This window comes from Dactylosporangium sucinum (assembly GCF_014647515.1).
Taxonomy (GTDB): domain Bacteria; phylum Actinomycetota; class Actinomycetes; order Mycobacteriales; family Micromonosporaceae; genus Dactylosporangium; species Dactylosporangium sucinum.
The window spans coordinates 116,758-168,310 of sequence record NZ_BMPI01000019.1 but is presented as its reverse complement, the minus strand read 5'-3'; the positions used below and the strand labels follow the sequence as shown (position 1 = coordinate 168,310).

At 72.9% G+C, this 51,553-nt stretch carries 52 protein-coding genes and 1 tRNA gene (1 of these 53 cut by a window edge); 36 read left to right on the top strand and 17 right to left on the bottom strand.

The annotated features are described in order from the left end of the window. The 5 genes from IEZ31_RS21125 to IEZ31_RS21105 form a co-directional block, all read right to left on the bottom strand. The coding region (locus tag IEZ31_RS21125; protein ID WP_190251637.1) for an aldehyde dehydrogenase family protein at window positions 1–504 on the bottom strand (504 nt) is incomplete at its 3' end. Continuing rightward, window positions 504–1,097: a DAK2 domain-containing protein gene (locus IEZ31_RS21120; protein ID WP_190251636.1), complete on the bottom strand. Its 594-nt coding sequence runs from the start codon at window positions 1,095–1,097 to the stop codon at window positions 504–506. The genes IEZ31_RS21125 and IEZ31_RS21120, both read right to left, overlap by 1 nt. Window positions 1,098–1,104: 7 nt before the next feature. After that, window positions 1,105–2,097, bottom strand: a complete 993-nt coding sequence (locus IEZ31_RS21115) for a dihydroxyacetone kinase subunit DhaK (protein ID WP_190251635.1) — start codon at window positions 2,095–2,097, stop codon at window positions 1,105–1,107. A gap of 14 nt (window positions 2,098–2,111) precedes the next feature. After that, window positions 2,112–3,116, bottom strand: coding sequence for a LacI family DNA-binding transcriptional regulator (locus tag IEZ31_RS21110; protein ID WP_190251634.1), 1,005 nt, complete (start codon window positions 3,114–3,116; stop codon window positions 2,112–2,114). A gap of 50 nt (window positions 3,117–3,166) precedes the next feature. Next, window positions 3,167–4,069 carry a dihydrodipicolinate synthase family protein gene (locus IEZ31_RS21105; protein WP_190251633.1) on the bottom strand — a complete coding sequence of 301 codons (903 nt, stop codon included), beginning with the start codon at window positions 4,067–4,069 and terminating at the stop codon, window positions 3,167–3,169. Window positions 4,070–4,280: 211 nt separating this feature from the next. Here IEZ31_RS21105 and IEZ31_RS21100 point away from each other — a divergent pair, with 211 nt between their 5' ends. From IEZ31_RS21100 to IEZ31_RS21085, 4 genes are read left to right on the top strand one after another with little or no spacing between them, the layout of a single operon-like run. Next, a complete protein-coding gene (locus IEZ31_RS21100; RefSeq protein ID WP_190251632.1) occupies window positions 4,281–5,645 on the top strand; it encodes an ABC transporter substrate-binding protein in 1,365 nt (454 codons plus the stop codon). 11 nt (window positions 5,646–5,656) lie between these two features. Beyond that, on the top strand, window positions 5,657–6,568 hold the full coding sequence (locus tag IEZ31_RS21095; protein ID WP_190251631.1) for a carbohydrate ABC transporter permease: 912 nt from the start codon (window positions 5,657–5,659) through the stop codon (window positions 6,566–6,568). Further along, window positions 6,561–7,400 (top strand): carbohydrate ABC transporter permease, encoded by an 840-nt coding sequence (locus IEZ31_RS21090; RefSeq protein ID WP_190251630.1) that lies wholly within the window; start codon window positions 6,561–6,563, stop codon window positions 7,398–7,400. Before IEZ31_RS21095 ends, IEZ31_RS21090 begins: the two co-directional genes overlap by 8 nt. Window positions 7,401–7,404: 4 nt before the next feature. Further along, window positions 7,405–8,724, top strand: coding sequence for an FAD-dependent oxidoreductase (locus tag IEZ31_RS21085; RefSeq protein ID WP_190251629.1), 1,320 nt, complete (start codon window positions 7,405–7,407; stop codon window positions 8,722–8,724). Between the two features lie 113 nt (window positions 8,725–8,837). Here the strand turns inward: IEZ31_RS21085 and IEZ31_RS21080 are convergent, their stop codons facing one another. Next, the gene (locus IEZ31_RS21080; protein ID WP_190251628.1) at window positions 8,838–9,299 is read right to left on the bottom strand and encodes a MarR family winged helix-turn-helix transcriptional regulator; all 462 of its coding nucleotides are present in this window, start codon (window positions 9,297–9,299) and stop codon (window positions 8,838–8,840) included. 231 nt (window positions 9,300–9,530) lie between these two features. On the opposite strand from IEZ31_RS21080, the gene IEZ31_RS21075 reads away from it, so the two are divergent. Then, window positions 9,531–10,997 carry a glutamate synthase subunit beta gene (locus tag IEZ31_RS21075; protein ID WP_190251627.1) on the top strand — a complete coding sequence of 489 codons (1,467 nt, stop codon included), beginning with the start codon at window positions 9,531–9,533 and terminating at the stop codon, window positions 10,995–10,997. An 18-nt stretch (window positions 10,998–11,015) separates the two neighbouring features. Here IEZ31_RS21075 and IEZ31_RS21070 read toward each other — a convergent pair whose 3' ends face one another. Beyond that, entirely contained in the window at window positions 11,016–11,843 is an 828-nt protein-coding gene (locus IEZ31_RS21070) for a S1 family peptidase (protein WP_190251626.1), read from the bottom strand. Between the two features lie 104 nt (window positions 11,844–11,947). Here IEZ31_RS21070 and IEZ31_RS21065 point away from each other — a divergent pair. The 3 genes from IEZ31_RS21065 (at window position 11,948) to IEZ31_RS21055 (ending at window position 12,848) form a co-directional block, all read left to right on the top strand. Further along, a tRNA-Trp gene (locus tag IEZ31_RS21065) sits at window positions 11,948–12,022 on the top strand. A 118-nt stretch (window positions 12,023–12,140) separates the two neighbouring features. Beyond that, complete coding sequence (locus tag IEZ31_RS21060) at window positions 12,141–12,434, top strand: hypothetical protein (protein ID WP_190251625.1); 294 nt, start codon at window positions 12,141–12,143, stop codon at window positions 12,432–12,434. Between the two features lie 105 nt (window positions 12,435–12,539). After that, window positions 12,540–12,848 (top strand): ankyrin repeat domain-containing protein, encoded by a 309-nt coding sequence (locus IEZ31_RS21055; protein ID WP_190251624.1) that lies wholly within the window; start codon window positions 12,540–12,542, stop codon window positions 12,846–12,848. Between the two features lie 76 nt (window positions 12,849–12,924). On the opposite strand, the gene IEZ31_RS21050 is transcribed toward IEZ31_RS21055, so the two are convergent. Further along, window positions 12,925–14,118 carry an oxygenase MpaB family protein gene (locus tag IEZ31_RS21050; RefSeq protein WP_190251623.1) on the bottom strand — a complete coding sequence of 398 codons (1,194 nt, stop codon included), beginning with the start codon at window positions 14,116–14,118 and terminating at the stop codon, window positions 12,925–12,927. A gap of 240 nt (window positions 14,119–14,358) precedes the next feature. Between IEZ31_RS21050 and IEZ31_RS21045 the strand changes: the two genes are divergently transcribed. The 4 genes from IEZ31_RS21045 (at window position 14,359) to IEZ31_RS21030 (ending at window position 17,569) form a co-directional block, all read left to right on the top strand. Beyond that, window positions 14,359–15,525, top strand: coding sequence for a TetR/AcrR family transcriptional regulator (locus tag IEZ31_RS21045; RefSeq protein WP_190251622.1), 1,167 nt, complete (start codon window positions 14,359–14,361; stop codon window positions 15,523–15,525). Window positions 15,526–15,621: 96 nt separating this feature from the next. After that, window positions 15,622–16,068, top strand: coding sequence for a hypothetical protein (locus IEZ31_RS21040; protein WP_190251621.1), 447 nt, complete (start codon window positions 15,622–15,624; stop codon window positions 16,066–16,068). After that, window positions 16,065–16,778, top strand: a complete 714-nt coding sequence (locus IEZ31_RS21035) for an SDR family NAD(P)-dependent oxidoreductase (protein WP_190251620.1) — start codon at window positions 16,065–16,067, stop codon at window positions 16,776–16,778. The genes IEZ31_RS21040 and IEZ31_RS21035 overlap by 4 nt, the downstream gene beginning before the upstream one ends. A gap of 62 nt (window positions 16,779–16,840) precedes the next feature. Next, on the top strand, window positions 16,841–17,569 hold the full coding sequence (locus IEZ31_RS21030; RefSeq protein ID WP_229835678.1) for a FadR/GntR family transcriptional regulator: 729 nt from the start codon (window positions 16,841–16,843) through the stop codon (window positions 17,567–17,569). 10 nt (window positions 17,570–17,579) lie between these two features. On the opposite strand, the gene IEZ31_RS21025 is transcribed toward IEZ31_RS21030, so the two are convergent. The 4 genes from IEZ31_RS21025 to IEZ31_RS21010 are packed head-to-tail and all read right to left on the bottom strand — an operon-like array spanning window position 17,580 to window position 21,835. After that, window positions 17,580–18,368 (bottom strand): SDR family NAD(P)-dependent oxidoreductase, encoded by a 789-nt coding sequence (locus IEZ31_RS21025; RefSeq protein ID WP_190251619.1) that lies wholly within the window; start codon window positions 18,366–18,368, stop codon window positions 17,580–17,582. After that, the gene (locus IEZ31_RS21020; protein ID WP_229835671.1) at window positions 18,365–19,195 is read right to left on the bottom strand and encodes an HpcH/HpaI aldolase family protein; all 831 of its coding nucleotides are present in this window, start codon (window positions 19,193–19,195) and stop codon (window positions 18,365–18,367) included. Before IEZ31_RS21020 ends, IEZ31_RS21025 begins: the two co-directional genes overlap by 4 nt. A gap of 32 nt (window positions 19,196–19,227) precedes the next feature. Next, window positions 19,228–20,646, bottom strand: a complete 1,419-nt coding sequence (locus IEZ31_RS21015) for a four-carbon acid sugar kinase family protein (protein WP_190251618.1) — start codon at window positions 20,644–20,646, stop codon at window positions 19,228–19,230. Window positions 20,647–20,662: 16 nt separating this feature from the next. Continuing rightward, window positions 20,663–21,835, bottom strand: coding sequence for a M24 family metallopeptidase (locus IEZ31_RS21010; protein WP_190251617.1), 1,173 nt, complete (start codon window positions 21,833–21,835; stop codon window positions 20,663–20,665). 185 nt (window positions 21,836–22,020) lie between these two features. Here IEZ31_RS21010 and IEZ31_RS21005 point away from each other — a divergent pair, with 185 nt between their 5' ends. From IEZ31_RS21005 to IEZ31_RS20900, 22 genes are all read left to right on the top strand, one after another. Further along, window positions 22,021–23,235, top strand: coding sequence for a sugar ABC transporter substrate-binding protein (locus IEZ31_RS21005; protein WP_190251616.1), 1,215 nt, complete (start codon window positions 22,021–22,023; stop codon window positions 23,233–23,235). Continuing rightward, on the top strand, window positions 23,228–25,174 hold the full coding sequence (locus IEZ31_RS21000) for an ATP-binding cassette domain-containing protein (RefSeq protein WP_190251615.1): 1,947 nt from the start codon (window positions 23,228–23,230) through the stop codon (window positions 25,172–25,174). Before IEZ31_RS21005 ends, IEZ31_RS21000 begins: the two co-directional genes overlap by 8 nt. Before the next feature lie 11 nt (window positions 25,175–25,185). Then, a complete protein-coding gene (locus IEZ31_RS20995) occupies window positions 25,186–26,379 on the top strand; it encodes a serine hydrolase domain-containing protein (protein ID WP_190251614.1) in 1,194 nt (397 codons plus the stop codon). Window positions 26,380–26,438: 59 nt separating this feature from the next. Next, window positions 26,439–27,320: an alpha/beta hydrolase gene (locus IEZ31_RS20990; protein ID WP_373294646.1), complete on the top strand. Its 882-nt coding sequence runs from the start codon at window positions 26,439–26,441 to the stop codon at window positions 27,318–27,320. Continuing rightward, window positions 27,317–28,462, top strand: coding sequence for a serine hydrolase domain-containing protein (locus IEZ31_RS20985; RefSeq protein ID WP_229835669.1), 1,146 nt, complete (start codon window positions 27,317–27,319; stop codon window positions 28,460–28,462). Before IEZ31_RS20990 ends, IEZ31_RS20985 begins: the two co-directional genes overlap by 4 nt. 41 nt (window positions 28,463–28,503) lie before the next feature. Next, window positions 28,504–28,989: a VOC family protein gene (locus IEZ31_RS20980; protein ID WP_229835668.1), complete on the top strand. Its 486-nt coding sequence runs from the start codon at window positions 28,504–28,506 to the stop codon at window positions 28,987–28,989. Continuing rightward, window positions 28,986–30,128, top strand: a complete 1,143-nt coding sequence (locus IEZ31_RS20975) for a Gfo/Idh/MocA family protein (protein ID WP_190251611.1) — start codon at window positions 28,986–28,988, stop codon at window positions 30,126–30,128. The genes IEZ31_RS20980 and IEZ31_RS20975 overlap by 4 nt, the downstream gene beginning before the upstream one ends. Continuing rightward, a complete protein-coding gene (locus tag IEZ31_RS20970; RefSeq protein ID WP_190251610.1) occupies window positions 30,125–31,312 on the top strand; it encodes a Gfo/Idh/MocA family protein in 1,188 nt (395 codons plus the stop codon). Before IEZ31_RS20975 ends, IEZ31_RS20970 begins: the two co-directional genes overlap by 4 nt. 167 nt (window positions 31,313–31,479) lie before the next feature. After that, a complete protein-coding gene (locus tag IEZ31_RS20965) occupies window positions 31,480–32,430 on the top strand; it encodes an alpha/beta hydrolase (RefSeq protein WP_190251609.1) in 951 nt (316 codons plus the stop codon). A 107-nt stretch (window positions 32,431–32,537) separates the two neighbouring features. After that, window positions 32,538–33,527 carry a substrate-binding domain-containing protein gene (locus tag IEZ31_RS20960; RefSeq protein WP_190251608.1) on the top strand — a complete coding sequence of 330 codons (990 nt, stop codon included), beginning with the start codon at window positions 32,538–32,540 and terminating at the stop codon, window positions 33,525–33,527. Further along, a complete protein-coding gene (locus IEZ31_RS20955; RefSeq protein ID WP_190251607.1) occupies window positions 33,524–34,621 on the top strand; it encodes an ABC transporter permease in 1,098 nt (365 codons plus the stop codon). The genes IEZ31_RS20960 and IEZ31_RS20955 overlap by 4 nt, the downstream gene beginning before the upstream one ends. Further along, window positions 34,618–35,424, top strand: coding sequence for an ATP-binding cassette domain-containing protein (locus IEZ31_RS20950; protein WP_190251606.1), 807 nt, complete (start codon window positions 34,618–34,620; stop codon window positions 35,422–35,424). Before IEZ31_RS20955 ends, IEZ31_RS20950 begins: the two co-directional genes overlap by 4 nt. Beyond that, window positions 35,414–36,556 carry a serine hydrolase domain-containing protein gene (locus IEZ31_RS20945; protein ID WP_190251605.1) on the top strand — a complete coding sequence of 381 codons (1,143 nt, stop codon included), beginning with the start codon at window positions 35,414–35,416 and terminating at the stop codon, window positions 36,554–36,556. The genes IEZ31_RS20950 and IEZ31_RS20945 overlap by 11 nt, the downstream gene beginning before the upstream one ends. Further along, window positions 36,553–37,407, top strand: a complete 855-nt coding sequence (locus tag IEZ31_RS20940; RefSeq protein WP_190251604.1) for an SMP-30/gluconolactonase/LRE family protein — start codon at window positions 36,553–36,555, stop codon at window positions 37,405–37,407. The genes IEZ31_RS20945 and IEZ31_RS20940 overlap by 4 nt, the downstream gene beginning before the upstream one ends. Next, complete coding sequence (locus tag IEZ31_RS20935; RefSeq protein ID WP_190251603.1) at window positions 37,404–38,573, top strand: serine hydrolase domain-containing protein; 1,170 nt, start codon at window positions 37,404–37,406, stop codon at window positions 38,571–38,573. The genes IEZ31_RS20940 and IEZ31_RS20935 overlap by 4 nt, the downstream gene beginning before the upstream one ends. 20 nt (window positions 38,574–38,593) lie before the next feature. Continuing rightward, complete coding sequence (locus tag IEZ31_RS20930) at window positions 38,594–39,376, top strand: SDR family NAD(P)-dependent oxidoreductase (protein ID WP_229835665.1); 783 nt, start codon at window positions 38,594–38,596, stop codon at window positions 39,374–39,376. Between the two features lie 86 nt (window positions 39,377–39,462). Continuing rightward, a complete protein-coding gene (locus tag IEZ31_RS20925; RefSeq protein WP_190251602.1) occupies window positions 39,463–40,182 on the top strand; it encodes a FadR/GntR family transcriptional regulator in 720 nt (239 codons plus the stop codon). A gap of 130 nt (window positions 40,183–40,312) precedes the next feature. Next, window positions 40,313–41,332, top strand: a complete 1,020-nt coding sequence (locus IEZ31_RS20920; RefSeq protein WP_229835664.1) for a phosphoglycerate dehydrogenase — start codon at window positions 40,313–40,315, stop codon at window positions 41,330–41,332. Beyond that, a complete protein-coding gene (locus IEZ31_RS20915; protein WP_190251601.1) occupies window positions 41,325–42,110 on the top strand; it encodes an HpcH/HpaI aldolase family protein in 786 nt (261 codons plus the stop codon). The genes IEZ31_RS20920 and IEZ31_RS20915 overlap by 8 nt, the downstream gene beginning before the upstream one ends. Next, on the top strand, window positions 42,107–43,978 hold the full coding sequence (iolD, locus tag IEZ31_RS20910) for a 3D-(3,5/4)-trihydroxycyclohexane-1,2-dione acylhydrolase (decyclizing) (RefSeq protein WP_190251600.1): 1,872 nt from the start codon (window positions 42,107–42,109) through the stop codon (window positions 43,976–43,978). Before IEZ31_RS20915 ends, iolD begins: the two co-directional genes overlap by 4 nt. After that, the gene (locus tag IEZ31_RS20905) at window positions 43,975–45,078 is read left to right on the top strand and encodes a Gfo/Idh/MocA family protein (RefSeq protein ID WP_190251599.1); all 1,104 of its coding nucleotides are present in this window, start codon (window positions 43,975–43,977) and stop codon (window positions 45,076–45,078) included. Before iolD ends, IEZ31_RS20905 begins: the two co-directional genes overlap by 4 nt. Further along, window positions 45,075–45,995, top strand: a complete 921-nt coding sequence (locus tag IEZ31_RS20900) for a TIM barrel protein (protein WP_190251598.1) — start codon at window positions 45,075–45,077, stop codon at window positions 45,993–45,995. Before IEZ31_RS20905 ends, IEZ31_RS20900 begins: the two co-directional genes overlap by 4 nt. A 71-nt stretch (window positions 45,996–46,066) precedes the next feature. Here the strand turns inward: IEZ31_RS20900 and IEZ31_RS20895 are convergent, their stop codons facing one another. From IEZ31_RS20895 to IEZ31_RS58200, 3 genes are all read right to left on the bottom strand, one after another. After that, entirely contained in the window at window positions 46,067–46,963 is an 897-nt protein-coding gene (locus IEZ31_RS20895) for a hypothetical protein (protein WP_190251597.1), read from the bottom strand. Beyond that, window positions 46,944–48,950, bottom strand: a complete 2,007-nt coding sequence (locus IEZ31_RS20890; protein WP_190251596.1) for a hypothetical protein — start codon at window positions 48,948–48,950, stop codon at window positions 46,944–46,946. The genes IEZ31_RS20895 and IEZ31_RS20890 overlap by 20 nt, the downstream gene beginning before the upstream one ends. Before the next feature lie 281 nt (window positions 48,951–49,231). Further along, the gene (locus IEZ31_RS58200; RefSeq protein WP_268241677.1) at window positions 49,232–49,363 is read right to left on the bottom strand and encodes a hypothetical protein; all 132 of its coding nucleotides are present in this window, start codon (window positions 49,361–49,363) and stop codon (window positions 49,232–49,234) included. Between the two features lie 273 nt (window positions 49,364–49,636). Here IEZ31_RS58200 and IEZ31_RS20885 point away from each other — a divergent pair, with 273 nt between their 5' ends. Then, a complete protein-coding gene (locus IEZ31_RS20885; protein WP_190251595.1) occupies window positions 49,637–50,521 on the top strand; it encodes an SMP-30/gluconolactonase/LRE family protein in 885 nt (294 codons plus the stop codon). A gap of 8 nt (window positions 50,522–50,529) precedes the next feature. Here IEZ31_RS20885 and IEZ31_RS20880 read toward each other — a convergent pair whose 3' ends face one another. Next, window positions 50,530–51,009 carry a MarR family winged helix-turn-helix transcriptional regulator gene (locus IEZ31_RS20880; RefSeq protein WP_190251594.1) on the bottom strand — a complete coding sequence of 160 codons (480 nt, stop codon included), beginning with the start codon at window positions 51,007–51,009 and terminating at the stop codon, window positions 50,530–50,532. Here IEZ31_RS20880 and IEZ31_RS20875 point away from each other — a divergent pair. Further along, entirely contained in the window at window positions 51,008–51,394 is a 387-nt protein-coding gene (locus IEZ31_RS20875; RefSeq protein WP_190251593.1) for a VOC family protein, read from the top strand. The two genes, IEZ31_RS20880 and IEZ31_RS20875, sit on opposite strands and share 2 nt — an antisense overlap. A 13-nt stretch (window positions 51,395–51,407) precedes the next feature. Here the strand turns inward: IEZ31_RS20875 and nhaA are convergent, their stop codons facing one another. After that, window positions 51,408–51,553 carry the end of a Na+/H+ antiporter NhaA gene (gene nhaA / locus IEZ31_RS20870; RefSeq protein ID WP_190251592.1) on the bottom strand. It continues 1,711 nt past the right edge of the window, so 146 of the gene's 1,857 nt are visible here — the last part of the coding sequence; its start codon lies beyond the right edge, outside the window; it ends in the stop codon at window positions 51,408–51,410.

Here is a 51,553-nt window from a genome sequence, read left to right as displayed (position 1 = left end):
GGCGGTGTCCCCGCCGGCGACGGAGAAGGCGAGGGGGAAGTTCGACGCGCCGAAGACGACCACCGGTCCGAGCGGGATCCGCCGGGACCAGACCTCGGGGACCGCCTCGGTGCCGGCGACCCGCCGCTGGTCCCGCCAGGCGGGCTCGTCGAGCAGGTCGGCGAACATGCGCAGCTGCCCGGTGGTGCGGGCGAGCTCGTTGCGGGCCCTGGGCGACCCGAGCGCCGTCTCCTGCTGCACGCACGCGACCAGCTGCTCGTCCTCGGCTTCGAGGTTGGCCGCGATCCGGCGCAGGAACTCGGCCCGCACCGCGTCGGGCGTCGCGCGGTAGCGGTCGAAGGCGGCGGCGGCGAGCCGGCACGCCTCGGCGGCGCCGGTGCCGTCGTCCATGCCGTAGCCGGGGCCGCTCTGCGCGCCGGAGGCCGGATCGGTGGAGCGCTGTTCGCCCGCGGTACCGCGGAATCGCCGGAATCCCAGGAACATCTCCCCGGTCAGTGCGTGCATCAGGCGGTCCTTTCCTGAGCGAGCGCCGCGAAGAACAGGGCCATGCCCACGGCGCCGGCGTCCGGGGTGCCGAGGGCGCGCTCGCCCACGTAGCTGGCGCGCCCCATGCGGGCCTTGAGCCCGGCGGTCGCCTCGGCGGCACGGCGTGCCTCGGCGGCGACCGCCGCCCAGTCGACCGGGCGCGGGGCCTCGGTGAGCAGGTCCAGGGCCGGCACGAGGCTGTCGAGCATGGTGCGGTCACCGACCTGCGCCTCGCCGACCCGCTGAACGGCCGCGATCCCGGCCGCGAGCCCGGCGACGAGCGCATCGTCCACTTCGGACCGGCCGGCGGGCGCGGCCGCCAGCGCAGCGGCGATCTCCTGCAGCAGCAGGCCGATCAGCGGTCCGCTGGTGCCGCCCACCTCGTCAAGGAAGCAGGTGGCGGCGACCGCGAACTCGACGGCGAGCCCGGCGTCGTCCGGCATCCGCGAGTCGACGAGGCGCAGCGCGTCGCGCAGGTTGTCGCCGAAGTCGCCGTCGCCGGCCGCCTGGTCCATGGCGGTGAGCGAGGCGTGCGCCTCGGTCGTGAGGTCCAGATACGTTCTCATCAACATGCGTGGCTCACTTCCGAAGCGTGGCGGTCCACACCGGCGCGTCCCACAGGCGCTGCCAGTCCTCGTCGAGCATGGTCACGGTCAGCGAGAAGCCCTTCATGTCCAGCGCCGGGGTCCAGGTGCCGACGAGGCTGCCGCCGAGCGTCACGCCGCGCTCGGCGAGCGCGTCGGCGGCGATCGCGAAGACGTTGTGCAGCTCGATGGCGGTCGTCGCGCCGAGGCCGTTGACGAGCAGCAGCGCCCGGTCGCCGGCCGGGGTCTTGGTGAGCACGTCGTCGACCATCCGGCCGACCAGCTCCTCCAGCGGCGGGCGGGAGATGCTGCGGGCGGCGCGTTCGCCGTGGATGCCGACACCGTACTCGACCTGGTCGTCGGGCAGCTCGAAGGCGAGCCGGCCGGTCGCCGGCGAGGTGTGGGCCCGCGACGCGACGGCGATGCTGCGCGAACGCGCCACGACGCGGCCGCCGAGGGCGGCGAGCTCGTCGAGCGAGGCTCCGCCGTCGGCGGCCGCGCCGAGCAGCTTCTCCACCAGGATCGTGGCACCGGTGCCGCGGCGCCCGGTCGCGGTGTCGTCGCTGTCGGTGGCGATGTCGTCGTCGACGAGCACCCGCTCGACGCGGATCCCGTCGTGCCGCAGCCGCTCGGCGGCGATGCCGAAGTTGATGCGGTCGCCGGTGTAGTTCTTGACGATGTGCAGGACGCCGTCGGTGCCGGCCACCGCCCGGCTGGCCTGGTAGACCTGCCGGTTGTGCGGGGAGGCGAACACCTTGCCGGGCACCGCGGCGTCGAGCATCCCGCGGCCGACCAGGCCGGCGTGCATGGGCTCGTGGCCGGAGCCGCCGCCGGAGACGAGGCCCACGCGGCGATGCGGATCCGGGGTCGTCGCCCGGACGAACACAGGGTCCGTGTGGAGCGCCACGACGTCGTGGTTGCTCCGTGCGAACCCGGCCAGCGCCCGGTCGACGTAGTCGCCGGCGGACGCCAGGAACGGTTGCGCCATGGTCAGGGGCTCTCTCAGTTGAAGCCTGGCGGTGCCAGGGACTCCCGCTCGATCAGCGTGGCGGGAAGGACGACGTCTGCGGGCGACTTCTCGCCGCCGAGCTGGCGCAGCAGCAGGTCGGCCGCGGCGCGGCCCATCTGGTAGGCCGGCTGCGCGATCGCGGTGATCGGCGGGTCGACGAGCGGGAAGAGGCTCATGTCGTCGAACGCGAGGATGCTGATGTCGCCGGGCACCTTCAGCCCGGCCGTCCGGATCGCCATCAGGGCGCCGACCGTGACGAGGTTGTTGAAACAGAACACCGCCGTCGGCGGGGACGGCAGGGCCAGCAGCTCCCGCATGGCGGCGAGGCCGCCCGCCTCGCCGAGATGGCCGTGGCGGATGTACTCGTCCCGCAGCGGCAGGCCGGCGTCCTTGTAGGCGAGCCGGAAGCCGGACAGCCGCTGGCAGGCGGTGTCGAAGTCGCGCGGCCCGGAGATCATCGCGACCTTGGTGTGGCCCATCGCGAAGAACTGCCCGACCGCCTCGCGGGTCACCTTGCGGTTGTCGGTGCGCACCAGCGGCGCGCGGATCCCGCGGGGGCGGCGGTCGACCAGCACGAGCGGGCCGCGCTGGCCGGTCAGCGCCGAGGTGAAGCTCTCGTCGGTGCCCACGGTGGTCGCGGCGAGCCCGGCCAGCGTCCCGTCGTGCAGGGACGTCACCAGTTGCCGTTCCCGCTCCGGGTTGAGGTGCGAGCTGGCGATGACGCAGTGGTAGTTGGCCTCCGCGGCGCGGTCGGCCATGCCCTGCGCGACCTCGGCGTAGAACGGGTTGACGATGTCCGGCACGAACAGCCCGAGCAGGCTGGACCGTCCCTGTGACAGGGCCCGGGCCGCGGCGCTGGGCACGTAGTCGAGCCGCGCCGCGGCGGCCCGGACCTTGGCCTTGGTCTCGGGGGTCACCGACGCCTCGTCCCGCAGGGCGCGGGTCACGGTTGCGGTTGACACCCCGGCCAGCTTGGCCACGTCTCGAATGCCTGCCACAGGGACTCCTCGGATCTCCTACGAACGCTGTGCGGAACGCAGCGCGTCCATCAAACCGGAAGGACGCCGGATTCCACCAGAGCGGCGCGGATGGCGTCCCGCTCGGCGTCGCTGACCGGGGTCAGCGGGTGCGCGCCGAGACCGCCGTTGCGGCCCTGCAGCTCCAGCGCGGCCTTGATGCGGACCGTCATGTTCGGCCCGTCGATGGCCCGCCACACCGGCAGCAGCTTGTTGTGGATGTCCAGGGCGGTCTTGTGGTCGCCGGCCTGCACCGCGTTCCACTGCGCGACGCACAGCTCCGGCACGACCGTCAGCGTCGCGCTGATCGCGCCCTGCGCACCGAGCAGGTAGGCCGGGTAGAGCAGGTCGTCGACGGCGGTGAGGACCACACCCTCGGTCGGCGCGGCCTTGAGCAGGTCGGCGAGCTGGTGGATGTTGCCGCCGGACTGCTTGACGCCGACGACGAGGTCGATCTCCTGGATGACCCGGTACACGGTGGTCGCGGGGATCAGCGCGTACGGGATCACGTTGTAGATGACGACCGGCAAGCCGGTCGCCTCGGTGATGCGGCGGTAGTACTCGACCGTGGTCTGCTCGTCCGGCTGGAACAGGTAGTGCACCGGCGTCACCTGCAGCGCGGCGACGCCCGTCTCCTTGAGCGCCTGCCCGTAGCGGATGACCTCGGCGGTCGAGTCGCGGATGATGCCCGCGATCACCGGCACGGCACCGGCGACCTCCTCGACCGCGACCCGCGCCACGGTCACGGACTGCTCGAGCGACAGCATCTGCCCATCCCCGGTCGAGCCGGTCACGCACAGCCCGTGCACGCCGGTCGTGAGGTGGAACCGGATCTCCGCGCGCAGCGCCTCGACATCGATGTTCTCGTCGGCGTCGAACGGGGTCACCAGCGGCGGGATGACGCCCTTGAAGTCGGCCTTGGTAGCCAGGGTCATGTGTGTGCAACCTTTCCGAGGTTCACGGATCGATGTAACCGGTTACAGGCGAGGTCCATGTTGCGCGACCTCCCATCGCCTGTCAACACCTTGTTTCACGGTCATGAACTGCAGTGATTCTTGATGTGCCCTTGACAGGTGGGCCCTGCGCCGTCACGGTGTAACCGTTAACACGGGGCGGCAATCATCCAGCAACTTCGAGGACACACACATGAACCGACGCCAGCAGAGCGCGGGGCGATGGCTGACGGCTGCGGCCGCGGCGGGAGCACTTGCGCTGACCTCGGCCTGTTCTCCTCCGAGCGCGAAGAACTCCACCGGCAGTGCCGACGACGGCGGCCCGATCAAGCTCACGTTCTGGACCAACCTGACCGTCAAGACACAGGCCGACGTCATCAGGCAGCAGGCGGAAAGCTGTGTCGCCAAGCAGCAGGACGTCACGGTCGCCTTCGAGGCCGTGCCGTTCGACAGCATGTACCCGAAGATGGTCACGGCCTTCCGCGCCGGCAACGGCCCGGACGTGATGAACACCATCGAGGGCGGCGTCGCCGCCGCGCAGGCCGGTGACTACATCGTGCCCGTCGACGACGTGGTGGACGAGCACGGCCGCGACGACTTCGTCGCCTCGTTCCTGCACGCGGTGGGCAAGGACGGCAAGACCTGGGCGGTGCCCGACTGGGCGCTGCACCAGGAGGTGTACTACCGCAAGGACCTCTTCGCCGCCAAGGGCATCGCGATCCCCACCACCTGGCAGGAGCTGCTGGCCGCCGCCAAGCAGCTGGACGACCCGGCCGGCGGGGTGCGCGGCTTCACGGTGCCGATGGCCTCGGCCCTCGTCGCGCCCCAGATGTACTACCAGTTCCTCTACGCCAACGGCGTGCACACCTTCGACCCGAAGACCGGCGAGTACGCCCTCGACCGGGACAAGGCGAAGGCCGTGCAGGCCACCCAGTTCATGATCGACCTCTACAAGGCCGCGTCGCCGCCGGAGTCGCGCACCTGGACCTGGACCGACTTCCGCACCGCCTTCGTGCAGGGCAAGGCGGCCATGACGCTGGACTTCGGCGCCGTCGTCGGGATGGCCAACGAGCAGAACCCGTCGATGCTCGACAAGATGAGCGTGTTCCAGCTGCCCGGCCCGGCCGCGGGCGTGAAGCCGCAGGGCTCCATCGGCGGCGGCTACTTCTTCATGGTCGGCAAGAGCAACGACCGCCGCCAGAAGGCCGCCAAGGCGCTCGTCACGTGCATGATGGCCGCCGACCTCTCCGCCGCACGCGTCAACACCCGCCCCGTCTTCGCCCTGCCCGCCACCAACAGCGCCGCCGCCTCGGCCGTCTTCACCGGCAACCCCACGGTGCAGAAGTTCTCCGCCGAGATCCAGACCATCCGCGACAAGTCCCTGCCCGAGTGGTACCGCTACGGCATGGAGGCGGGCCTGAACCAGCTCGCCGGCCAGATCGAGGCGACCACGTTCGTCGGCGACAACCTGCAGGCCGCCGCGGCCGGGTCGATCACCGCCGAGAAGGCCTTCGACAACATCAACACCGAGATGAAACGTCTCGCCAAAGTGAACTGATCGGCGGACCGATGGCTACTCCCGCAGTCCTCACCCGCGGGCTGGCCGGACGGCAGCAGCGGGCAGGCATCGCTTTCGCCCTGCCCGCTGCGCTGCTGTTCGTCGCCATCCTCGCGTACCCCATCTTCGAGAGCTTCCGCACCTCGCTGTTCTCGATCGACCTGCTGACCGGCGACTCCGCGTTCGCCGGGCTCGACAACTTCAGCACGCTGCTGTCGGACAAGGTGCTGTGGTCGACGATCGGCCACACCCTGGTGTGGACGTTGCTGTCCCTGGCCGGGCAGCTCGGGCTCGGCCTGGCCGCCGCGCTGCTCATCGACGCCGACTGGCCCGGCATGCGCTGGATCCGCCAGCTGCTGCTGATCCCGTACGTCGTGCCGGTCATCGCCAGCGCACTGGTCTGGCAGTGGATGCTCGACGGGCACTACGGCATCATCAGCACCAGCCTGCAGTCCTGGGGGGCGCTCGACGCCGGGGCGAACCCGCTGGGCCAGGAGAGCACGTCCCTGGCGACCGTCATCATCGTCAACGTCTGGCGCGGATTCCCGTTCGCCATGCTGGTGTTCTGGGCCCGCATGCAGAGCATCGACAAGTCGCAGTACGAGGCGGCGCGCGTCGACGGCGCCGGGCCCTGGCGCGAGTTCGTCCACGTGACCCTGCCCAACCTGCGCTCCGCCGCGCTGTCCCTGCTGGCCCTGCGCGGCATCTGGACCCTCATGTACTTCGAGCTGGTCTGGCTGCTGACCCGCGGCGGCCCGGCGGGGTCCAGCGAAGTCCTGTCGACATACATCTACAAGGTGGTCATGGGTGAGTTCCGCGTCGGTTACGCAGCAGCGATCGCATCCCTCGCCGGGCTCTTCCTCGGCGCCGTCGGCCTCGTCGGCTGGATCTTCTACCGGCTCCGTGCCCGGCGGGATGCCTAGGAAGCGCACGGGCCGGTCGCTGGCCGGACTCGCCGGCCGGATCGTCGCGCTCGCGCTCATCGTGTTCTTCGCGGTCGGCCCGATCGTCTGGATGATCGCCAGCTCGGTGCGGCCCGCCGATCAGCTCTTCCAGTCCGACCCGTCGGTCGTCCCGACCGGCGTCACGACGGCCTGGTACGAGGAGGTGTTCGGCTCCGGCGCCCTGCGCTGGTTCGCCAACAGCTTCGTCGTGGCCGCCGCCACGACGCTGATCTCGCTGGCCCTCGGCACCGCCGCCGGATACGCGGTCACGCGGTTCACCTTCCCCGGCCGCCGCGTGCTGCTGGCGTGCCTCGGCGTCTCGTACCTCTTCCCGGCGATCCTGCTGCTCGTCCCGCTGTACCTCGTGCTCGCCTCGCTCGGGCTCGTCGGCGGCCTGATCGGCATCGTCATCGGGCACCTCACGATCACGCTGCCGCTGACGACCTGGCTGATGAAGTCGTTCGTCGAGGCCGTGCCGCGGGACCTGGAGGAGGCGGCGTGGGTCGACGGCGTCGGCTACCTCGGCGGATTCCTGCGGGTGACGCTTCCCCTGCTGCGCACCGGCCTGGCCACGACGGCGATGTTCGCGTTCATCCTGTCCTGGGACGAGTTCCTGCTCGCCAGCGTCATCGCCCAGGGCGACAACGTCACGGCACCGGTCGGCATGGCCGGGCTCGTCACGTCGTTCGACATCCGCTGGGGCGCCATCATGGCGCTGAGCACCCTGGTGACCATCCCGGTCGTCGTCCTGTTCTTCGTGCTGCAGCGCTACTACGAAAAGGGACTGACCGCCGGCAGCGTGAAAGGCTGACGTCTTGACCACCGTTCTCACCCCGCAGGTGCTCGTCGTCGGTGCCGGCTCCGCCGGTGTCGCCGCCGCGGTCGCGGCCGCCGAGTCCGGCGCCGAGACCCTGCTCGTCGAGGCCACCGGCCACGTCGGAGGCACCCTCGCCAACCAGCTGCTGGAGCACAGCGCCGGATTCCACGACGCCGCCGGCAACCAGGTCACCGGCGGCACCGGTCAGCGCATCGTCTCGCTGCTGCAGCAGTACGGCGGCTCGCCCGGGCACATCCCCGACGACGTCGCCTACACCGCCACCCGCACGCCCGTGAACCACGCCGAGCTGTCCATGTGCGAGGCGATCCTGCTGCGGCGGGCCGGCGTGACACTCATGCTCGACACCGCGGTCGTCGCGGTGTCCACCGTGGACTCGGTGGTGTCCGAAGTCGCCGTCGAGACCGCCGGCGTCGGCCGTACCGTGATCCGGCCCGGGATCGTCGTGGACTGCTCCGGCGACGCGGTCGTCTTCGGGCTGGCCGGCGCCGCGCTGCAGACCGACCGGCCGGGCCGCACCCAGCCGCTGTCGCTGACGCTCAAGCTCGGCGCCGTCGACTTCGGCCCGCTGCTGGACTACGCCCGCAGCCACCCCGGCGACTTCCGGGCGGGCAGCCACATCGGGCAGCCGAGCGACGACCACGTGAACCTGTGGGGCTTCGGCGCCCTGCTCGCCGCCGGGCACGCCGACGGCCGGCTGTCCTGGCGGCGCACCGAGCTGCACCTGGCCGGCTGGCCGACCCGCGGCGAGGCGGTGCTCAACGTGACCCGGACGGTCTCCGGATATCTCGTCCTCGCCGAGCAGGTCATGCAGACCGTGGACTGGTTCCGGCGATACGTGCCGGGCGGCACGAACGCGTACCTCGCCGCGGTCGCCGACCGGGTCGGGGTCCGCGAGTCGCGGCGCATCCTGGGCCTGACCACGCTCACGCAGGAGGACGTGCTCGGCGGCCGGCGCAGCCCGGAGAGCATCGGCACGGGAGCGTTCCCGATCGACGTGCACGACGCCGACGCCCCCGGCCTGTCGCACACCGACGGCCTGCGGGCCGCCTACGACATCCCGTACGGCGTGCTCGTCGCCCGCGACTTCACCAACCTGCTCGCCGGCGGCCGCTGCGTGTCGAGCACCCACGAGGCCAACGGGTCGGCCCGCATCACCGCCACCTGCTTCACCACCGGCGAGGCGGCCGGCACCGCGGCGGCGCTGGCGACCCTCGGCGGCTTCGACACCCACGAGTTGGAGGTCGGCAAGCTGCAGGCCGCACTCCGCGCCCGCGGCGTCATCGGCGCCCGCGCGTAGATCAAGTCAGCTCCGGCCGGACCGGCACCGTCCGGCCGGAGCGCCCGCTGCGTCCCGGTGCCGCTCCGGCCTCCGAGTGCTGGGCCGGCTGCCCACCGGCCCGGCCGGGGCCGTCATCGCGGCATGGCCCGCTCGATCAGCGCGATCGCCTGGACGACGGTGCTGAGCTCCTCGGTCGTGAGCTCCCGCTGCAGGGCCGCCGCCAGCCACTCGTCCCGGACGCGACGGGTGTCGCTGATCCAGGCCCGCGCGTGGTCGGTGAGCGCGAGGCGCTGGCGGCGGCCGTCGTCGGGATCGAGGTCACGGCGAACCAGGCCGCGCTCCACGAGCGCGGCCACCGTGGCGGTCATCGACTGGGGACGCACCCGCTCGGCCACCGCCAGCTCACTCGCGGTCGCCGGCCCGTTCTTCTCGAGCCGGCTCAGGACCGACGTCTGCGACGGGGTGAGCCCGTCCTCCCCGCGCAGCTCGCGCAGGCGTCGGCGCAGTCGGCTGACGGCGACGGTGAGATCACGGGCAGCGACGAGCGCGAGATCGCTGCTCGCGTCGGTCGTCGGGTGCGGAGCCTCGGCCATGACTCCAGCATAGATATTCAGTTGAAACTGACAAGTCCAAACTTACTATTACGAGGCGCGTCGCGGAGCCGCCGAGGCGGCGGATGTGGCGCAATTGGCTTTTCTGGCCCTGTGACATGCCCAGGCGGTTCGGATAGGGTGCCATCCACGACAGTGGGACGGCCGTCTCACATTTCGGGCCAGTGTTGTCCCGTCGCGATCCGATGCGCCGCCAGGCAACGGAGGCCAGTCATGCCTGATCCGATGGGATTCATGAAGTACCGCCGGCAGCTGCCGCTGCTGCGCCCGGTGCCCGAGCGGGTCGCCGACTGGCGCGACGTCTACCAGCGCGTCGACGAACAGGTGATCCACGAGCAGTCCAGCCGATGCATGAACTGCGGCGTTCCGTACTGTCACAACGGCTGCCCGCTGGGCAACCTGATCCCGGACTGGAACGACCTGGTGCGCGTCGGCGACTGGGAGCGCGCCGCGGAGGCGCTGCACGCGACGAACAACTTCCCCGAGTTCACCGGGCGGCTCTGTCCGGCCCCGTGCGAGGCGGCCTGCGTCCTCGGCATCGGTGACGACCCGGTCACGATCAAGCAGGTCGAGGTCGAGATCATCAACCGCCTGACCGACGGTGGGCCGCTGCGGCCCTTCACGGTCGCGACGCCGTCCGGCCGCAGCGTGGCCGTGGTCGGCTCCGGGCCGTCCGGCCTGGCCGCCGCGCAGCAGCTGGCGCGCGCCGGACACGCGACGACCGTGTACGAGCGCAGCGACGCCGTCGGCGGCCTGCTCCGCTACGGCATCCCGGACTTCAAGCTGGAGAAGCGCCACATCGACCGCCGGGCCGCTCAGCTCGCCGCCGAGGGTGTGTCGTTCGTCACCGGCTGTGAGGTCGGCGTCGACGTCTCGCTGGCCGAGCTGCGGGAGCGGCACGACGCCGTCGTCCTGGCCTGCGGCGCCCTCGACCCGCGCGACGTGCCGCCCACGCCCGGCCGCGAGCTCACCGGCATCCACCAGGCGATGGTGTACCTGGAGGGCGCGAACCGGGTCGTCGCCGGCTCGCTGGACGCACCGCCGATCGACGCGGCCGGCCTGAACGTCATCGTCGTGGGCGGTGGCGACACGGCCGCGGACTGCCTCGGCACCGCGCACCGGCAGGGCGCCGCGAGCGTGCAACTGGTGGAGGTGGCACCCCTGCCGCCGCCGCAGCGGGACGGCGGCCGAGACCCCTGGCCCACCTGGCCGACCATGCTGCGCAGCGGCTCGGCGCACGAGGAGGGCGGCGAGCGCAACTTCGGCTGCGCGGTGCGCCGCTTCCTCGGCGACGACGAGGGGCGGCTCCGCGCGGTCGAGCTGGTGGACGTCCTGGTCGGCCCCGGCTTCACGCTGACCGAGGTCGAGGGCACGGTCCGCGAGGTGCCGGCCGACCTGGCGCTGCTGGCGATCGGGTTCGCCGGCACGCAGCCCGGACCGCACCTGGCGCAGGCGAAGCTGACCCGCAACAGACGCGGCACGATCGACGCCGACGCTGACTGGCAGACCGAGGCGCCGGGCGTCTTCGTGGCCGGTGACGCCCGGCGGGGACCGTCGCTGATCGTCTGGGCGATCGCGGAGGGCCGCTCGGCCGCCGCGGCGGTCCACCAGTACCTGGGCGGCGGCGGCCGGCTGCCCGCCCCGGTCACCCCGGCCTCGATGCCGCTCAGCGCGCGGTAACCGGGTGACGGTCGCCGCTCAGTAGGGCGCCACGCCGTAGGCGTTCGCGGCGCGTGCGGCGGAGGCGAAGTACGTCGTCCCGCCGCTCGTGCAGTTGCCGCTGCCGCCCGACGTCATGCCCAGCCCGACGGCGCCGGAGAAGAGGGGGCCGCCGCTGTCGCCGGGTTCGCTGCAGACCGAGGTGCGGATCAGCCCGTACACCGTGCCGTCGGCGTAGTTGACGGTGGCGTTGAGGGCGGTGATCCTTCCGGTGCGCACGCCGGTGGCGCCGCTGCGGGTGACCGTCTGGCCGACGTAGCCGGTGCCGAAGCTGGTGATCGGGGCGAGCGTGCCGTTGTGCAGGTCGACCGCGCTCGGCTTGGCGATGGTGGTGTTGGTGTACCGCACGAGCGCGTAGTCGTACCCGGCGTTCCTGGTGGCCACGGTGCCCAGCGCGACGGTGTGCGCGGCGTCGGCGTACACCGTGCCGCCGACCGCCCCGACGCAGTGGGCCGAGGTGAGGAAGTAGTAGTCCGGCAGCGCGCGGGCGTTGAAGCCGATGAGGCACCGCCCGCCGGCCGCACCGAAGAACGGATCCGCGCCGGCGATGTGCTTGCGCAGCACGCCCGGCTCGCGCTGGACCGCGCCGCCGGCCCGGCTGACGGCCCGGCTGAGGCCGGCCGCGGTCGCCGCGCTGACGGTGTCGTCGAGGCTCACGGTCAGCCGGCCGCCGGCCGGTTCCTGCCACCACGCGGTGCCCACGGTCCGCTGGAACGCCTGGATACCGGGCGCCGCCTCGGCGGCCGTGGCGGGCAGGGCGACCCCGACGGCGGTGGCGATCGCGACGAGCAACCGAGCGGCACGCATGGGCCCTCCAGATGAGGCTCAGTGATAGACGTCGATAGATGGAGCATACCGCCCCGGCGTCCGGACGGCGCGATCCCGCGGTGACGCCGCTAGCATGTGGCACGGCGGGTGTAGCGCAGAGGTCGTCGCACTGGGACTCCAACTTCCTGGGGACGCCGGTTCGAATCCGGCCGCCCGCCATCCAGCGTCGCGTCCCGGGGGAGATCGCTGCTCCTGGCGCGTGACCCGGCCACCGGGCAGGCGCTCGTCATCCTCGGTCGCTTCGATCGGCACGGGCCGCCGCGGCTGGTGCTGTCGGTGGGCAAGCCACCGGTGATCGGCCGGTGGGACGGCAGCCGGCACCTGTGGGACGCCCGGCACGCGGACCGGCTGCTGCAGCGGCTGGGCGGCGGCGACCGGGCACCGCACTTCCGCCGCGACGGCCGCCCCGCGGACCGGCCGCAGGCGGCCCCGCCGAAGGACGACCGCGCGGCCTGCGCGGAGTGGGAGGACCACCTACGCTTCCGCGGCCCGCTCGGGGCCTGGCGCGCGGCCGGCGTCGAGGTCGCCCCGGAGGTCGACGCCGCGTGCGCGGGCAGTTGCAACCGCTGAACCACACCCCGGACGAGCTGCACCGCGAACGCACCCTGCGGGCCCTGGGCGGGCGCAACCGGCTGCCTGGCCGTCCTGGACGCCTGGTCGGCTCGGACCGGGACGTTGCCGCGACAGATCCGGACGGTCACCCACCACATGTTCCTCGCGGCCGCCCACGGCGACGCCGCCGAGGTGCACCGGCTGCTCGACGCCGGCGTCGACCCCCGCGGCGTCCGCGGCCTGCAGTGCCGGTCGCTGCTGCACGTCGCCCACCGCATCGGCGACCTCGCCCTGATCCGACGCCTGCGAGCGGCCGGAGTCGACCCGCTCACGCCGGACAGCTACGGCTGGAGCGCGGTGCGGGCGGCGGAGACGGCCGGCGCCCCGGCCCCGGTCATCGACGCGCTCCGGACCGCCGCGCCGAACGACTGACGAGCGCCGCCTCGGCTCGGCGGTGCCGCCCGGACTGTGGGAGCCGGGAGGGGGCCTCCCCTCCCGGCTCCTGGAATCAGGGCCGGTTCCCGGTGGGGATCGTGATGAGCGTGGTCGTGCCGGACGCGCCCTTGTTCAGGAACAGCATCGCGATCGCGCGGATGAACTGGTCGAACATGTAGAAGCTGACCGGCGCGATGGGGTTGAGCCCCTCGCGGAACGCGATGAACGCCGGCCACACGGTGCGGATGAGCGCGGCGGCCGCGTAGTCGCGGGGCAGTCGCAGCCAGTCGCCGATCTCGTTGCTGAGCACGTAGCGGACGAACTCGTTGAGGAAGCCGCGGGTGATGCCCAGGTCGATCTGGGCGGTCAGGCCGAGCAGGTCCTCGGCCAGCTCCTTGCCCTCGGTCGAGGGGGCGAGGATCGGGCTGAGCGCCGACGCCGACTGCGCGTAGGCGGCCGACCAGGTCTGCGGGATGAACTCGTCGCGCACGCCGAGCAGGTGCATGGCGACCTGCCACTGGTGCAGGAACGCAGCCTCTTCCGCGGCCGTCATCGGAACCTTCCACTCCTTCAGCTTCTTGTGCACGAAGGTGCCCAGGCTGTGGAAGGTGACGAGGATGTCGCCGTTGCTGATCGGGATCAGGCCCGGCTCGTTCGCGACCGCCCGCCAATGCGGCGACTGCGGAAGCAGATGACGCACCGCGGCGTGCACCAGGCGCGTCTTGTTGGCGGTGACCACGAACTGGCCGTTGGGCTCGAACGCGGTCAGCTCGCTCAGGTCGTAGCCGAAGGTGAACGTCTTGGCCGCGCGGTCCTGCATGTTGGCGCCGCCCGCGGACCAGTAGACCGACTTCGCCTCACGCGGGATCACCGTGCTCATGATGCCGCTGCCGAGGCCGTAGAGCATGAACAGGTAGGTGTCCTTGCGCCGGTTGAAGTCGGCGGCGAGGCGCAGCTTGGTGCGGTCGGCCCAGGAGGGCAGCGTGTTGACGCCCTGCAGGTAGGTCCTGAGGTTGGCCGGCAGGCCGCTGGGGATGGCGTCACTGTTGTTCACCCAGGACCGCATCGCGGTGTTGACCGCGGGGACCTGGCCGCTGGTGATCAGCCCGGCGACCAGCTGGTCCACCTCGTCGTCCCAGACCCACCAGGGGTCGGTGCCAGCGGCGGCGGGTGCGGCCAGGGCCGGGGCGGCACCGACGCCGGCGGCGCTCACCAGGCCGAGCGCGACACCGAGCGTCAGGACGCTCCGTCGGTTGAGATTGCTCATTAACTTACCCCGCTTCCTTGGAGGCATGGGCGCTGCTCTCACAGGGGTCAAGCAGTGGCGGACTGCGACCGTCTCACGAGTATCGATGTGAGATTCTCCGTTAACATACGAAACAATCCGCCGGTCGGCAAGGGGCGTCTCCACGGTGCATCTCCACCGCTGCGGAGGGGTGGCCGTCGCCGTGGTCGACGCGCGGTCATGTGTCAGGATCGGCGACATGCCATGGGAAGCCGCCGCGCTGTGACCACCGAGTCGACCGCGGCCGTTCGACCGCGCAACCGCAAGCAGCTCATCGTCGAGTCGGCCGGTCGGATGTTCAGCGAACGGGGCTACCACGCGGCGTCCATGGAGGAGATCGCCGCCAGCATGGGCATCACCGCGGCGGCCCTGTATCGGCACTTCCCGAACAAGTACGCGCTGTTCGCCGAGTGCGCGAACGTCATGGCGGACCGGCTCGTGGCCGCGCTCGACGAGGTGCCCCCCGAGGCGTCCCTGGCGGACGTCCTCGCCGCCGCCGCCCGGGTCACCGTCGCCCATCGTGCGTCGGGTGGCGTCTATCGATGGGAGGCCCGGTACCTCGACCGCGGGGACCGGCACCTGCTCAGGACGAAGTTCGCGCACGTCGTCGGCCGGGTGGTGGCCGCGGTACGACGGGAGCATCCGCTGCCCGACGAGCAGCTGCGAGCCGTGGCGGCCCTCGGTGCGATCGGGTCGATCACGATGCACCACACCTCGATCGCGCAACGCCGGGTCGAAGAGCTGCTGGTCGCGTCCGCCCTGCGCGTGGTCGCGACCGACCCCACGGCGGCCACCGGCATCGCGCGCCTCGTCGACCTGCCCGCCCGGCCCGTGGCGCGCACGCGGCGCTCGGAGATCCTCGCGGCCGCCATCCCGCTGTTCGAACGGGACGGCTTCGCCAACGTCACGAACGGCAGGATCGCCGAGGCCGTCGGGCTGGTCCCGTCCGCGATCTACCGCTACTTTCCCGGCAAGGCGGACATTCTGGCGGCGGCCTGCCTGCAGGCGGCGGGACTGTTGACCCAAGCGGTGGAACAGAACCTCCGTGGGACGGTCGACCCGCACGACGCGGTGGTCGCACTGACGGCGACCTACGTGGCCTACAGCTTCGAGCACACCGCGCTCACCAGCGTCGCCAACGCCGAGCTCGCCGGCCTGCCGGCCGACCTGCAGCGGCCGTTGGTCATCGCGCAGCGCGAACATATCGCCGTATGGGAGCAGCAACTACGGTCGGCGCGCCCGGAGCTCGACTCGCGCCAGGCCCGGGTGCTGATCCACGCCGGCTTCGGCGTGGTGGTCGAGGCCGGCCGCCGGCTGCGCTGGCAGGACAGCCCGGAGCACCGCGACGCCGTCGCCGCCCTGCTCATGAGTGCCCTGGGCGTCCGGTAACCCGACAGCTGAGCGTTGACCCGTCCGGAGCGGGCTCGCTGCTGCGGAGTGTGGGAACTGTCGCATGGCGCAGCGCTAGATAACAAAGGTTGACCGATGAACCAATCGCTCATACAGTCGTGGAAGGTGGCGCCGGAGGAGGACCGCGTGAAGGTGTTGACGATTCGGCCGGAAGTGGTCGTGGTCGATCTGCCGGCCACGGCCGAGGAGCCTTTCGATCAGTGGGTGGTCGAGGCCACCGTCGACCTGTTCGGCAGGCTGCGGGACCGCGTCCACGGCGCCGAGCCGCCGGATCGTGTGGTCGTCGCGGTTGTCGAGCCCGACCACTGCGGCTCGGCCGACAGGCCCGCGCTCGACGCCGCGGTCGCGGCGGTGCGCGGTGGCGTGCTGTCGCTCGCGGTGGAGATTCCCGCCGTCCGGTGGGCGGTCGTCCTGCTCCGCAACGCCCAGGCCGACGGCCTCGAAGAGGTCCTCGCCTACCTGGACGGCGCGGACGCCGCGTACGTGACCGCCGCGACCCTCGACCTGCGAGGTGCCGCATGAGACTGCTCGTGACGGGCGCCGCGGGCGGGATCGGCGCGGCGGTGGTCCGGCTCGCGATCGAGGCCGGCCATGACGTGCTCGGCCATGACCTCGGCTGGCACGCGCACCCGGACGGCGCCGAGACCGTCGCGGGTGACCTCACCGACCCGGCCCACCTCGCCGCGCTGGCCGAGCGGGCCGAGGACTTCGGTGTCGACGCGGTCGTCGCGTCGCACGGCATCCAGGGCGCCGGTGCGCTGCGGGACCTCGATGCGGCGCGGGTGCGGGCGATCCTGCTCGTCAACGCCGGCACGGTTCCCCGGCTGTTCGCCGCCACCCGCCCGGCGCTCGCGCGCCGGCAGGGCCGCTTCGTCGTGACGACCTCGCAGGCCGCGCTGCGCGCCGAGCCGGACAACAGTGCCTACTGCGCCGCGAAGTGGGCGGTCCAGGCGTGGGTGGCCGCGCAGGCAGCGATCGAGGGTCCCACCGGGGTTGCCGTGCGCGCCCTGTGCCCGGGTCGCACCGAGACTCCGCTGTTGTTGCGGGCGACCGAGGAGGTGGCCGCGGCTCAGGGCATGTCGGTCGAGGCGTACACCGCAACCGTCGTGGACCGAATTCCGTTGCGGCGGTACGCCACGACGCGGGAGACGGCGGCCGCGGCGCTCTTCCTTGCCGAGCCGGGAATCCGGCCCGCGGTCCTGGCCAACACTGGGGGCGAGGTCCCGTGGTGATCCGGGCGCCGGGCTAAGCTTGTGCCCATGTATTGGTCAACCGGTCAAGCTTTGGTCGCACCGTGAAACCCGGACCGTTGCCGCAGTTCTCGCTCTCGGCCCGGGAATCAGTGGAGACCGAGCTGACCCGCAAGCTCCTCGACTATCTGCTGTCGGGGGTGATGCTGCCGGGGCAGCGGATCCCGCCGGAACGGGCCCTCGCCGAGGCGCTGGGCGTCGGCCGCGCGGCGATCCGCAACTCGATCAAGGCACTCGTCCTGCTGGGCCTGCTCGATCAGCGGCAGGGCGACGGCACCTACCTGTCCCGCACCGAGTCGGACCTTCTGCCGAAGGTGATCGAGTGGGGGCTGCTGCTCGGCCAGCACCGCATCGCCGACATCATGGAGCTGCGGCAGCATCTCGAGGTGATCCTGGCCGCTCTCGCGGCCGAGCGCCGGACACCGGAGCAGCTCGAGGCGATGCGGGGCCACATCCGCGAGATGGAAGCCGCGGCAACCGACTACGAGCGGTATGTCGAGGCCGACATCGCCTTCCACCTCGCGGTGGCCCGCGCGTCGGGCAACGAGGTGATGGCCGGAGTCCTCTCCAACGCCCAGTCGTTGCTGCGGGTTTGGGCGACGCGCGTCATCCGTGCCGCGGACGAGACGGAGACCTCGCTGGCGATGCATCTTCCGGTGCTGGATGCCATCGAGGCGCAGGACTCGGAGAAGGCCCGCGCCGCGATGACGGCGTTGATGGAGCGAGCGGCCCGCCGGCTGCGACGGTCGCTGCCGCAGCCGGCTGCGGGTTGAGTGCCGGCCGCTACCAGAGCGTCTGGCCACCGTCCAGGACGAGGTTGTGGCCGGTCATGTAGTCCGAGGCCGGGCCGGCGAGGTAGACGACGGCGGCCTGGAGGTCGTCCACCTCGCCCAGCCGGGCCAGCGGGATGCCGGACACCCAGGTCGCCACGAGCGGTGCCAGCGCGGGGGACTGCTCGATCAGCGCCGTGCGGATGATGCCAGGCGAGATGGCGTTGACGCGCACGCCACGGTCGGCCCACTCCGCGGCGAGCGAGCGGGTGAGGTGGACGACACCGGCCTTCGCGGTGTTGTACGCGGCCTGCTTCTGCGGATGCGGCACGATGAGCGACGCCATCGACGCGGTGTTGATGATCTTTCCGTAGCCGGCGGCCAGCATGTGCCGTGCCTCGGCCTGGCAGCACAGGAAGACGCCGCGAAGGTTCACCGCGTGCGTCTCGTCCCATTCGTCGATGCTGGTCTCCTCGGCCGCGGAGTTTCGGTTCAGGCCGGCGTTGTTGACGGCGATGTCCAGGCGGCCCCACGTGTGCACCACCCGGTCCACGAAGGACCGGACGTCGTCCGGCCGGCTCACGTCACCGGCCAGCGCCAGGGACTCGATGCCCTTCGCGGCGAGCTCGTCGGCCACCGCATGTGCCCGGTCCTTGTCGAGGTCGACGATGGCGACGCGGGCACCCGCCTCGCCGAGCGCGTGCGCGAACGCGCGCCCGATGCCCTGCCCGGCCCCCGTGACCAGGGCCGCGCGCCGGTCGAGGCGGAGCCGCTCGAGGATGCCGCTGGAATGGGTGGTCACGGGTGAACCTCCTGAACGGTGGGTGTTGCCGGCCGACGGGGAGCCGGTGCCGTGCCGGTCTCGCCGGCCGGATCGGTGAGGATCTGACGGAACTGGTCACGCAGCAGCGCGACGGCGGAGAACAGCACGATCTGAGCGCCGCGGCGCCGCCACCGGGTCGCTTCCCGGACGTCGCCGGCGAGCACGCACAGCGCGACGCCCGGTGTGACGCCGACGGCCTGCACGATCGCGTCGACGGCCGCGACCACGTCCTGGTGCGTCGGCTGATCGGCGTGACCGAGCGACAGCGACAGGTCGTTGGGGCCGAACCAGACGGCGTCGACGCCATCGGTACCGGCGATCGCGCGGGCCTGCGGGACGGCGTCACCGTCCTCGATCTGCACGATGATCAACGTCTCCCGGGCGGACCGGAGGAGATGCTCCGCCGTGCCGCCGGTGCCGTGGTTTCCCGCGCGGGTGCTGGTCGCCAGGCCACGCTCCCCGCGGGGCGGATAGTGCCCGGCGCGGACGGCGGCCGCGGCCGCCTCCGGCGAGCCCACGTGCGGGACGATCACGCCGCAGGCCCCGGCGTCGAGCGCGTACTGGATCGGCACGGGGTTGTTCGTGGCGACCCGGACGATCGCCGGGATGCCCACGGCGTCGGACGCCCGGAGGTGGTGTTCGAGCTCGACGCCGTCGGCCGGGCCGTGCTCGGTGTCGAGCACGACGAGGTCCAGCCCGCAGTGCCCGGCCAGCTCGATGGTGGCGGGCGCGGGCATCTTGACGAGGATGCCGGTCAGCTCGTCACCGCGGCGCAGCCGGTCGGCGAGGGCCGGTTTCAGTGCCATGTTGGGCTTCATCGCTGCGGGTTCTCCTTGGCTCACGCGGGTGGACGTTCGATCAGCGGTTTGGTCAGATCCAGGACGTGGCTCAACGCGTCCGCGTCGCCGACGTTGCCCGGGAAGACGACGTACGGCCGGTCGGGGAGGAGGCTGGCGGGATCGAGTTGCCAGACCGAGACCCCCTGCCGGGTCAGCGGTCCGACGTTGCGCGCGGATGTCGCCCGCAACGCCCGGGTGGCGACGTCGGCGGAGGTGATGCCCCCCTTGGCGACCACCCAGCCCGGGGTGGTGTGCCGGCAGGCCGACTCGACGATCGCGCACAGCCCGGCCGAGACCCGGGTGGCCAGGGCCAGGCTCGCGTCCGCGGTGGCCGCCGTCCGCCGGGCCCGGGTGGTCTGCAGCAGCACGGTCCGGCCCGCCGCGAGGTGGTCGGCGGCCCGCTCGGCCGATCCGCCGGGCGATCCTCCGAGCAGGTCGTCGATGTCGGCCTCCACTGTGGACAGCCCGTGCCGTACCGCCGCAACCTCGACCTGCCGCCGGGTCAGCGCGGAGTGTGATCCCACCACGACCAGACCCGGCCCGTCCGGCCGCATCGCCCGCACGCCGGCCCGTGTGGTCTCGGGCCGCGGCTCGTGCCGGCCGGCCCTCGCCCGGACGAAGGAAGGTCCACATCGGACGATGTACGTGCGGCCGTCCAGCTCGGCCCGCTGGAGCGCGGCCGCGAACCGATCCAGGTCACCGTCGCTGACGGCGTTGACGACGAACGTCGTCCCGGGCCGGGCGCGGCGCAGCCGGGACACCACCGCCGCCGGCCGGGTCCGGATCAGCTCGACGTCCACCGACTCGATCGGCCCGGCGGCGTCGCCCCGGGCGGCGACCCACTCCCGCAGGTCGGACTCGGCGTAGCCGAACGTGGCGTCCGCCGCGAACTCCGTCTCGGCGACCGGGACGCACGTGTCCGCCCCGCACACCCAGTGGACGTCACCGCGCGTGAGCCTGCCGGCCTGCGGGAAGGCCGGCACGAGCACGACACCGTCGGCGGCCGTCCCCGCCGCGGCGAGGGCCGCGCGAACGGTCTCGGTCTCCAGCCGGTAGTGGCCCCGCAGCGTCGAGTCGCCGCGCAGGAGCACCCGCAGGTCCCGACCGTGGGATCGGGCGGCGTCCGCGGCGGTCCGGACCAGGCGGCTCAGCAGCGGCGGCACGTCGCCGGCGGGCCGGGCCCGGGTGTTGGTCAGCACGACGGTCATCGCGTCGGTGGCCGCCGCCGCTCGGAGGGCGCTGGTGTCCCGGGGATCCAGCAGGACGTTCACCTCGGCGACGCACTGGGTGCCGGTCGGGTCGTCGTCCAGGACGAGGAGCCAGGTGTGCCGCCGGCGGTTGCCTGCCGCGACGGCGCGGCGGGTGCCGGCGTCCGGCTCGTCCGCGGGGAGGCCGGCGAGCACGTGGTTCCTGGGCACGGGCCCCACGGGGGCCTCACGCACGGCGGCCGGTCGGCCCGGCGGGGCGGTTCCATCCGCGGCCCACGTCGCCGGGCGCCTCCCAGCCGGCGGCCGTGACGATCAGGGTGTCCTCGAGCTTGATGAAGCCGGCCTCGCGGCTCTCGATCCAGGTCTCGATCGAGATGACCTGGCCCGCACGCAACGGCACGTCCGCATGGTCGGCGGGATAGGGCACCGGGCCGGTGCCCGTCAGGCGGGGAGCCTCGTGGGTGATCAGCCCCATCCCGTGTGCCACGAACCGTAGCTGGGGTCCGTGCGGCAGGGCCGCGATCGCCTGCTCCGCGGCGGTGAAGATCGCACTGCCGCGGGCGCCCGCGCGGACCGGCGCCCGGGCCGCCAGCTGCACCGCTTCGATCTGCTCGAGCAGGTCCGCCATGAGCGGGGTCGGGTCCCCGGCCACCGCCATCCGCGCCAGGTCACCGATGTAGCCCCGGTACATGCCGCCGGAGTCCAGCGAGAGCGTCTCGCCCTCCTGCCAGACCTGGTCGGACGGCGCCCGGTTCATGTTCGTGCCGACGGCGGCGAGGCAGTAGTCGAACACCATGCCGCGGTCGGTCTGCTCGCGGCGGAACCGCTCCACGATCTCCGCCTTGGTCTGGCCCGGGCGGGATGCCTGGAACGTGGCCAGCATCGCGTCGATGATGCCTTCCGACGCGCGGCGGACGAGGTCCAGCTCGGCCGGACTCTTGACCGCGCGCAGCTCCTCCAGCAGGCACAGCCCGTCCACGAAACGGGCGTCGGGCAACTCGGTGCGCAGGGTGTCCCAGGCGTCGGCGGGCAGGAACGCCAGCTCCACCGCGACGGTCGCCCGGTCGAGACCGCGTTTGCGCAGCGCCGCGGCCACGGCGCGCGCGGTGTCGGGGCCGCTCCACGAGACGTTACGCACCTCCGGCACCCACAGGCCGGCGACGTCGGTGCCCCAGTCCTCGTTGGCCGCGCCGACGTAGAACGCGTCCTCCGGCGCGCCTCGGCGGTAGCCGAGCGCGGGAAGGTAGCGGCCCAGGCCGATCGCGTCCATGTTCGCGAAGAAGAAGTATCGATAGCCGCCGAGCAGGTGCTGTACGGCGTGTTTGGTGGTTGCGACGACCACGTCGACGCCCGCCTTCTCCAGCAGGTCGTCGAGCTCGGTGGTGTTGAACGGGACCATCCGACCTCCCTGATCTCACTGCGACGATAGGACGGCACCCAATATTGGTCAACCAGTTGACCAATCGGCGACCCAGCGCGTACATTTCGGCCCTGTTAAGTCCGGGTTGCCGGGGCGATCACCGCGGACATCGATCCAGGCGTCCGGCGGCGCCGCGGATGTCACGAGCACCGAAGGAGCTGATCGTGTCGACATACGCCTCCCAGAACCCACCGGACCGATTAAGCCGTCGCGGTCTTCTGCGCTCCGGACTGGCCGTCGCCGCGGCGGGCCTCACCGGCCCGGCGTTGGCCGCGTGCGCCGACGAACGCCCGCCCCGGGCGTCGGCGGGCGCCGGGCCGCAGACCGGCAAACTCAAGCGCTACGACCCGTCCGCGCCGCCCGGAAGCGCGCCGAAGCTGCCCCGCCGCTTCGGCGTCCCCGGCAACTTCGACGCCGTGATCGCCATCCAGCTGACCGAGGGGATCACCAACGCCTGCAAGGCGAAGGGCATCGAATGCGTCACCGCCATCGCCAACGGGGACACCGCGAAGTTCCGCTCCCAGGCCGAAACCATGTTCGCCCAGGGGATGGCCGCCTGGTTCCTGTACCCGCCCTACCTCAGTGGCTCCGAGGACCTGACCGCCAAGGCCGTCGAGCTCGGTGTCATGAGCGTCGCCCAGCAGGCCAACTCCCACGTCTTCCCGGTCGTGAACTACCGGCAGGTCGGCCGCAGCCAGGGTGCGGCGGCGGTGGCCTACATGCGGCAGCACAACGGCGGCGAGGCGCAGGTCCTCCTGCTCAACGACGGCCTGCTCACCGACTCGGCCCGCGCCATCGACGCGGGCATCAAGGAGGAGCTGAAGGTCGCTGGCGGGAAGGTCCGCATCGTCAGCGAAACCAGCGTGGACTACACCGTCAAGGCCGGCGCCGACGCCATGGCCACCCTCCTGCAGGCGCATCCCGGGATCAACGTCATCCTCGGCCACTCCGCACCCGTCCTCGGCGCGGTCTCCGTGCTCGAGGCGAAGGGCCGGGGCAACGAGACGACCCTCTACGCCTCGGGCACCGAAGGCGGCGACGACATCCTGAAGAAGATCGAGCAGGGCGGCACGCTCTTCCGCGCGACCTGGTCGCAGCCCTGGCCCCTGTACGGGCACGCGTTCGGTGTCTACACCGACCTGTGGCTGCAGGGCCGGGCGGTCCCTCGGCTGGTGACCGCACCGGCCGCGGGCCTGCCCGCCCTGGACAGTCCCGAGGTTGTCCGCCGCTGGCGGACCGCGATGGCCGATCCCAAGACCACGTTCGAGACGAATGTCGAGGAATACATGAGCACGTGGGGGAACGTCAGCTACGACACCCGCACGGTTGTCTGGAACGCACCCGTCACGGACCCCGACGCGGTGATCGATCGTGAGTGAGCGCACTCCGACCGGCACGGTGATGCCAACCGCGGGGGACCTCAACGGTCACCAGTCCGCCGGGCCGGCGGTCCTCGCCGCTCCCGCCGGTCCGATCGATCCGCTGCGCCGCCTCGGCCGGTGGCGGCGGCGCACCGCGACCATGCCCGGCGAGGCGAGCGGCCGGCTCGGCCTGGCCGTGCTCGCGCTGGCGCTGTTCGTGTACTTCTCCGTCAGCGCGGAGAACTTCTTCCAGGCCGGCAGCATCGCCACGATGGGGCTCACGATGGCCTCCGTCCTCATCGTGGTGACCGGCACGATGGCGCTGCTCATCGCGGGCACCGTCGACATCTCGATCGGGACGATGTTCTCACTGGTGGCCGTGATCGCCGGCCAGATCGCCACGGCCACGTACAGCACGCCGCTGACGCTGCTCGCCGGCCCGCTCGTCGGCGCCCTGCTGGGACTGGCGAACGGGGTGATGGTGCGACTGCTGAAGATCTCCCCCCTCATCGTCACCATCGCGACGATGATCGCCTTCGGGGGCCTGGCCAAGGTGGTCACCGGAGGCCTGGCCGTCTCGGACTTTCCGCCGTCCCTGATGCGCCTCGGCCGCACAGCCGTGGTCGGGCAGGTCTCGGTGCAGGTGATCGTCGCGCTGGTCATCTTCGCCGTCGGCGGCTTCGTGCTCGTGCGCACCAGGCCCGGCCTCCGGGTGTACGCCATGGGCGGCGACAGCCGGGCCGCCTCGGCCGCCGGGGTCGCGGTCGGGCGGACCACGGTCGCGCTGTTCACCGTCAACGGCGCGCTGGTCGGCGTCGCCGCGACGCTGACGATCGCCCGTCTCGGCACCGTCGATCCGCTGACCGGACAGGGCTTCGAGTTCGCCGTCCTCACCGCGGCGATCCTCGGTGGTGTGGCCTTCGCCGGCGGGTCGGGGCGCCCGCTCGGGGTGATCATCGGCGTGGCCACCATCGGCATCCTGCAGGCCGGACTCATCTTCATCGGGCTGCGGGACTACTGGCAGGAGGTGGCGACCGGAGCCGTCCTCGTCACGGCCCTGGCCGCCGACCAGTTGCTCGAGCGGACCCGCGACACGGGCGGCCTGCTCGCCGCCGTGCGTCGCGCTCGCGGGCGCTCCGCGCCGACGGCCGAAGCGGAGACCGGCGACGGTGGCGACTCGGCCGCCACGCTGGGCCGGCTCCCCCGCCAGGGGCCGCTCGGCGCGACCGTCCTGGCGGCGCGGGGACTGCGGCGTGACTTCGGATCGGTGCAGGCGTTGCGCGGCGTCGACGTCGAGGTGCGTGCCGGTGAGGTGCTCTGCCTGCTCGGCGACAACGGGGCGGGCAAGTCCACGCTCATCAAGATCCTCTCGGGTGCCGACCGGGCGGACGCTGGCACCGTCGAGTTCCTCGGCGAGCCGGTCACGTACAGCAGCACCCGGCAGGCCCGGGACGCCGGGATCCGGACCGTGTACCAGGATCTCGCGCTCGTGCCGACGCTGAGCGTCGTGCACAACTTCGTGCTGGGCGACGAGCCGACGCGCCGGATCGCCGGCGTCGTGCCGGTGCGCGACGAGGCCGCGGCCGCCCGTCGTACCGCCGCCGGCCTCGCCGAACTGGGCATCCGGGTTCCCGATCCGTACACCACGGTCCGCCGGCTCTCGGGCGGGCAACGCCAGGCGGTCGCCATCGCCCGGGCCATCGTCGGGGGAGCCCGCCTGGTCATCCTCGACGAACCGACCGCGGCACTGGGCGTCCGGCAGACCCGCTACGTCCTGGAGGCGGTGCGGCGCCTGGCCGACAACGGCACCGCGGTCATCCTCATCACCCACGACATCAAGACGGTCTTCGCGGTCGCGGACTCGGTGGCGGTACTGCGGCTCGGCCGCGTCGTCCACAGCGGACCCGTCGACGACGTCGGGGAGCACTCGCTCGTCCGGCTGATGGCGGGACTGTAAGGAGGGCATGCATGGGACAGGAACCATCGAGCGGCACGTGTGAGCCCGGCTTCACCGCGGTCCGGGCGGTGTTCGACGACGTGCTGCTGCGGCACCCGGGCGGCGCCGCGCTGTGCGTGTACCGGGACGGGAAGGCAGTGGTGGACCTGTGGGGCGGCGAGGCCGCGCCGGGAGTACCGTGGTCGGCCGACACCGCCTGTGTGATCTGGTCGGTCACCAAGGCGCTGACCGCCCTGGCCGTCCAGCAGCTCGTCGAGCGCGGCGTCGTGGACCTCGCCGCGCCGGTGTGCACGTACTGGCCGGAGTTCGCCGCCCGGGGCAAGGACGCCGTCACCGTCCGCCACGTGCTGACCCACACCGCCGGCCTGCCGTGGTGGCCCGGCCACGAGCGGCTGGTGCGGATGGGCGACGCCGACGGCTGGGACCGCACCGACGAGATCGCGGACGCGCTGGCCGGCAGCGTCCTGCAATGGCAGCCGGGCGCGTTGCTGGGCTACCACGCCTTCACCTACGGCTGGATGCTGGGCGAGGTGGTCCGGCGGGCCACCGGGCGCGACGTCACGACCCACGTGGCCGAGGAGATCGCCCGGCCGCTCGGCGCGCGCGTGGCGATCGGCCTTCCCGGCGAATGGGAGAAGGACGCCGCGCAGTTGCTGCCTCCCCGGCGACCCGCCGACCCGGCGGAAGCCACGCGCTTCGCCGACCGCTGGCACCCCGGCACCCCGCAGGGTCACGCGCTGCTCGGCGCCGGGCCCGAGGCGGGATACCTCGTCGCCACCACCGCGAACTCGGCGGCGTTCCGCCGGGGCGAGGTACCGGGTGCCAACGGCTTCGCCTCCGCCCGCGGTATCGCCCGCGTGTTCGCCGCGCTGGCCCACGGAGGGACCCTCGACGGCGTCGCCGTGACCTCCCCGGACTCGCTGCGGCGCCATGCGGCCGTCCACGCCGAGGGTTACGACGTCGTGGCCGCCGGCCCGGCCCGGCGGGCGCTGGGCTACGCGCGTCCCGCGCCGACGGAGATGTTCAGCCCGTACGATCGCGCCTTCGGCCACGGCGGGCTGGGCGGGCAGCTCGGCTTCGCGGACCCGGACCGGCGGCTGTCGTTCGCGTTCCTCAGCAACTATCCACAGTGGTCGGACGGCCTCGATCCGCGCCTGCTCCGGCTGGTCGGCTCGGTCTACGACTGCGTCTGGCGGCTCCAGTGAACCGCACCGGTACCTGGGACGGCCTGCACCCGCAGGCCAGGGCGCTGCTCGAACGGTTCATGCGGGAGGATCCGCCGATCACCACGACCCCGCTCGACGAACTCCGGCGGCCCGGCGCTGGCGCGGACGACGTGCGGGGCGTCGCCGAGCCCGTCGACGAGGTCCGGGACCTGCTGATCGCCTCCCCGCACGGCTCCGGGTCCGTGCCGGTGCGCCTCTACCGGCCGGGCCCGGGTCCCCTCCCGATGCTGTGCTACTTCCACGGCGGCGGCTTCGTCTTCGAGGACCTGGACTCGTACGACCCGTTCTGCCGGGTCCTCGCCAACGCGAGCGGCTGCCTGGTGGCCTCCGTCGGCTACCGGCTCGCACCCGAACACCCCTATCCGGCCGGGCTGATCGACTGCTACACCGCCACCGCGTGGCTCGCCGCGAACCCCGGCGGCGTCGGCGCGCGGCCCGGGCCCGTTGCCATCGGCGGCGACAGCGCCGGCGGGAACCTGGCCGCCGCCGTCGCGCTGATGGCCCGCGACCGGCGGGGCCCCGACATCGCGCACCAGGTCCTCATCTACCCGTTCCTGGACCCCGCCTGCGCCGAGCCGTCCCACGCCCGGCTGCCGTGGCCCGCCACCGAGGACATGCTGTGGTGCTGGGACCAGTACCTCCCGGCCGCCGCGGCCCGCGACGACCCGTACGCGGCGCCGCTGTCGGCGGGCGACCACCGGGGCCTGCCGCCGGCGTTCGTCCTCACCGCGGAGTTCGATCCGCTGCGGGACGAGGGCGCCGCCTACGCCGAACGGCTGCGGGTGGCCGGCGTCCCGACGCGGTACGAATGCTGGCCCGGACAGCTCCACGGCTTCCTGATGCACGCTGGTGCCCTCGACGACGCGGCGGCGGCCCGGCGGCGGATCGGCTCGGCGCTGCGGCGGGCGATGCTGCCGTGACCCCGCCCGTGGTCCGTGGCGACGCCGACGCCGCGTTCGGCCGGGTGGCCGACGCCTTCCGGCGCGTCGTCGCCGCGCACCGAGAGGGAGGCGCGGCGCTGTGCCTCTACCGGCACGGCCGGCCGGTCGTCGACATGTGGGCGGGTCACGCCGATCCGCAGACCGGGCGGCCGTGGCGCCGCGACACGCCCGTCCTCGTGTTCTCCGCGACGAAAGCGGCGACCGTGGTCTGTGTGCTGCGCCTGGTGGAGGAGGGGCGGCTGGACCTCGACGCACCGGTCGCCGGCTACTGGCCGGAGTTCGCCGCGGCGGGGAAGAGGGCCGTGCCGCTCCGCTGGGTGCTCACGCATCAGGCCGGGCTCGCGGCGGTGGACGCTGCGCTCACCCTGGAGCAGGTGCTCGGCTGGGAGGATGTGATCGCCGCGATAGCCCGGCAGCATCCACAGTGGACGCCGGGCACGGCGATCGGCTATCACCCGCGCTCCTTCGGCTGGATCCTGGGCGAGCTGGTCCGCCGGACGACGGGCACCACCGTCGGCCGCTACCTGCACGACACCGTCGTCGCGCCACGCGGGCTGGAGTTCTGGATCGGCGGCACCCGGCCGGCGAAGCGGGAGCCCGCGTCCCTGATCCCGCCCCCGCCGGCCGAGCAGGTGGCCGACACCGCAAATCCCGGCTCGCTGGCCGGCCGGGCGCTGTTCGGGCCCAACGGGCTGTTCGCGTACGACCGGCGGTGGAACGACCCGGACCTCCTGCGGGCCGAGCTCCCGTCGAGCAACGGCGTGGCCACCGCCCGCGGCCTCGCCGGCCTGTACGACGCGATCATCACACCGTCCGCCACGAGCCCGGCCCTGCTGCGGCCGGACACGCTCGCCGCCGCGACCGGCACCCACGCCGAGGGCCCCGACATCGTGCTCGGACGCCCCGCCAGGTTCGGCCTCGGCTTCCTCCTCCAGCCCTACGTGGCCCCGGGCGCCGGACCCCGGACGTTCGGCCACGGCGGCGCCGGCGGCTCCCTCGGGTTCGCCGACCCCGAGAGCGGCTTCGCGTTCGGCTACGTCACCAACCGGATGCGGTTCTTCGCCGGCGACGATCCCCGGACCACCGAGCTCATTCACGCCGTGTACGCGGCGGCGGCGTGACGCACAACCAACCTTTCGACGAGCATGCGAACGGAGTGAACGTGCAACAGGTGCACGACATCGAGGGTCTGGACCACACCGGGATGGTGGTGCCCGACCTGGAAGCGGCGGTCGCGTTCTACGAACGGGCCTTCGGTGCGGCCGTCGTCGTCCGGGAAGCCGACACCGACGTCGACGCGACGGCGATCGGGCTGCCCGGGGAGACGGTGCGCCTCCGTGGCGCGATCCTGCGCTGCGGCTCGGGGCTGCTGGAACTGCACGAGTACCTGACGCCACGCGGCACCGCCGGGCGCCGGGTCTGCGACGAGGGCATCGGCCACGTCGCCTTCCGGACCTCCGACATCGACGCCGCGTACGCGCGGCTCGGTGCGCTGGGCGTCCGCTTCAACTCGCCACCGAACACCATCACGTCGGGAACGCTGGCCGGCCGGCGATGGGTCTACGGGCGCGATCCCTGGGGCGTCGTCGTCGAACTGTGCCAGGACACCCGGGACGCCCGGGACATCCGGCCGGGGCCGCGGTCGTGACGGGGCCGATCGGCATCGGGCAGCTCGGTGCGGGGTTCATCGGGCAGGTGCACTCGCTCAGCTACCGGCTCGCGGCGATGGCCCGCCACCGCGTGCCGGCCGGCATCCGGCTCGTGTCGCTGGCCGACACCGACGCGGCGCTGCGCCGGGAGGTCGCGGACCGGTACGGATGGGAAACCGTCACCGACGACTGGCGGTCGATCGTCGACGATCCGGACGTCCGGCTGTTCGTCAACGCGGGGCCCAACGCGCTGCACGGTGCGCCGTCGATCGCGGCGGCCCGCAACGGCAAGCACGTCCTGTGCGAGAAACCGCTGGCCCGGACCGCAGACGAGGCGTTCGACACCTATCGCCGGGTCGAGACGACGGGCGTCCTGCATCAGTGCGCGTTCATGTACCGCTTCATCCCCGCGATCCGGCACGCCCACGAGCTCATCGCGGCCGGCGAGCTCGGTGAGGTGCTCCACTTCCGGTCGCGGTTCCTGATGTCGTTCGCGCTGGACCAGGGTCTCCCGATGTCGTGGCGCCTGGACAAGGCCGCCGCCGGCGCCGGGGCGCTGGGCGACCTGGGCTCGCACCACATCGACCTCGCCCGTTTCCTGGTGGCCGAGCCGGTCGCGGTGGCGGCCCACGCGCAGACCTTCATCCACGACCGGCCCGGTGGCCGGGTCAGCAACGACGACAGCTTCGCCGCGATCGCCCGGCTGGCGAACGGCGCGACGGCGAGCTTCGAGGCGTCGCGGGTCGCCGGCGGCCACGGGCTCAGCAGCCGGATCGAGATCGACGGTACGAGGGGATCGTTGCTGTTCGACCTCGAACGGTTGAACGAGCTGTCCGTCAGCCTGGCCGGCGCACAGGGCTTCCGCACGTTCCTCGTCACCGCGCCGGAGCACCCGTGGGCCGACTTCCTGTTCCCGGTGGGCGTGCAGGGACAGCACCCGATCGGGTGGGAGGTCTGCTTCGCGCACCAGGCGCAGACGATGCTGCGCGCGATCGACTCCGGCGAGCGGCTCCCGGACACGGCGCCGACGTTCCGCGACGGCTACCGCGTCGCCGAGGTGGTGGACAGCATCGACCGGGCGGCCGGGTCAGGCAGCTGGGAACCGGTCACCTATCGAGAGGTGGACAGGCAGGCATGACAACAACACCGCCGGAGTTGCTCACCCGCGTGGGCCGTCGGCTGCGCGTCGGTCTCGTCGGCGGAGGGCTGGACTCGGTCATCGGTGAGACGCACCAGATGGCGCTGCGGGTGGACGGCCTCTTCGAGCTCGTCGCGGGCGCCATGTCGATCGACCCGGACGTCGCCCGTGCGAGCGCGCGCGCCGCGCTCATCGACGAGTCCCGGTCGTACCGCGACTATCGCGAGATGGCCCAGGCGGAGGCGGAGCGCGACGACGGCATCGACCTCGTGGTCATCGCGACGCCGCCCCGGACCCACTTCGAGATCGCGAGCACGTTCCTGGCCGGCGGCATCAACGTGCTGTGCGAGAAGCCGCTCGCCCGGACGGTGGCCGAGGCCCGCCGGCTGGTCGACGCGGTGCAGCGCAGCGGACTGGTGTTCGCGCTCAACCACTGTTTCACCGGGTATCCGGTCGTCCGTCACGCGCGGGACGCGGTCGCCGCGGGGGTCATCGGGCGCGTCACGATGGTCGAGATGGACTTCCCCTCGGGCGACGTCGACCTGGCCCGCGAGCCGGCCGATCCGGCGCGGCGGCACTGGCGGTTCCGCCCGGAGTCGATGGGGCGCGCCGGTATCCTCGGCGAGCTCGGCACGCACGCCCATCACCTGGCCGAGTACGTCACCGGCGACCGGGTCACGACCGTCGCCGCCACGATGCACACGTTCGCCGCCGGGCGGGAGGTGTACGACAACGCGTACCTCACGCTGGGCCTCAGCGGCGGCGCGGTCGGCCGGATCTGGACGAGCTACGTCGCCATCGGCAACGAGCACGGCCTGGCGTTCCGCATCTACGGAGACGAGGGCGGGTTGCTGTGGCGCCAGGAGGACCCGGAACGGCTGTGGCTGCAGCGGGCGGGCCAGGCGCCGACCCTCCTGACCAAGGGCGGCGCGGGGCAGTCCGCCGCGGCGCTGGGGTCCTCCCGGTTCCGCCCCGGCCATCCGGAGGGCTATCTCCTCGCGTTCGCCAACATCTACCGCGACCTCGGCCTGTCGTTGCTGGCGGCGCTGGCCGGCGACGACCCGGCTCCCTACCGGCGCTCGCTGCCCGGCGTCCGGGACGGCCTCGCGACGCTCCACCTGTACGAGGCGGCGGAGCGCTCGCACGACGCCGGCGGCACCGTCGAGGTTGTGGGTCAGGAGTGAGCCGTCCGGCCCGATCGAACTGATGCGCCGGCACGACATGGTGGTGCCGGCGTCCGATCGCAGGATCGGGGACCCGGCACCACCACCTTGACATGATCGTGAGTCGGTGATCGAATCTCTTGCCTCGGCCGGGCACGGACTCCCGGCGGCGATGAGGCGGGTGCCGGATGGACGTGTCGCGCTTCGACGAGGGTGTCGCTTCGCAGTGGCGGAGGTTCCCGCCGCCGACCGTGAGCATCGCCGACCTGGCCGCGGCCCGCGCCGCGCAGCACGCGCACCTGCGGGCGGTGGCCGGCCGGGGTGGCGTCGACCGCACCGGCGTGGCCGTGGAGTCGCACCTGGTCCGGTCCGCCTTCGACGGTCATCGTGTGCCGGTCCGGGTCTACCGGCCGGCGGCACCGTCCGGCGCCGGCCTGGTGTACGCCCACGGCGGCGCCTTCGTGATGGGGGACCTGGACGCCGAGGACGAGAAGTGCCTGACGTTCGCCCGGGCGGCAGGTGTCACGGTCGTTTCGGTGGACTACCGGCTGGCGCCCGAACACACGTTCCCCGCACCGCTCGAGGACTGCTACGCGGTGCTCGTCTGGGTCGCGGAGAACGCGGCCGGGCTGGGGATCGACCGCCGGGTGCTGGGCGTCGGCGGGTGCAGCGCCGGCGGTGCGCTGGCCGCCGCCGTGGCCCAGCTCAGCCAGGACCGGGGCGGTCCGGCGCTCGCGCTGCAACTGCTGCTCTACCCCGTGCTCGACGCGGCGCTCGACACGCCGTCGACCCGCTCGCTGCCGCCCGATCGGCGCCGCGACTTCGGGCTGATGTGGGCCTACTACCTGGGGGACCGGCCGGGCACGCGACCGCCGTACGCCGCGCCGGCCGACCGGTCCGATCTGTCCGGGCTGCCGCCGGCGTGCCTGGTGACGGCCGAGCTGGACGCCCTGAGGGACGAGGCGTTCGGGTACGCCCAGCGGCTGCTCGCCGCCGGCGTGCCCGTGGAGTTCCAGTGCTGGGCCCGGGCGCCGCACGTCTTCGAGCTCGACGCGCCGGACGCGGAGCTGTCCCGGCGCGCGACGGCGGCGCAAGCGGCGGCGTTGCGCACCTTCCTCGACGCCGCCCGGCGCCGGTAATCCTGCCGTAGCAGACCGGAAACACGTCGTTGACCGAGTAACGGGCCTGTGATTAGATCACCCAAACACTTAACCCGGCGGACCTCGTTGCTTCGGAAAGGACCGATATGAGGAGAAGGACCGTGCTCGGCGGCACGGCGGTCTCCGCCGTCGCGCTGGGCCTCGGCACCGGCGCCTGCACCGCCCGACCTCCGGCCGGCACCCCGTCGCCCGGCAAGAAGCTCCGGCTGATCTACGTCGCCACGAACCCGGCGAACACCCCGATCGGTGCGATCATCTCGAACGCGTTCGACGCGGCCGGCAAGGAGCTGGGCGTGGAGGTGGTCTACCGCAGCACCCCGACGTCGGCCACGAGCGCCACGCAGCTCAAGCCGCTCATCGAGAACGCGGTCGCGTCCAAGCCGGACGGGCTGGTCATCACCGACACGCTGCCCTCAGCGCTCAACCCGACCATCAAGGCGGCCGTCGACAGCGGGATACCCGTCGTCCTCGCGCAGACCGGCGCCGGTGAGGCCACCGCCACCGGGGCACTGACGTTCGTCGGCAACGACGAGACGGCCGCCGGCATGCTCGGCGGCAAGCTCCTCGGTGAGGCCGGCGCCAAGCATGCGCTCATGGTGACGGTCCCGCCGGGGATCCCCATCGCGGAGGACCGCAACAACGGCTTCGAGCGCGGCTTCCCGGGAAAGGTGACGTTTCTGCAGGTACCGCTCTCCAACGACGTCACGGCGACGAAGAACGCGATCCTGGCGAGCCTCCAGAAGGACCCCACGATCGACGGCGTGTTCAACGTCGGCGTGCTGATGTCGCCCGCGATGCTCGCCGCGCAGAGCCAGCTCGGCGCCCGCGCGGCGGAGATCAGATGGAGCGCGCTCGACATCGACCCGCAGGTGCTGGGCGCCATCAAGGACGGCAAGCTCGTCTTCGCGCTCGACCAGCAACCCTACCTGCAGGGCTATCTGCCGGTGCTGTTCATCAAGCAGTACCTGACCCTCGGGCTCAAGCCGGCCCTCGCGCAGATCCCGACCGGCCCGTCCGCGGTCACCGCCGCCAACGTCGACCAGGTCCTCGCGCTGTCGGAGAAGAAGCTGCGATGAGTGGGACAGACCTCGTCGAGGAGCCGGCGACCGCACCGGCCACAACCACCGCTGCGCCGCCCGCTCCGGACAGTGGTTCGACGCCGCTCGAGGTGCTCCGGCGGGTCGCGGCGCGCCCGGAGCTGACCGCGGTGCTCGGCACGGTCCTCGTCTTCGCGTTCTTCGCGACGACCGCGCGACACACCGGCTTCCTGACCGCCGTCGGCACGCGCAACTACCTGGAGGTCGCCGCGCAGGTCGGCATCGTCGCGATCCCGGTCACCCTGCTGCTGGTGGCCGGGGAGTTCGACCTGTCCGTCGGCGCGATGATCGGCACGGCCGGGATCCTGTTCGCCTACCCGGTCACGTACTGGGGCTGGGGGCTGCTGCCGGCGCTGCTCTTCGCGCTGGCCGGCGCCTCGGTGGCGGGCCTCGTCAACGGGCTGATCGTCACGCGGACGAGCGTGCCGTCGTTCATCGTCACGCTGGCCATGATGTTCGTGCTCACCGGCGGCACGGTCGCGGTCACGAACTCGCTGACCGGGGCCACCCAGCTGACCGGGCTCACCGAACTGCTGCGCGACGACCCGCTGCTCCGCCTCTTCCACGGGCAGCTGTTCGGCCTGTCGGTCTCGTTCTACTGGTGGGTCGGCCTGAGCGTCCTCGCCGCGATCGTGCTCGACCGCATGAAGGTGGGCAACTGGATCTACGCGACCGGTGGCGACCGTGAGTCGGCCCGCAAGGCCGGCATCCCGGTCGACCGCGTCAAGGTCGGCCTGTTCATGGCGAGCGCGTGCGGCGCCACGCTGGTCGCCGTGCTGGTGATCTTCACGGCCGACACCGCGGACGTCAACGCCGGGGCGGACAAGATGTTCCAGGCCGCGACCGCGGCCGTGATCGGCGGCGCGCTGCTGTCCGGCGGCTACGGGTCGCCGATCGGCACGGCGTTCGGCGCGCTGCTGTTCGGCATCGTCAACCAGGGCTTCTTCTACACGTCCATCAACGACAACTGGTTCCTGCCGTTCGTCGGCGTGACCCTGCTGGTAGCGGTGCTCATCAACACGTACGCCCGGCCGACCGGGCGTCGGCGCCGGGCACGAAAGGAGCGCACATGACGGGCGGGACGCCGCTGTTGCGGGCCGAGGCCGTGACGAAGCGGTACGGCGGCGTGGAGGCGCTGCGGGACGTCTCGATCGACGTCCGGGCCGGCGAGATCACCTGTCTGCTCGGCGACAACGGCGCCGGCAAGTCCACGCTCATCAAGGTGCTGTCCGGAGTGGTCCGGCCGGACTCGGGCGCGATCTGGTTCGACGGCGAGCGGATCGAGCTGTCGTCGCCCCGGGACGCGCTGCGGCGCGGCATCGCCACCGTGTTCCAGGATCTTGCACTCGTCGGGGTCATGCCCATCTACCGCAACTTCTTCCTCGGACGGGAACCCACTCGCGGGCGGTTCTCGCTGGGCTGGTTCGACTCGCGCCGGGCCCGCGAGATCGCCCGGCGGGAGCTGCGCGAGGTCGGCATCGACCTGCGCGACATGCGCCAGCCGGTCGAGACGCTCTCCGGCGGCCAGCGCCAGTGCGTCGCGATCGCCCGCGCCGTCTACTTCGGAGCGCGCGTGCTCATCCTGGACGAGCCGACGTCGGCGCTCGGCGTGCGGGAGGCGGAACTGGTCCTCCGGCACGTCCTGCGGGCCCGGGCCAGCGGCATCGGCGTCGTGCTGATCACGCACAACGTGCACCACGCATACCCGGTGGGGGACAGCTTCGTCGTGCTGCGCCGGGGCGGGCTCGAAGGGACGTACCGGAAGGAGGATCTCACGGTCGGCGGGCTGGTCCGGCACATGGCCGGCGGCGCGGAGCTCACCCGGTTGCAGGAGGATCTGGAGAAGATGCTGGAGGCGGTCGGCGATGCGGGCTGACTCCCGGGCCGCCGCCCCGGTCGCGGGTCATGTCGAGCCCGGCTTCGAGCCGGTGCGGGACGCGTTCGCCGCCGCCTTCACCGACGACGGCGAGCTCGGGGCGGCGTTCGCCGCGTACCGGGACGGCGAGCCGGTCGTCGACCTGTGGGGCGGCGTCGCCGACGCCCGCACCGGTGCGCCGTGGCGTCCCGACACGATGCAGCTCATCTTCTCCGGGACCAAGGGGCTCGTCGCCGTCTGCCTGCTGCTGCTCGTCGACCGGGGCCGGCTGCGCCTCGACCGGCCGGTGGCCGCGTACTGGCCGGAGTTCGCGGCGGCCGGCAAGGGCGGTGTGCTGGTCCGTGACGTCGTCGCGCACACCGCCCGTCTGCCCGGCCTCACGACCCCGGTGACCTGGCGGGAGGCGACCGACGCGACCCGGATGGCCGCGCTGGTCGCGGCCCAGCCGCAAAGTAACGACCGGCGCGCGGCCGACACCTACCACACGCTCACGTTCGGCTGGCTCTGCGGTGAGCTGCTGCGCCGGATCGACGGCCGGACGGTCGGGCGGTTCTTCGCGGAGGAGGTCGCCGGCCCGCTGGGCATCGAGGCGTGGATCGGGCTGCCCGCCGCACTGGAGCCGCGCGTGGCCCGCCTGGAGCTCGACCTGCACGCCCCGGGACCGCCGGAGCATGACGCCTTCGCGCGCTCGGTGCTGGCCAACCCCGTCCGGCGGGAGCGGCTGGGATTCCCCGGCAACGAGCGTGCGTGGCACGCGGCCGAGGTGCCGGCCGCGAACGGCATCGCCACCGCGCGCGCCGTCGCCCTCCTGTACGGGCGGCTCGACCGCCTGGTCGGCGCGGCCACGCTGGACCTCGCCCGCCGGCCGCTCAGCGTGCGGGTGGATCCGCTGCACGGCGGAGCGATGGCGTTCGGTGTCGGCTTCCAGGTGCAGACGGAGGCGCAACCGTTCGGGCCGCCGCCGGACGCGTTCGGCCACGGCGGGTTCGGCGGCTCGCTGCACGGCCGCTGGCCCGGCTCGCGCGTGGGGTTCTCCTACGCGACCAACCTGCTGCGGGACGACCCGGGCGACCGGCGGGCGGCACGGGTGCTCGCCGCCCTCCACGACTGCCTCGCCGACGGTCCGCGGTGAACGGGGTCACGAGCGTCGCGGCCGGCGACGAACTGGGTGAGGGCCCGTTCTGGGACGTCCGCACGGCGCGACTGTCCTGGGTGGACATCCTGACCGGCCGCCTCCGCACGACCGGGGACCCGGCGCCGGTCACGGTGACGTCGCCGCTGGCCTTCGCGATACCCCGCAGGGACGGCGGCCACGTGCTCGGCGTCGGGCGCGACGTGGTGGTGCGTGACCCGGAGGGCGGCCTGCGGACCCTCGCCCACCTCGACGGCGACGCCCGGGCCGACCGGCTCAACGACGCCGCCTGCGACGCCGCGGGACGACTCTGGGCGGGCACGATGTCCAGCCGGCGGGAGCCCGGCGTCGCGGCGCTGTACCGGATCGAGCCGGACGGCCGGGTGGACTGCGTCCTGGACGGGCTGACGATCTCCAACGGGCTGGACTGGAGCCCGGACGGCACGGTGATGTACCACATCGACAGCCCGGCGCAGCGCGTCGACCGGTACCCGTTCGACGCGGGCACCGGGCGCCTCGGCGACCGGCGCACGTTCGCGGCGATCCCGGCGGAGGACGGCCTCCCCGACGGGCTCACGGTCGACGCCGAGGGCGGCGTCTGGGTCGCGTTGTTCGGCGGCGGCGCGGTGCGCCGGTACCGGGCGGACGGCACGCTGGACCGGGTCGTGCCGCTCCCGGTCAGCTGCCCCACCAGCGTCGCGTTCGGCGGCGCGACGCTGCGGGACCTGTTCGTCACCAGCTCTCGCCACAAGCTCGACGACGCCGGACGGCGCGCCGAGCCGCTGGCCGGCAACCTGTTCCGGCTCCGCCCGGGCCCGCAGGGCCTGCCCAAACCGCGGTTCGCCGGATGAGCGACGCGGAGTGGACGGTGGCGCCCGGGTTCGGCGCGGTGGCCGATGCGTTCCGCGAGAACCTGGCCCGGCGCGGCGAGCGCGGCGCCGCATTCGCCGCCGTCCGCAACGGCGAGGTGGTCGTCGACGTGTGGGGCGGCGCCGCGGCGCCCGGTGTCCCGTGGCGGGCGGACACGCTCCAACTGCTGTTCTCCGGCACGAAGGGGCTCGTCGCCGCCTGCTTCGCCCGGCTGCTCGACCACGGGCTGGTCGACCTCGACGCACCGGTGGCCCGGTACTGGCCGGAGTTCGCGGCGAACGGGAAGGCCGGGATCACCGTCGGGGAGGTGCTGTCGCACCGGGCGGGTCTGCCGGGTGTCCGGCGGCGGCTGCGCGAACGCGACCTGTGCGACGGCGCGCGGATGGCGCGGCTCCTCGCCGCCCAGCCGCGCGAATGGGACCCCCGGGCCGGCGCCGTCTACCACCCGCTCACGTACGGCTGGCTCGCCGGCGAGCTGATTCGCCGGGTGACCGGCCGCAGCGCGGGCCGTTATCTCGCCGACGAGATCGCCGCGCCGCTCGGCCTCGACATCTGGCTGGGCCTGCCGGAGCGGCACGCGGGCCGGGTGTCCGAGCTGGCCTACGGGCCGGGCTGGGGCACCGCTGCGCAGCTCTCCGTGCGGGCCGGCGAGAGCGACCGGTTGCTCGGCGCCGCCTGGGCGAACCCTCCGCTCTTCCCGGCCCCCCGGATGCCGTGGAACGACCCGGACTTCCGCGCCGCGGAGATCCCGGGCGCGAACGCGATCGGCACCGCCCGGTCGCTCGCCCGGCTCTACGGTTGCCTGGCGCTCGGCGGCCGGCTCGACGGCGTCACCGTGGCGTCGGCGGAGGCCCTGGCCGGCGCCACCGCGGAGCGCAGCCACTTCGTCGACCCGCTGACCGGCGAGCGCCTGCGGTACGGTGCGGGGTTTCAACTCCAGACCGGGGGGCGGCGGCTCGGGCCGCCGGCGCACGCGTTCGGGCACACGGGGGCCGGCGGCTCGGTCAGCGCGGCCTGGCCGCGGGAACGGATCGGTGTGGCGTACGTGATGAACGAGCTGCGCGACGAGCCGGGGCCGGACCCGCGGGCCGTCGCGCTGCTCCGTGCGGTACACAGGGCGGCGGCCGGTCAACGGTCGACGGCATGATGAAGGGGGCGGATGTGACCGTGGCATCGAGCACTCGGTTCGCCGGTGTGCACGCGATCGTGACCGGAGGCGCCCGGGGCATCGGCTTCGCCACCGTCGCCGCGCTGCTGCGCGAGAGCGCGGCCGTCACCTTCTGTGACCGCGACCGGGCGGCGGGTGAGCAGGCGCTGGGGTTGTTGCCGGCCCGTGCGCCGGCCACCTTCGTCCATGCCGACGTGGCGGTGGAGGCCGACGTCGCCGCGGTCGTGGCCCGCGGGGCGGACGCCTACGGCCCGCCCACGGTGCTGGTGAACAACGCCGGCGTCAACGCGAACTTCGACGCGGTCGAGATGTCGTCGGACGAGTGGGACGACTTCTTCGCCGTCGACCTGAAGGCGAGCTGGTTGTTCGCGAAGTACTGCCTGCCGCACATGACCCGGGCCGGCGGCGGTGCGATCGTCAACGTCTCGTCAATCCACGGCACCGCCACGCTGGAGGGCTTCTTCCCGTACGCGGCGGCGAAGTCGGGCCTGCTGGGCCTCACCCGCAGCCTGGCGCTGGACTACGGCCGCCACGGGGTGCGTGTGAACGTCGTCATGCCCGGGTTCACCCGCACGCGGCTGGTGCGGGAGAGTATCGACCGGCACGACGACCCCGCCGCTGCGGAGGCCCGCATGGTCGGCGCGGTGGCGATCGGCCGGATCGCCGAGCCGGAAGAGGTCGCCTCGGTCATCGTTTTCCTCGCGTCCTCGGAGGCGAGCTACGTCACGGGCGCATCGATCGCCGTTGACGGCGGGTTGGCCGCCCGCCGCTCGGGCGCCTGAGGCGACACTGGCCGGCAGGGTTAGAATGATTCAAACTCTGAACGGGAGGACACGTGGCGCGGCTCCATCGCGATCTGCTCGCCGTCATGATCGACCAACTGGCGTCCGGCGTGTATCCGCCCGGCAGCCCTCTGCCCCGCGAGGTCGACCTCGCCGAGCGTTTCGAGGTGAGCCGGGGCGTCGTGCGGGAGTGCCTGCGCGCGCTGGAGGAGCGTGACCTCATCAAGGTCAAGCACGGCCGGGGCGCCACGGTCCAGCCGGAGTCCGCGTGGAACGTGCTCGACCCGGACGTGCTGCGGGCGTTGCTGGCGTCCCAGGCAGGCGGCGACGTCCTTCGCGAATACGTGGAGTGCCGCCGCGGTCTGGAGGTGGAGGCGGCCGGTCTGGCCGCGGTGCGGGCCACCGACGACCACATCGCCCGGTTGCGCGAGGCGCTCGACGAGATGACCCAGGCCGCCAAAGGGGTGCGTGAGGCGGAGGCGGGCGGGGCCGGCGGCCTGCCGGACGCCGAGGAGCAGTTCCATCGCGCGGACATCCGGTTCCACCAGGCCGTGGCGGACGCGGCCGGCAACCGGGCGCTGGCGCACATGCTGCGCCCGCTCGACCAGGCGCTGCTGATCGCCCGGCTGCCGCTCGCCCGCCCGCAGGCCCGGGAGCGGCGGGGCATCCCCGAACATCAGCGGATTCTCAACGCGATCGCGGCCGGCGACGCCGCGGCGGCCGGCCGAGCCATGGGTGCGCACCTGAAGACCGTCGAGGGATACCTGGACGAGTATCTCGCCGGGCGCCGCACCGTGCTCCGCTGACAAGCTGTACGCCGAGGTCAGGTACATGGTGATCCCTTGACCGCGAGAGATATCCAGTGATTGAATCTCTGTGGCGGGAACAGTGAGCCACCCCCGGCCGCGCCGCCCGATCAGCCTACTGGGAGTCCGTGTGACAGATCCCGTGCCGCAGAAGTCGATCTTGATCACCTGGCCCGGATACTCCATCGAGGACGCGACGCTCGGCGGCGCGCTCACCGCCGCGGGATACCGCCCGGTCCTGCGCCCCAAGACCGGTTTCCGCGCTCCGGCCGACGTCGCGCGACTCCTGCCCGGCGTCGTCGGCGCCATCGTCAGCACCGACCCGTTCCCGGCCGACGTGCTGCGGTCCGCGCCGGACCTGTGTGTCATCGCGCGGGTCGGCGTCGGCACCGACAGCATCGACCTGGCGGCCGCGTCCTCGCGCGGCGTCGTGGTCACCACGACCCCCGGCGCCAACGAGTCCGTCGTCGCCGACCACACGGTGGCACTGTTGCTCGCGGCCGTGCGCCGGGTCGTGGAGAACGACGCGTCCATCCGGTCCGGCGAGTGGAACCGGGTGGGCGACCTGACGCCGTTCGACCTGAGCGGCCGCACGATCGGCCTTGTCGGGCTCGGCACGATCGGCGGGGAGGTGGCCAGGCGCCTGGCCGGCTTCGACGTCGAGGTCCTCTTCACGGACCCGGCCGTGGCCACGCACGGCGCGGCCACGCGGGTCCCGATCGACGAGCTGCTGCGCCGCAGCGACATCGTCTCGCTGCACGTGCCGCTCACCGGGACCAACCGCCACCTGATCGGCCGGCCCGAGCTGGCGTCACTGCGGCGCGGCGCGATCCTGGTCAACACGTCCCGGGGCGGCCTGGTCGACGAGGACGCGCTGGTCGACGCGCTGCGCTCCGGGCACCTCGCGGCGGCCGCACTGGACGTCTTCGAGGTCGAGCCGCCCCGCGACCGGCGGTTGGCCGCGCTGCCGAACGTCGTCCTCTCGCCGCACATCGCGGGGCTGAGCCCGGGGAGCATCCAGGAGATGACCCGGCGGGCGACCCGGTCGGTGCTGCGGGTCCTCGCCGGTGACCGCCCGGACGGCGTGGCCAACCCCGACGTGTACCGTGCCGTCCGGCCCCTCGCGGCGGGAGGCGCCGGCCGTGGCTGAACCGTTGACGTTCTCGCACCGGCGGGCCGCCACCGGCGCACCAGCCGTCGGCACCGTCGTCACGCTGCCCGGCGCCGCGCTCGCCGAACTCACCGCCGCGGCGTTCGACCTGGTCTGGATCGACATGGAGCACGGCGCGCTCGGCCGCGGCGACATGCTCGACCTCGTCGTCGGCTGTACCGCCGCCGGAACGCCCGCACTGGTCCGGGTGTCCGGTGTGGACAGTGACGACGTCCCGGTCGCGCTGGACGCCGGAGCTGCCGGCATCGTGTTGCCCGACGTCTCCGGCGCCGCCGTCGCCTCGCGACTGGTGTCCCGCTGCACCTACCCACCGCGCGGCACACGCGGGTTCGGGCCGCGGCGCGGCAACCAGCACGGCCGCCGCCCGCAGGCCGCCGACCCGATCCTGATCGCCCAGATCGAGAGCGCCGCCGGCGTCCACCATGCCGCGGACATCGCCGCCACCCCGGGCATCGCCGGGCTCGTGGTCGGCACCGCCGACCTGTCGTACCACCTCGGGGTGCCCGGCCGTGCGGATGACCCGGCGGTCGCCGCGGCGCTCGGCACCGTGCAGGCCGCGGCCGCCGCTGCCGGCATCGCATTCGGCGTCGCGGGCGCCGCGACACAGACCAACCTCGACCTCTGGGCGGCGCTGCCGCTCGACGTGGTGATGCTCTCCACCGACGCCCGGGTCTTCGCCGGTGCCGTCGACGACCTCGCCGGCCGCGCCCGCCGCCACCTCACCGGCGCGGCAACAGGGAAAGGGACAGCCTTATGACCGACCAACCAGCAGGGACGGTACGACTCACGGTCGCGCAGGCGATCGTCCGCTTCCTCGCCGTGCAGTACACGGAGCGCGACGGCGTGCGCCGCCGGGCGGTGCCGGGCGTGTTCGGCATCTTCGGGCACGGCAACGCGGTCGGCCTGGGGCACGCGCTGTCGGAGCGCCGCGCGGAGCTGCCGTTCCTCCAGCCCAAGAACGAGCAGTCGATGGTGCACGCCGCCATCGGCTACGCCAAGGCCGTCGGGCGGACCGCGACGTACGCGTGCACCGCGTCCATCGGCCCGGGGGCGACGAACCTGGTGACCGGTGCGGCGACCGCGACCGTGAACCGGCTGCCGGTCCTGCTCCTGCCCGCGGACACGTTCGCCAACCGCAGGCAGGGGCCGGTGCTCCAGCAGTTGGAGCACGCGCACACCGACGTGACCGTCAACGACTGCCTGCGGCCGGTGAGCCGGCTGTTCGACCGGATCTCCCGGCCCGAGCAACTGCTCACCGCCCTGCCGGCGGCGATGCGGGTGCTCTTCGACCCGGCGGAGACCGGCGCCGTCACGCTCGCGCTCCCGCAGGACGTGCAGGGCGAGGCGTTCGACTTCCCGGCCGCGCTGTTCCGGGAACGCACCTGGCGGGTGCCCCGGCGACCCCCCGAGGCCGCCGACGTCGCGCACGCCGCCGGGCTACTGCGCGCCAGCGCGCGACCGCTCATCGTCGCCGGGGGCGGGGTGCGCTACTCCGCAGCGGAGACGGCGGTGGCCGCGCTCAGCGAGCGGTACGGCATCCCGGTCGCCGAAACGTCGGCGGCGCTGGGCTCGGTGGCGGGCTCCCGGTGGCACCTCGGTGGCATCGGGGTCAACGGCACCGCCGCCGCGAACGCCGCGGCGCGCGCGGCCGACCTGGTCGTCCACGTCGGGACGCGGCTCACCGACTTCACCACCGGTTCCCACTCGCTGTTCGCCGACCCGGAGGTGCGGTTCGTCGGCGTCAACGTGGTGGCGGAGGACGCGCACAAGCTCGGCGCGTACGCCGTCGTGGCGGACGCGCGCGCCACCGTCGACGCGCTCGCGGGCGCACTGTCCGGATGGACCGCGCCGCCCGCGTGGAGCGACGACGCGGCGCGCTGCGCCGCGGACTGGCGGGACCGCGTCGACGAGGCGACCGTTCTCGGCTCGGGCGAGGCACTGACCCAGGGTGGCGTGCTGACCGCGCTGAACCGGGCCGCCCAGCCCGGCGACTGGGTCGTAGCGGCGGCCGGCGGCCCGCCCGGCGACCTGCTGAAGACCTGGCGGGTCCGCGACGGCGTGCACACCCACGTCGAGTTCGGCTACTCCTGCATGGGCCACGAACTGCCGGCGGCGCTCGGTATCCGGCTCGCCCGGCCGGACGCCGGGCAGGTCTACGCGATCATCGGCGACGGCACGTACCTGATGGCCAACACCGAGCTCGTCACCGCCGTGCAGGAGCGCCTCGGCGTCACCGTCGTGCTGCTCGACAACGGGGGCTACCAGTCCATTCACGGCCTCCAGTCCCGGGCGATCGGCACCGGCTTCGGCAACGAGTTCCGCATGCGCGACGGGGACAGCCTGACCGGGCCGCCGCTGGTCGTCGACTACGCCGCCAACGCCGCGAGCCTGGGTGCCCGCGCGTTCGTCGCGACCGACGCCGGCGCGTTCGGCGACCTCCTGAAGCAGGCCCGGAGCCTGGCCGGGCCGGTGGTGATCGTGTGCCCGGTCGCGCCGGAGCGCGCGCTCCCCGCCGGCGACGCGTTCTGGGACCTGGGCGTCCCGGAGGTCGCGGACGACCCGGGCGTCTCGTCCGCCGCCGCGGCGGTCCGCGCCGGGCGCGACCAGCAGAGGCAGCACCTGTGAGCGGGCCGATCCGGGTGGGGGTGGTCGGCGGCGGCCTCGTGTCGCAGGTGGTGCATCTGCCCGTGCTGACCCGCCTGCACCGGCACTACACGCTCCGCGCGCTGGCCGAGCCGAGCCCCGCGCTCCGCGCCGGCCTCGGCCGCCGCTTCGGGATCGACGCGCTGCACGAGGACTGGCGTGAGATGATCCACAGTGGACAGCTGGACGCCGTTGTCGTCGCGGCGCCCAACGCGCTGCACGCCCCGATCGTGCTGGCGGCGCTGTCGGCCGGGCTGCACTGCTTCGTGGAGAAGCCGCTCTGCATCGACCCGGCCGACGCGGTCCGGATCGCCGCCGCCGCCGACCGCGCTGACCGGGTCGTCCAGGTCGGATACATGAAACGGTTCGACCGGGTGGCGGAGTCGGCCGTGGCCGCGCTCCGCGACGCAGCCGCATCGCCGCTGGTCGTCGACGTGATGACGTACGACCCGGGGCTGTCCCGCTTCTTCGGCCCGGACGAGCTGCGTCCGGCGCCCGGCGACGTCCCGGCCGGCGCGCGCGACGAGTTGCGCGAAGCCGAGCAGGCCCAGTGTCACGCGGCGGTCGGTGCGGCGGCGGACCGGGACGCGGATCGCCGGATGCTCGTCGACGTGTTCCTCGGCGCCCTGGTCCACGACGTCAACCTGCTCGCCTGGATCGCGGACGCCCGCGGGCTGGGACCGTTGCGCGGCACGGACGCGCGCATCCTGCCCGACGCCCGCGGTGCCCAGGTGTCCGGGTTGATGGGTGACGCGCCGTGGACCGCCTCCTGGGTCTCGACGCCCGCGATCGACGACTTCGCCGAGACGGTCCGCGTGCTCACCCCCGACGCCGCGCACGAGCTGTGTTTCCAGGCGCCGTACGGCGCGGTGAAACGGCGTGGCACCCGGCACACCGTCCGGGCCGGTGGGCGCTCCACGACGACCGAGGAGCGCGACGACAGCTTCGACCGCGAGCTGGCGGCCTTCGCGGCGGCGATCACCGGCCACGGCGCGCGGCGCAACGTCGTCGAGGAAGCGGCGCGCGACGTCACGCTGTTGTGCGAGCTGTTCGCCACCGCCGGCGGCCGGAGCGCGTCATGACCGTGCGCATCGGATGCAGCCCGACGACCTGGGGCGTCGACTTCGCCGACCATCCCGCGAACCCGCCCTGGTCGCGTGTGCTCGACGACATCGCCTCGGTCGGCTGCCGATGGATCGAGCTGGGCCCGGTGGGCTTCCTGCCGACCGGACGCGACGAGCTGGCGGCGGAGCTGGACGCCCGCGGCCTCCGCGTCGCCGGCACCTTCCTCTTCCAGCCGATCTGGGACGCCGCGGCGTTCGCCGACGTCCGCGCCACCGCCCGCGACACCTGCCGGCTGATCGCCGAGCAGGGCGGCCGCCACCTCGTCGTCGTCGACCGGGTCAACCCGGTTCGTGACGCCACGGCCGGGCGGTCCGCCGCGGCCGTCCGGCTGGCCGGCCGCGCGTGGCGCGAGTACCTGCACCGGATCGAGGCGATCGCCGAAACAGCGGCCGGGGCCGGCGTGCGGGCCGTGCTGCACCCGCACTGCGGCACGTACCTCGAGTTCGACGACGAGATCGCCGCCGCGCTCGCCGAGCTCCCGGCCGAGCTGGTGGGGCTGTGCGTGGACACCGGCCACCTCCGGCTCGCCGGCGCCGACCCGGTCCGGACCCTGACCGACTGGTCCGGCCGGGTCGAGCACGTCCACCTCAAGGACGTCGACCCGGTCGTGGCCGGGCGGGTCCGGGCCGAGGGCCTGAGCTTCTGGCAGGCGGTCGACGCGGCCGTGTTCTGCCCCATCGGGCGCGGCATGGTCGACTTCCCCGCGTTCGCCGCCGCGCTCGACGCGGTCCGCTACGACGGCGTGGCGATCATCGAACAGGACCGCAACCCCCGGTCGGGCAGCGACCCGCGCGTCGATGTGGCCGCGAGCCTGGAGTATCTCGCCACGCTCGGTCTCGCCCCCGCCGCCCCGGACGAAGATGACCATGCCTGAAGCGTCGACCGGATCGTGCCGGCGGCGCCGGGGCGTGGCCGGCGCCGCCGGCCACGCCCGTACGGCGGCGGTCAGGCGCCGAGGGTGCCGACCTCCGCGCAGGCGAACGGCACGGTGATGCCGACCTGGCCCAGCTCGCCGGTGTCGTCGCTGAGTGCCGGCAGGGTCAGGGTGCCCGCCGGCCGCTCGGCCGGGCCGGTCAATGACACCTTCGCGCCGCCACCGTCCTCTGCGCTCAGTTCGCTGACCGTCACCCCTCTCTTCGGTTTCTCGCCGGACCAGTCGAGGGCCGACAGGGTCCGCAGCAGGGCGCCGCTGTGCTGGATGACGGCGATGCTCAGCTCGTCGGCGGAGAGACTGCCGTCGGCGGCGAAGGTCACGGTGCCGATGGCGCCGACGTGTGCGTCCGTGTCGAAGTAGAACGACACGGTGAGGTTGCCGCCGCTGCGGTAGCACCGGGTGGTGCCTGACCAGCCGGCCCGGGTGCCGGGCAGCCCGGCACCGCTGACCGTGATCTCCTGCGCCGGCAGCGAGGTGAGTGTCGCTGTGCAGTCCGTGACACCCTCCAGCGTGGCGAACACCCGCTGGTCGCCGCGCCGCAGGAGCAGGGCGGGCATCAGGCCGAGACCGCCGAAGATCTCCTCGGTGCCCGCCGCGTCCTCGGGGTAGCGCAGTTCGTCGGCGACGTACCACTGACCGGCGCCGAGCATGCCCACGAGGCGGTCGCATCGCTGGGCCGTGACCATGCGCAGCCCGTCGCCGGGCAGCGGCACCGCGATCACCTCGGGGGTGACGTAGAGACCGGCGAAGGCCGGCAGCGCGGCCGTGGCAGGGCCCGCGCCCGCACCGGTCGTGGGCTGCGCCGCGGGCTTGTCATCGGTGGTGCACGCGGCGAGGGCCCCCAGCAGGACCGTGGCGAGCAGGCCGGTGAGCACCCGGCGGCGGTGGTCAGAGGTTGTCGTACTCATACGTCACCTTCGGGCAGCGCGGGTCCTCGGTGACCCGCAGCACGGGCCAGGTGAGGTCGCTGAGCGGGAACGAGTTGCCGGCCAGGAGAATCTCCACCTCGCCGACCGGGCGGCCCACCCGCCAGTCGTCGAGGATCTCGGCGCGGGTGTTCAGGTAGCGGTCCGGGTTGAGGTCGAGCACCCCGTCCAGGAACTGCTTGCCGCCCTCTCCGGTCATGATGAAGAACGGATTGGGACCGGACCGGTCGTTGGTGAGGACGCTGAGCGTCGAGTTCTCCCGGCCACTGATGTTCGCCGGGACGGGGATCCCGGCGACGGCGCCGGCGAGCTGCTCGAACTCGCTGTACTCGACCCCGCTGTAGCCGGCCTTGCCCTTGAACGGCCCGGCCAGCCCGGTGCAGCTCACCAGGTCGACGTACACCTTGGGAATCGACGCGAGGATCAGGTTCACGGAGTTGCTGCCCTTGGCGACGAGAATGTCCGAGCCGTGGTAGGTGACCGCGATCGTGATCGTCTGGCTCGGCAGCCCGGCCTTGACCAGGACGTCCCGGAGCAGGTCGAAGGTCTTGCCCACGCCGTAGCCGACCGGGTTGCCGAGCAGGCCATAGGCGTCGCCGAGCTCGAACGGGAAGCTCTCCTTGTCCAGCGCGGCGATGAACGTCGCCTTGCGACGCAGTTCCGGTCCCTCGCCCGGTGGGTCCTCGACCGGCGGCTTGACCTCCAGCGTGGACTTGCCGTCCTTGCCGGTCTTCTCGCCACGGGTCATCTTGACGCTGTCCGCGGCCACCGCCTGCAGGAGTTGGTTGCCGCCCTTCTGGATGGTCCCGGCCTGCGGCTGCTGGCTGGACCAGCGAACCGTCAAGCCCTCCATCGGCCCGGCCTTCGGCATGTCGACGCCGGCGAGCGCATAGCACTCGAGCCGCTCCAGGGCGACCTTGATGTCGAAGGTCGCGGTGGCGGTCAGCTGCACGTGCTCGCCGCGGCTGCCCGGGGCGTGCTTGAAGTGTGTCGCGGACTTGTCGGCGGTCAGGTCGATCCGGGTGCCGAGCATCAGCATGATCGCGCTGGCCGTGGCGCCGGCCTTGCCCCACGCCTCGTTGGCCTTGTCGAAGATCTCCTTCGCGCCCTCGCCCAGGATCGCGCCGGCCAGCCGGTCCTTCAGCTCGCCCTTCAGGAAGTCGCTGTTGGCCTTGATGACCGGGTCGTCCGGGGCGGCGAACAGGGCGGTGAACTCGCCGCACGCCCCCTTCGGATCTTCCGCGTGCGCCACGCCGCCGCCGACCAGCCGGTCGAACAGGCCGGGCGCGGGCGCGGCCGTGCCGTTCTTCGCGTCCTTGGACACCAGCGCAAACCGGCTCGTCGCGTGGGTCAGCAGGAGGATCGTCTGCAACGGGTCGAACCACACCTCGGCCGGATCGGCGGCGGGATGGATCACCTGGCGGTGCTGGGCGGCAAGGGCACGCACGGCGGCGCCCGCGGTCGCGAACACCGGACCGTCACCGGGCTGCTTGCCCCATCCGGCGATCGCCGTGGCCAGCTGCGCGAAGGTCGGCGGCTTGTCGGTCAGCCCGACGGCCACCAGCAGCGCGGAGAGCTGCTCCGGCGTGTACCGGTCGCCCTCCCGCGCCGCCTCGGCGAGCAGCGGGATCAGCTCGGCGTAGACCGGCGCGTCCAGCAGCGCCACCTCGTCCGGGGCGGCGACGACCGGCCCCTTCGCGGACACGATCACGAGCCCCGAGCGGCGCAGCAGCTCGGCGGTGGCAGCCGGAGAGCCGGCCGGGTCGCTGGTGATCGTCGCGACCAGCCGTTCCGCCGCGGCCGCCGGCTCGGCGGGCAGGCCGGCAGCGGCGGCGGCGACGGACTTGCGGTCGACGGCGCCGCGTGGGGCTGCGTCGTCGTGGTCGCTGTCGTCGGTGCAGCCGCTCGCTGCCAGTGTCGCAACGACGGCCAAGGCCAGCCAGCGGCGGCCGGTCGGGCTACGTCTCACAGAACTTCCTCACAAAACAGTCTCACGACGCTTCCCCGGGACAGGCGTCGGCCGGGTTCGGCCCAGGCCGAGGCGAACCCGACGGCAAGGCCCGGCTCGTGCAGGACACCACGCGCCTGTCCCAAGCCGTCAGGGACCACCGTCCCGGTGGGCCGGGACAAGCGGCCGCTGGCGGCCGCCGCGGCGTCGATCATGTACTGACCGGGGCGGGAGCGGGAACTCAGCTGTCGGACAGCGGACGCGAATCATTCTCACGGCGGACGGGAGCGTCGATATTCGGATCAGGACAGGACATCGCACAGGCAGCGCACGGTGGCGGCGAAGGCGACCTCCACGCCCGGGTAGCGAGTGACCGCCAGGAGCCCGGCCAGGCGGGCGACGACGAGGACATGGAGACCGCGGTTGACCGTCATGCGCTCACTGTCGGCGACGTGCGGCGGCGGTACATCGGGCATTCGACTCCGCCCGATGACCTGTCCCCCGGCCGGGAGCGGGCCGAGTCAGCTGACTGATGTGCCGCCGCCGCGCGGCGCCGACACTGGATACGACCTCGACACCGCCGACGCCGAACGCAGGAAGCGGCGCACCATGACCGACGCTGCCGGTTTCCGGCCATCGGCTCGGCCGGCGAGGCCGCATCCTGCTGGCCGAGCCCCGCACAGTCTTGCTCATCGGAAAGTAGGAACATGACCACCCACGAAGCGAGCATCGTGATCGCCGGCCTGACGTTCGCCGAGGCGCCACGCTGGCACGACGATCGAATCTGGTGCTCGGACTTCTACACCGGCCAGGTGATGTCGGCGCGCGAGGACGGCGCCGACCCGCGCGTCGAAGCCACGGTTCCCCGGCAGCCGTCGGGACTCGGCTGGTTGCCGGACGGCCGCCTTCTCGTCGTCTCCATGCGCGACCGCAAGGTGCTGCGCCGCGAGCCCGACGGCACGCTGCGCACCCACGCTGACCTGAGCCGGCACGCGACCGGGCACCTGAACGACATGTCCGTCGATGCGATCGGCCGTGCCTACGTCGGCAACTTCGGGTTCGACCTGATGGGCGGGGCGCCGGTGGAGCCGGCCTCGCTGTACCGGGTGGATCCGGACGGCGGGGTGACCGAGGTGGCGGCAGATCTCTGGTTCCCCAACGGGATCGTGCTCACGCCGCAGGGCGTCCTGCTGGTGAACGAGACGTTGGGGAACCGGATCACCGCGTTCGACGTCACCGAGGACGGGCGGCTCACCAACCGCCGCGTGTGGGCGGCATTCGGGCCGCTGCCGACCGGGCGCGCCTTCGAAAGGGTGCTGTCCCAACTCGCCGTCGCGGGCGACGGGTCGTGCCTCGACGCCGAGGGCGGGCTGTGGATCGCCGATGCGACCGGCGCGCGGCTGCTACGGGTCCTGGAAGGCGGCGAGATCACCGACGAGGTACGGCCCGGGACGAACGTGTATGCCTGCGCGCTCGGCGGCTCCGACGGACGCACGCTCTTCGCCTGCGCAGCGCCCGACTTCCACGAAGCAGCGCGGAAGGCCGCCCGCGAAGCCAGCCTGATCGCACTGCCGGTCGTCGTTCCGGCGTGATCGAGGCCTCAACCGGGGCGGCGCGGCAGCCGGGCTGCGATGATCTCTGCCGCCCGCCCGATGACGGCCCACTCCTCCTCGGTGGCGTCTCCCAGCAGTTCGGCGATCCTGCGCACCCGCGCCGCGCGGCCACGTTCCAGCACCTGACGGCCGGCCGGCGTCGCCTCCACCAGCACGACCCGGCGGTCGGTCTCGGACCGGAGGCGACGCACCAGCCCCAGCTCCGACAGCGCGTCCACCTGCTTGGTGATCGCCGGCGGCGTCACCCGCTCCACCTCGGCCAGCCGGCTGACCGGCATCGGACCGCCGAACACGAGCACGGACAGCAGCGAGGCCCGTGGGCCGTCCAGATCCATCTCCGCGTCCACCGCGCTCGCGGTCCGCAGCAGGCGCACCGCGACCGTGTGCAGCCGATCGGCTGCATCCCGTTGACCAGATTCCTTCACCAAGGTTAACCTTTCACCAAGGTTAAGGATAGGAGTGGTCATGGCTCTGGGTCCAGTCGGGCAGATCCACATCAGCGTCAGCGACCTCGACCGGTCGATCCCGTTCTACCGGGACGTGCTCGGCATCCCGTTCCTGTTCCGCGTGCCCGGCCAGCCGATGGCCTTCTTCCAGTCCGGCGACGTCCGGCTCTACCTCGGTCAGCCCGAGTCTCCCCGGTTCCAGTCGAACGTCCTGCTCTACTTCACCGTCGACGACATCGCGGCGGAGTACGACCGGCTGACCGCCGCCGGCGTGACCATCGACGAGCCGCCGCACGTCGTCCACCGGGACGAGGCGTCCGAGCTGTGGATGGCGTTCCTCACCGACCCCGACGGGCAGAACCTCGCGATCATGCAGAATCGGCTGACGCCTCGCGCCGGCGCCTGACCCAACCGTCTCGTCAGGACGCGGGGCGTGGAGACGGCAGCGCGCGTGACAGGAAGGCCGCCGCCACCGCCGTGTTCACGGAGTCGGCATCGATCGACCCGTCGTAGCGGACGTTGTCGATGAAGTACGTCGGAGCCCGGTGCAGGTGCATCGCCTCCG

Excerpts from the sequence above, each read along its gene's own strand:
- IEZ31_RS21120 (WP_190251636.1), bottom strand. The coding sequence starts at position 1,097 with ATGTTGATGAGAACGTATCTGGACCTCACGACCGAGGCGCACGCCTCG.
- IEZ31_RS21115 (WP_190251635.1), bottom strand. The coding sequence starts at position 2,097 with ATGGCGCAACCGTTCCTGGCGTCCGCCGGCGACTACGTCGACCGGGCG.
- IEZ31_RS21105 (WP_190251633.1), bottom strand. The coding sequence starts at position 4,069 with ATGACCCTGGCTACCAAGGCCGACTTCAAGGGCGTCATCCCGCCGCTG.
- IEZ31_RS21100 (WP_190251632.1), top strand. The coding sequence starts at position 4,281 with ATGAACCGACGCCAGCAGAGCGCGGGGCGATGGCTGACGGCTGCGGCC.
- IEZ31_RS21095 (WP_190251631.1), top strand. The coding sequence starts at position 5,657 with ATGGCTACTCCCGCAGTCCTCACCCGCGGGCTGGCCGGACGGCAGCAG.
- IEZ31_RS21090 (WP_190251630.1), top strand. The coding sequence starts at position 6,561 with ATGCCTAGGAAGCGCACGGGCCGGTCGCTGGCCGGACTCGCCGGCCGG.
- IEZ31_RS21080 (WP_190251628.1), bottom strand. The coding sequence starts at position 9,299 with ATGGCCGAGGCTCCGCACCCGACGACCGACGCGAGCAGCGATCTCGCG.
- IEZ31_RS21075 (WP_190251627.1), top strand. The coding sequence starts at position 9,531 with ATGCCTGATCCGATGGGATTCATGAAGTACCGCCGGCAGCTGCCGCTG.
- IEZ31_RS21070 (WP_190251626.1), bottom strand. The coding sequence starts at position 11,843 with ATGCGTGCCGCTCGGTTGCTCGTCGCGATCGCCACCGCCGTCGGGGTC.
- IEZ31_RS21050 (WP_190251623.1), bottom strand. The coding sequence starts at position 14,118 with ATGAGCAATCTCAACCGACGGAGCGTCCTGACGCTCGGTGTCGCGCTC.
- IEZ31_RS21040 (WP_190251621.1), top strand. The coding sequence starts at position 15,622 with ATGAACCAATCGCTCATACAGTCGTGGAAGGTGGCGCCGGAGGAGGAC.
- IEZ31_RS21035 (WP_190251620.1), top strand. The coding sequence starts at position 16,065 with ATGAGACTGCTCGTGACGGGCGCCGCGGGCGGGATCGGCGCGGCGGTG.
- IEZ31_RS21020 (WP_229835671.1), bottom strand. The coding sequence starts at position 19,195 with ATGGCACTGAAACCGGCCCTCGCCGACCGGCTGCGCCGCGGTGACGAG.
- IEZ31_RS21010 (WP_190251617.1), bottom strand. The coding sequence starts at position 21,835 with ATGGTCCCGTTCAACACCACCGAGCTCGACGACCTGCTGGAGAAGGCG.
- IEZ31_RS20995 (WP_190251614.1), top strand. The coding sequence starts at position 25,186 with ATGGGACAGGAACCATCGAGCGGCACGTGTGAGCCCGGCTTCACCGCG.
- IEZ31_RS20990 (WP_373294646.1), top strand. The coding sequence starts at position 26,439 with ATGCGGGAGGATCCGCCGATCACCACGACCCCGCTCGACGAACTCCGG.
- IEZ31_RS20970 (WP_190251610.1), top strand. The coding sequence starts at position 30,125 with ATGACAACAACACCGCCGGAGTTGCTCACCCGCGTGGGCCGTCGGCTG.
- IEZ31_RS20965 (WP_190251609.1), top strand. The coding sequence starts at position 31,480 with ATGGACGTGTCGCGCTTCGACGAGGGTGTCGCTTCGCAGTGGCGGAGG.
- IEZ31_RS20960 (WP_190251608.1), top strand. The coding sequence starts at position 32,538 with ATGAGGAGAAGGACCGTGCTCGGCGGCACGGCGGTCTCCGCCGTCGCG.
- IEZ31_RS20955 (WP_190251607.1), top strand. The coding sequence starts at position 33,524 with ATGAGTGGGACAGACCTCGTCGAGGAGCCGGCGACCGCACCGGCCACA.
- IEZ31_RS20950 (WP_190251606.1), top strand. The coding sequence starts at position 34,618 with ATGACGGGCGGGACGCCGCTGTTGCGGGCCGAGGCCGTGACGAAGCGG.
- IEZ31_RS20945 (WP_190251605.1), top strand. The coding sequence starts at position 35,414 with ATGCGGGCTGACTCCCGGGCCGCCGCCCCGGTCGCGGGTCATGTCGAG.
- IEZ31_RS20935 (WP_190251603.1), top strand. The coding sequence starts at position 37,404 with ATGAGCGACGCGGAGTGGACGGTGGCGCCCGGGTTCGGCGCGGTGGCC.
- IEZ31_RS20925 (WP_190251602.1), top strand. The coding sequence starts at position 39,463 with ATGATCGACCAACTGGCGTCCGGCGTGTATCCGCCCGGCAGCCCTCTG.
- iolD (WP_190251600.1), top strand. The coding sequence starts at position 42,107 with ATGACCGACCAACCAGCAGGGACGGTACGACTCACGGTCGCGCAGGCG.
- IEZ31_RS20900 (WP_190251598.1), top strand. The coding sequence starts at position 45,075 with ATGACCGTGCGCATCGGATGCAGCCCGACGACCTGGGGCGTCGACTTC.
- IEZ31_RS20895 (WP_190251597.1), bottom strand. The coding sequence starts at position 46,963 with ATGAGTACGACAACCTCTGACCACCGCCGCCGGGTGCTCACCGGCCTG.
- IEZ31_RS58200 (WP_268241677.1), bottom strand. The coding sequence starts at position 49,363 with ATGACGGTCAACCGCGGTCTCCATGTCCTCGTCGTCGCCCGCCTGGCC.
- IEZ31_RS20885 (WP_190251595.1), top strand. The coding sequence starts at position 49,637 with ATGACCACCCACGAAGCGAGCATCGTGATCGCCGGCCTGACGTTCGCC.
- IEZ31_RS20875 (WP_190251593.1), top strand. The coding sequence starts at position 51,008 with ATGGCTCTGGGTCCAGTCGGGCAGATCCACATCAGCGTCAGCGACCTC.
- IEZ31_RS20880 (WP_190251594.1), bottom strand. The coding sequence starts at position 51,009 with ATGACCACTCCTATCCTTAACCTTGGTGAAAGGTTAACCTTGGTGAAG.